The organism is Phaeobacter sp. QD34_24 (assembly GCF_028890115.1).
Taxonomy (GTDB): Bacteria; Pseudomonadota; Alphaproteobacteria; order Rhodobacterales; family Rhodobacteraceae; genus Phycobacter.
Genome location: NZ_JARCJD010000025.1, coordinates 1 through 44,858 on the forward strand (window position 1 = coordinate 1; position 44,858 = coordinate 44,858).

Here is a 44,858-nt window from a genome sequence, read left to right on the forward strand (position 1 = left end):
AGATCAGACATGTTACCGCTCGATTTTCGAACCGTGAATCACGCCGCTGGACGGAAATCAATGGGTCCTGACCCTAGCAAGGCAGAACAAGATGCAGAACATCGTTTCGATCGAATGGTTGGTTTTGGCAGCCCTCTGTGCGGCAACCGCAGCCGTCGCGGTCTGGTGGCTGTCCCCCGGCGCCCACGGCAAATCGCTGGAGCAGGACCTGCTGTCCAGTGACGGGCGGACCGATGCGGTGTTCCTGTTCGACGACACCACTCTGATTGGATGGTCATCGGGCGCGCGCAAGTTCATCGGCGAACATGCCGAAAGCTTCAGCTGGAACATGCTGCGCGATCAGCTTGCCCGCAACTATCCCGGCCTGCCGCAATCCCCCGGTTTCCTGAAGGATGTCGGCCCACTGGTCCTGTCCGGTACCGCCGCCGCCGAAAGCCGCGAAGCGCACTGCGAATGGATCGACGGGATCACCCGCGTGCAATTGCGCCGCTCCACCCTGGAAGAGCAGAACCGGTCCCTGGACCAGGAGCTGACCACCCTGCGCGCCGCCGTGCATCAGGCGCCCTACCCGGTCTGGCTGCAATCGGACGAAGGCGCGATCACCTGGTCGAACCTTGCCTATGACAACCTCATCCACAAGATCCGCGGCCGCGAGTCGGACGTGACGGACCCCTTGTTCACCAATCTTGAAAAGCCGAAATTCAGCGGCAAGCCCGAGCGGATCTCGATCCCGCTGCCCGAGAGCAATAAGCAGCTCTGGTACAATATCTCCACCACGGAAACCGAGGCCGGCTGGCTGTGCCATGCGGTCGATGTGAACGCGGTGGTGGATGCCGAAGTGGCCCAACGGAATTTCGTCCAGACCCTGGCAAAGACATTCGCCCAGCTTTCCATTGGTCTTGCGATCTTCGACCGCAACCGTCAGCTGGTTCTGTTCAACCCGGTTCTGGTCGATCTGACCGCCCTGTCGCCGGATTTCCTCAGCTCGCGCCCCAATCTGATGAGCTTCTTCGACCGCCTGCGCGATCAGCGCATGATGCCGGAACCGAAGGACTACACCAGCTGGCGCCAACAGATCGAAGAGCTGCTCGCCGCCGCCGCCGAGGGCCGCTATCAGGAAACATGGTCGCTGCCGTCGGGTTCGGTCTATTCCGTGTCGGGCCGCCCGCATCCCGATGGTGCCATCGCCTTCCTGTTCGAGGACATCACCGCCGAGGTGACCCTCACCCGTCAGTTCCGCTCCGAGCTGGAGATGGGCCAGTCGATCATGGATCAGATGGACGAAGCCATCGCGGTCTTTGCCAATGATGGCACCATGACCTTCTCCAACACCGCCTATCACGGTCTTTGGAAGATGGATCCCGATGCCAGCTTTGCCAAAGTGTCGATCATGGATGCCAGCCGTGTCTGGCAGGACACCTGTGCTCCCACGCCGGCCTGGGGCGAGATCCGCGATTTCGTGGCCGCCAGCGAGACACGCCAGCCCTGGTGGGCAAAGGTGAAGCTGCGCGACGGCACCCCGCTGATGTGCAAGGTCACCGGCATCCAGAACGGCGCCACCATGGTCAGCTTCCGCGATCCGCAAGCCAGCCTGCCGCGCGCCGATCAGGAACGTTTCGCGATCACTGATCAGAGCTGAGATGCAATCCCGTCCGGCGCCCCATGCGCCGGGCAATCCCGCTTGCAGCGACGGGCCCACGAGGCCATTGTGTCGCCATGACGACAAGCCCTGCATCCTGCACCCTCCACACAGCCGAAGACACCGCCGCACTGGCGAAAAAGATCGCCGGGGCCGTAGGCCCGGGCGATTGCCTGCTTCTGGAGGGCCCCATTGGCGCCGGAAAGACCCATTTCGCCCGCCATCTGATCCAGTCGCTGCAGAATCCTCCCGAGGATGTGCCCTCTCCCACCTTCACGCTGGTGCAGACCTATGACGTGGCTGCCGGGGAACTCTGGCACACGGACCTGTACCGCCTGACCTCGCTGGACGAGATCGAGGAACTGGGTCTGATCACCGCCTTCGACGAGGCGATCACCCTGGTGGAATGGCCGGACCGGCTGGCCGAGCTGACCCCCGCCCATGCCCTGCATCTGACCTTTGCCCTTGATCCCGACGACGAAAACGCGCGTCAGTTGACGCTCGAATGGGGTGATAAGAAATGGCAGCCCCTGATGGAACGGATCTTGCCATGACAGACAGAACAGAGCTGATTACCACCTTCCTGGAGCAGGCCGGATACGGCAGCTGGACGCGCAGCCCGCTGGCCGGGGATGCCTCCATGCGCCGCTATGAACGGCTCAGTTCAGCGCAGGGGGAGACCCTGGTGCTGATGGATGCGCCACCAGAGAAGGGCGAGGACATCCGCCCCTTTGTCGAGGTGGACAGCTATCTGCGCGCACAAGGCGTCAGCGCACCGGAAATCCTGGCGGAAGATGCGGAAAACGGCTTTCTCTTGACCGAGGATCTGGGCGATGCACTGTTCAGCACTGTCATCCGTGACGACCCGAGCCAGGAAATGCTGCTCTACCGCGCGGCAACCGACCTGCTTCTTGCCCTGCATCGCGCGCCGGTGCCGGATCTCGCCCCGCTTGGCCCGCGTGTGATGGCCGAAATGGCCAGCCTCGTGATGACCTCCTACCGTGCAGGCATCCTGGGAGAAGAGGACGAGGTTCTGACCCATCGGTTCGAAGACCAGTTCGAGGACATCCTGCGCCACAGCGTCAAGGGCGACATGGTCTTCGTACATCGGGATTTTCACGTGCAGAACCTGTTGTGGCTGCCACAGCGAGAAGGCATTGCCCGCGTCGGCGTCATCGATTTCCAGGACGCGCGCACCGGCCATCCGGCCTATGATCTGGTCTCGCTTCTGCAGGACGCGCGTCGTGACGTGCCCGCTGGGGTCGAGATGCAGATGATCGACCACTATATCGAAGCATCCGGCGTTGATGCCTCGGGCTTTCGCACCGCCTATGCCGTGATCGGCGTGCAGCGCAACCTCCGCATCCTTGGCATCTTTGCGCGGCTGTCGCAGGAGATGGGAAAACCGCAGTACCTGGAGCTGATCCCACACGTCTGGGCGCATGTCATGCGCGGGTTGGAGCACCCGGCCCTGGCAACCCTGTCAGACTGGCTGCGCAACGAATTGCCTGCGCCCAGCGCCGAAAACCTGGATAGGCTCAGATAGATGGACTGCGATCTTCCCCGTTCCGTGATGGTCTATGCGGCCGGTTTCGGCACCCGCATGAAGGCGCTGACCCGTGAGATGCCAAAACCGATGATCCCGGTCGCCGGGCGGCCGCTGATCGACCACACGCTGGATCTCGCCCGCGCGGTTGATCCCGAGCGTATCGTCGTCAACACCCACTACAAGGCTGCGATGCTGCAGGATCACCTGGCGCCGCAGGAGGTTCTGATCAGTGACGAGCAACCCGCGATCCTGGATACCGGCGGCGGGCTTCGCCATGCGCTGCCGCTCTTGGGCGATGGGCCTGTCTATACCTCAAACTCGGACGCGATCTGGGCCGGGCCCAACCCGTTTCAGATGCTGCGCGCCGCCTGGGATCCGGTCCGGATGGATGGTCTGATGCTCTGTGTGCCACTGGCCCGTGCGGTTGGGAGGCAAGGTGGCGGCGATTTCTCCGCCGATGCCACGGGGCGTATATCCTGGAGCGGCGATCTGGTCTGGGGGGGCGTGCAGATCCTCAAGACGGACGGATTGCGTGCCATCGATGAGGCCGCCTTCTCCACCCGCCTGCTGTGGAACCCTATGATCGAAGCCGGGCGCCTGCTGGCGCTGGAATACCCCGGTCACTGGTGCGATGTGGGCCATCCCGAAGGCATCACCCTGGCCGAACAAATGCTCGCAGGTGCGCATGTTTGAGAGCCAAGACAAGCCCCGCGTCTTTGCTCTGCCCTGCGGCGTCGATTTCCCACGCGCGCTGGTCGATGGGCTGATCGCCCGCAGCGCGGGCCAGCCCCCCGAGGCGCTGGCCCGCGCCGAGGTGATCGTCAACACCGCTCGGATGCAGCGGCGGGTGCGCAGCCTGTTCGATGCCGGTCCCACATTGCTGCTGCCGCGCCTGATGCTGCTGACCGATCTGGCACAGCGCGCCGCGCGCAGTGGTCTGCCCCCGGCTCTGCCCGCCCTGCGCCGCAGGTTGGAACTCTCACAGCTGATCGCCAAGCTGCTCGATGCGCAGCCGGATCTGGCCTCTCGCGCCTCGCTTTACGATCTCTCCGACAGCCTGGCGACGCTGTTTGACGAAATGCAGAGCGAGGGCGTCAGCACGGACTCCATCCGCAATCTGGACGTTTCCGACCTCTCCGATCACTGGTCGCGGGCGCAGCAATTCATCGCCATCGCCGATGAATTCGTGGACCGCACAGATGACGCCATGGATAAGGAAGCCCGGCAGCGGCAGGTGGTGCAGACCCTGATCGAACAATGGCAGATCGCCCCGCCGCAGCACCCGGTGATCCTTGCCGGCTCCACCGGATCGCGCGGCACCACCCTGATGCTGATGGAGGCGATCGCCCGCCTGCCGCAGGGCGCCGTGGTGCTGCCCGGGTTCGATTTCGACCAGCCGGACCGCGTCTGGGCGGGGCTCGACGATCCGCTGATATCGGAAGATCACCCGCAGTACCGGTTCTACAAGCTGATGAAGGATCTGGAGCTGTCGCCCCGCGATGTGCAGCCCTGGACCATGGACAGCCCGCCCTTCCCGGCGCGAAACCGCATGGTCTCGCTCGCGCTGCGCCCGGCCCCCGTCACCGACGCCTGGATGAGCGAGGGACCAAGCCTGACCGATCTCGACCACGCCACGGATACGGTGACGCTGGTCGAGGCCCCGAACCCGCGGGCCGAGGCGCTCACCATCGCGCTGCGCCTGCGCCAGGCTGCCGAAGACGGGCAGAGTGCCGCCCTGATCACACCCGACCGGATGCTGACGCGGCAGGTTTCGGCCGCGCTCGATCGCTGGGACATCCTGCCAGACGATTCCGCCGGCCAGCCTCTGCAACTGTCACCACCCGGCCGCTTCCTGCGCCATGTGGCAGAGCTGTTCTGTCACGAGCTGACTCCGGACAGGCTGCTGACACTCCTGAAACACCCGCTGACCCATGACGGACCAGAGGCCGCACGCGGGGAACATCTGCGCCACTCCCGCGATTACGAGTTGCACCTGCGCCGCAATGGTCCTCCCTTTCCCGATGCAGACAGCTTTGCCGCCTATGCCGCCGCGCATGAGTTGATGCCCGGCTGGGCCGATTGGCTGAGTGAACATTTCGCCGCTCAGACCGTCTTTGGCACCTTGCCCCTGTCGGATTGGATCACCCGCCTGCGTGCCCGCGCCGAGGGCATCGCCACGGGCAGTCAGGCAGATGGCAGTGGCACCCTCTGGGACAAGAAGGCGGGTCAGAAGGCGCTAGAGGTTATTGCCGATCTCGAAGACAACGCCCGCTACGGCGGCGAGATGACCGCGCGCGACTTTGCCGATCTCTTGGGCGCGCTGCTGGCACAAGGAGAAGTGCGCGACCGCGATGCGCCCTATGGCTCGATCATGATCTGGGGCACTCTGGAGGCCCGGGTGCAGGGCGCCGATCTGGTTATCCTTGCGGGCCTCAACGAGGGCAGCTGGCCCGAGGCTGCCAGCCCCGATCCCTGGCTCAATCGCCAGATGCGCCACAAGGCGGGGCTATTGCTGCCCGAGCGGCGCATCGGTCTGTCGGCGCATGATTTCCAGCAAGCTGTCGCCGCGCCCGAGGTCTGGCTGACCCGCGCCGTGCGATCCGAAGAGGCCGATACCGTGCCGTCGCGCTGGCTCAACCGGATGCAAAACCTGCTGCGTGGCCTGCCGGATCAGGGCGGGCGCGCAGCATTGGACGCCATACGCGCCCGTGGTCAGATCTGGCTGGACTGGGCATCGGCGCTAGAGGTGCCACTGCTAAGCGATCCGGCCCAGCGCCCTGCTCCACGCCCGCCAGTTGCGGCGCGCCCGCGACAGCTGTCGATCACGGAAATCCCGAAGCTGATCCGCGACCCCTATGCGATCTACGCCAAACACGTGCTGCGCCTGAAACCGCTGGACCCCTTGATGCGCGAACCCGATGCGCTGCTCCGAGGTATCGTGGTGCACAAGGTCTTCGAGGATTTCATCCGCGACAGCCGTGACAACCCCGATCTGCTGACACCCGAGACGCTGATCGAGCGCACCCGCGCCCAATTGCAGGCCGAGGTTCCCTGGCCCGTCGCCCGCAGCCTGTGGCTGGCCCGGATCGCCCGCATCGCTGAAAGCTTTGTTGCCGGTGAGCAGACCCGACGCGCCGCCGCGCTCCCCTCGGGGTTTGAAAAGAAGGGCACGGTGCGCCTGGATCCGCTGGATTTCCACATCACAGGACAGGCGGACCGGATCGACGTGGACGCGCGCGGTTGCCTGCATCTGTTCGACTACAAGACCGGTGATCCGCCGACCGATAAACAACAGCGCTCCTTTGACAAGCAGCTGTTGATCGAGGCCGCCATGGCCGAACAGGGCGCCTTTGCAGACTATGGCGCGGCGCGGGTGGAGCGGGCTGTGTTCATCGGCCTGAAATCCCCGATAAAGGAGGTGCCCGCCCCGCTGGCCGATGAACCTCCGGCCAAAGTCTGGTCCGAACTCAAGACGCTGATCGAGGCCTATTTCGACCCGGCGCAAGGCTACAGCAGCCGCCGCATGGTGCACCGGGACGATTTTGCCGGGGATTACGATCATCTGGCACGCTACGGCGAATGGGATCGCAGTGACATGCCCAAGCCGGAGGATCTGACATGAGCGCTCCCCGCGATGCGGCCTCTGAAGCGCAGTTTCGCGCCGCCCGGCCCGATGCCTCCACCTGGCTGGCGGCCAATGCCGGATCGGGCAAGACCAAGGTTCTGACCGACCGGGTGGCACGGCTTTTGCTGAAGGGCGTGCAGCCGCAGCACATTCTGTGCCTCACCTACACCAAGGCCGCCGCCAGCGAGATGCAGAACCGCCTGTTCCAGCGTCTAGGCGAATGGGCGATGCTGGAGGATGTTGAGCTTGCCAATGCGCTGAATGATCTCGGCGCCGGCGATGTGGCCCATGGCGCGGGGCTGGCGCAGGCGCGCACGCTCTTTGCCCGCGCGATCGAAACGCCCGGTGGCCTCAAGATCCAGACGATCCATTCCTTCTGTTCCTCCCTGTTGCGCCGCTTCCCGCTCGAGGCCGGCGTCAGCCCACAATTCGCCGAGATGGAAGACCGCGCCGCCACGCTGTTGCGCGGCGAAATCGTGGAGGACATTGCCAAGGGGCCAGAGGCGCATCTGGTCGATGCACTCGCCCGCCACGTGGCGGGCAGCGATTTCGACGAGCTGACCGCCGCCATCTGTCAGCGCCGCGCCGAGTTTGCAGACCCCCTGGACCGCGCGGGCCTGCTGAGGCTGTTCGACCTGCCCGAACAGTTTGACGCCGCCACACTGGAAGCCTTGGTGTTCCTTGGCGGTGAGGCTGACCTGCTGACCCGCACCCGCGAAATGCTGGCGACAGGCGGCACAAACGATCAGAAGGCCGCCGCGAAACTGGCCGGGATCGGCACGCCCTCTATCGAAGATTTGCCCGTGTTAGAGTCTGTTTTCCTGACAGGCGCCAGCGCCAAAGAGCCGTTTACCGCCAAGATTGGCAGCTTCCCGACCAAGAAGCTGCAAAAGGACAATCCCGACCTGATGGATCGGCTTGAACCCTTCATGCTGCGGGTGGAGGATGCCCGCGCCAAACGGCTCGCCTTGATGGCGGCGGATAAATCCGAGGATCTGCACGCCTTTGCTTCCGTGTTCCTGCCCGAGTACGAGCGCCGCAAGCAGCTGCGCGGATGGCTCGACTTTGATGATCTGATCCTGAAGGCGCGGGGCCTTTTGAACGATCCCGCGGTGGCGGCCTGGGTGCTCTACCGCCTGGATGGCGGCATCGACCATATCCTGGTGGACGAGGCGCAGGACACCAGCCCTGTGCAATGGGACGTGATCGAGAAACTGGCGCAGGAGTTCACCTCGGGTGCCGGGGCGCGCTCCGAGGTGGAGCGCACGATCTTTGTCGTCGGCGACAAGAAACAGTCGATCTACTCCTTTCAAGGCGCCGACCCCGATGCCTTTGACCGGATGCAGCAAGAGTTCGGACAGCGTCTGGCCGAAACTGGCGCTGGCCTTCAGAACGCGGCGCTGGAGTTCTCCTTCCGCTCCTCGGCGGCGATCCTGAAACTGGTGGATCTGGTATTTCAGGACTTTCCCCGCGCAGGATTTCACAAGGATTCGCTGCACCGCGCCTTCAAATCCGACCTGCCGGGGCGGGTGGATCTTTGGCCTGCGGTGGACAAGCTGGACGAGGAAGAGGATCGCGACTGGACCGATCCCGTGGACCGGCCTGGCGCACGCCATCACACGGTGATCCTGGCCGAACGGATCGCCCGTGAGATCAAGCGGATGATCGATCAAAAGATCACCATCCCCGAAGACGGCCCCACCCGCGGCACCTTCCAGCGCCGCCCGGTGCATGCAGGCGATTTCCTGATCCTGGTACAGCGCCGGTCCGAGCTGTTTTCCGAGATCATCCGCGCCTGCAAGGCAGCCCGTCTGCCCATCGCCGGGGCCGACCGGCTGAAGGTGGGCGCGGAACTGGCGGTGAAGGATATCGCCGCGCTTCTGTCCTTCCTGGCAACACCCGAGGATAACCTGTCGCTGGCCGCCGCGCTGAAATCGCCGTTGTTTGGCTGGTCCGAGCAGATGCTCTTTGACCTTGCTCATCGCCGCAAACCGGGCAGCTATCTGTGGACGGCCCTACGGGAGCGGGCGGCGGATTTTCCCGAGACGATGGAGATCCTCGACGATCTACGCGGGCAAACGGATTTCCTGCGCCCCTATGACCTGATCGAACGGGTTCTGACCCGGCACAAGGGGCGGCAAAAACTGCTCGGCCGTCTGGGCCCCGAAGCGGAAGACGGGATCAACGCGCTTCTGTCCCAGGCACTGGCCTATGAGCGCACGGATATTCCCAGCCTCACCGGGTTCCTTGTCTGGATGCAAACGGATGATCTGGAGATCAAACGCCAGATGGGCGCGGCTGGCGACATGATCCGGGTGATGTCGGTGCATGGCTCCAAGGGGCTGGAGGCGCCGATCGTGATCCTGCCTGACACTGCCAAACGCAAGCCGCCCATGGATGCCGAAATCATGGTGGCCGAGGGCGCGCCGCTGTGGCGGGTTCCGAAGGATCAAATGCCAGCAGCCATGGGGGCCGCCCGCGAGGCCGCGCAGGAGAAGCAACGCAACGAACGGCTGCGGCTCTTGTATGTGGCTCTGACACGGGCGGAGAAATGGCTGATCGTCGCCGGCGCCGGGGAGCTCTCGAAAGAGGGCGATAGCTGGTACCAGATGGTCGAAGGCGCCCTGCGGTCCGGCGGCGGGGTCGAAGCCGATATGCCTGGCGGGCCGGGCCTCAGGATGCAGCATGGCGATTGGGACGGGCTGGAGCTGGTCCATCGCGATGCGCCCGAAACCAAAGCGGTTTCCCTCCCGGATCTGTTCACGCGCCCTGCGCCCGCCTATGTGGCGCCCGAGGCGACCCTCAGCCCATCGGAGCTAGGCGGCGCCAAGGCCCTGCCCGGCGATCTGGGGCTGGAGGAAGAGGCCGCCAAGGCGCGCGGAACCGCCCTTCACCTGCTATTGGAACATCTGCCGGGCCAGCCCGAGGAAACCTGGCCCGCTCTTGCACAGGCGCTGCTGAACGGGGCTGAGATCGCCGAGACCCTTCTGGATGAGGCCAGCGCCGTGCTGCGCAATCCCGATCTTGCCCATGTGTTTGCACCGGAAACGCTCGCCGAGGTGCCTGTCACCGCCGCTATCGATGGGGTGCGCCTGCATGGGGTGATCGACCGGCTGATCGTCGGGGCCGACAGGGTTCTGGCAGTGGATTTCAAATCCAACGCCACCGTGCCGCAAACCCTGGCCGCCTGCCCTGAAGGATTGCTGCGGCAAATGGGCGCCTATGCCCTGGCGCTGGCGCAGATCTACCCGGAGAAAACCGTGGAAACCGCCCTGCTATGGACGCGCAATGCGACCCTCATGCCCCTGCCGCACGATCTTGTGACTGCGGCCTTTGCGCGGCGCGGGGAACCTTGACGAGTCCTTAAGCCCTACCTAGGTTCTGCAGCAAGTTGCCATTCATCTCAGGAGACATGAGCATGTCCACCGTAGCCGTCACCGACGAAACATTTGACGCCGAAGTCAAGAACTCCTCCGTTCCCGTAGTGGTGGATTTCTGGGCCGAATGGTGTGGTCCCTGCAAGCAGATCGGCCCCGCTCTCGAAGAGCTCGCCGCCGAATACGGCGACAAGGTGAAGATCGCCAAGGTCGATGTGGACAGCAACCCGAACTCTGCCGCCGCCATGGGCGTGCGCGGCATTCCGGCGCTGTTCATCTTCAAGGACGGTCAGGTTGTGTCCAACCGCGCCGGCGCCGCCCCCAAGGCCGCGCTGCAAAGCTGGATCGACGACAGCATCTGATCCCGCCTTTGAAGGTACGGATTTTCAAGGGGCGCCCAAGGGGCGCCCCTTTTCCTTGGCACTTGCCCATCGATCGAAAACATGTGCTTCGCTATTTCGACGTGCGGGAAAACACCATCTTCTGGTTGGCCAGCTTGTCCTGATCCCCGACCCAAGCGTAGCACAGCAGCGACGGGTTATGTTCGGCCACGGTGATGCGATGAAGCTGCCCCGGCGGGTTGAAGATCAAGGACCCCGGCGCATAGACGCCCTGGTCGTTTTCCGAAACGGCACCAGACAGGCAGATATAGCTTTCCGAGATCCCGTCATGGGCATGGGCAGGATAGGTGCATCCCGGCGCAAACAGCACCAATCCCAGGATCACCTCGTCGGTCATCACCGGGCCGGTGGGGCCGGCCAGTTCGGCATAGGCATATCTGCGCTCCAGCCCACGCGGCACCTTTTCATAGCCGTATTGCCAGACCAGATGGTCGCGCACGGCTTCGATCGCGCGGATAAAGGCGCCGTGACGTTCCTGCCGCCCATTGTCGAGCGCCCGCTGCAAATGCGCCGTCACCGGTTTGTCGACACTGGCACCGGCGCGCACTTCGGCATTGGATTTCAGAACCCGGCTGATCCGCTCGCGAACCATGCGCTGGTGGGCGCGGATCTTGACGCTGCCACCGGCCGACAGGCGACGATAGAGCTCGTAGAAGTCCCTGAGGAGATATTCCCATTCAGGGCATTCCCTGAGACGTGTCTGATCTGTCATGCCCCTGTCCCCTTTGTTGGCCTGCGCCAAACATGTCATCCGAGTTCACCGCCTCTATCTTCGGCGCGACGGCCTGGTGTCGCATTCGGAACCCAAAGCACTTCCGACCCTTTCCTCCGTTCTCCATTCCCGGCAAAGTGAGTGCAAAGAACAGGAGGATCCTCATGGCCAAAACCCGGGTATTGGTGGAGTTCGGCATGGGCACATCCCTGCGCCGCGCCGATTACACCGAAGCGGCGAAACGTGCGATCAGGGATGCGCTTTGGCACAACTCGGTCAATATGGCCGAGCTGTTCGATTTCCCGAAGGAAGCGATGATCATCGATGCCGAGATTGGCGTGCAAGAGCCCGATCAGGTCGATGCAGAGGCCCTGAAAGAGATCTTCCCCTATGGTCGCCCCGATATCCGCATCAGCAAGGGCGGCCTTGATATCGACAAACCCGGCGGTGGCAAGACTGTCATCGCCAATGCCGCCGTGATCGTCTCGTTCCAGATGGAGGCCGTGTGATGGCAGACAAACGCATCATCCTGGAAATGGGTACCGGCAACGACCTGTACGGCCAGGACTACACCAAGGCAGCCCGACGGGCGGTGCAGGATGCGCTGCATCATTCCTCGATCACTCTGTTTTCCGAACTGGGGATCGATCACAGTGAAATGCGGGTCGAGGTCACCATCGGTGTGCAAAACCCCGAAGCCGTGGATTGCGATCTGGTCGCCTCCGATCTGCCGCGCGGGCGGGCAAGGGTGCGGGCCGTGTTTGGCGGGCTGGATGTGGCGGGCGCGGATGGCAAGGCGCCGCATGTGATCGCCACGGCAGCTGTGGAAGCCTGGCTGCCGGATCAGGCGGGGCGTTATCGCTGGTCGGAGTAGCCCCCCAGAATAGCGAAAAGCCGCCCTGGGATGGACGGCTTTACTAGCGATAAGATGTCATTGGAAAGTCTGCCTGTCAGATCTTTGCAATGTCGTCGCGGGTCAGACCGATATCGGTCAGCTGGGCGTCGCTCAGACGGGACAGAGCGCGGCGGGTGATGCGGGCTTCGCGCGCGTCACGGAATGCAGATTTTGCGTTGAGGACAGTATCCACCACGCGCAGAACGGCAACAGCGCCGAGCGGTGCATGGATGTTTGCAGTTGTGGCCATGTGAAGGCTCCTGAAATAGCGAAACCGGCCCCATGCCGGTTCTGAGGCCCATGTAGGAAACCAATGTGAGTCTCACAATTGCCGGTTTTACAGCCCCGATCTGCGTGTGATGCATAACAAATGAACAGTTTGTTAACTTTTGCCCCAGCACCCCCCTGCGCGATACGCCCAGATACAAGGTTGAGCATGCCGCCCCCAGCGCCCATATATGCTGCAACGAGATTGGAGGCGCATATGGCAGACGACCAGTTCCCCGGATGGCACGGGACCACCATTATCGGTGTCAAGAAAGACGGGCTTGTGGTGATTGCCGGCGATGGGCAGGTCTCTTTGGGGCAGACCGTGATCAAGGGCAGCGCCCGCAAGGTGCGCCGCCTGTCGCCGGGCGGCTATGATGTGGTGGCGGGCTTTGCCGGGTCAACCGCCGATGCCTTTACCCTGCTGGAGCGTCTTGAAGCCAAGCTGGAAGCCACCCCTGGCCAACTGGCCCGCGCCAGTGTGGAGCTGGCCAAGGACTGGCGCACCGACAAGTACCTGCAAAAACTCGAAGCGATGCTCATCGTCACCGATGGCACCGACCTGTTGGTGATCACCGGGGCCGGCGATGTGCTAGAACCGGAACATGATGTGGCCGCCATCGGATCGGGGGGCAACTTTGCCCTGGCCGCCGCGCGCGCCATGATGGACAGCGACAAATCCGCCGAAACCGTTGCCCGTGAAGCCATGGCGATCGCCGCGGATATCTGCGTCTATACCAACGGTAACCTGACGGTTGAAACCATCGGGGCGGGTCACTGAGGTGTCGGACATCGACCGCAACGACCTGCGCGCCGCAGTTGGCTCGGGCCTGTTGAGCGAGGCCCAGGCGGCCTCGCTGCTGGCCCTGGCCCAAAGCCGCAAGGGCGCGCGGGAGAACCTCGCCGAAGGTGATGAGCCGTTTGAGCTGTTCAAGGGCTTCAACGAGATCTTCATCGTCATCGGCCTGTTGATCCTGGCCTCGGGCTGGGCGGCGGTCACAGCAACCAATCTGGCGGTCAGCGTCGGTGGCTATCAGGGCAAGACCGTCACCGCTGCCATCCTGGGTGCCGCGGTGCTTTGGGCCCTGTCCGAGTATTTCATCCGCCGCCGCCGCATGGTGGCCCCGGCGATTGCCCTGTCGATCCTATGGGCCTTAAATGCCGGGATGGGGCTGACAGCGCAGTTTTCCCAGCCCTTCATGATGGCACAGTCGGATTACTCCAGCATGCAACTGCCCATCGCGCTTTGCACCGGGGCGATTGCGATCTACTGGCTGCGGTTCAAGGTGCCCTTTGCCATGGCGCTGATCGCGCTTGGTGTCTTTGCGCTGGCGCTGTTGATGGGGGCGATCCGCATGGGGACCCCTGCGGATATCGGCGAATTCTTCCTGCTGTCCGCCTCTGGTCCCTTTGCCTGGATCACGCTGCTGGTGGGGCTTGCGGTCTTCATCGTTGCGATGGTCTTTGACATGAGCGATCCGCACCGGGTCACCCGCCGCTCGGCCCAGGGGTTCTGGCTGCATGTGGTGGCGGCCCCTGCCCTGGTGAACACCATCGCTCTGACCCTGCTGGAAAACGGCAGCAACGGCGCGCATCTGCTGCTTCTGGCGGTGCTGGTCGGTTTTGCCTTTGTCGCCATCGTGATCGACCGGCGGTCCTTCCTGATCGCCGCCATCGGCTATAGCGTGACGCTGGCAGGCACCGTCTTCGATGGCGAAGGCGCTGCTTCCACCATCCTGGTGCTCGGCGTCTTCCTGGTGGCGCTGGGGGCCTTCTGGACCCGCATTCGCGCCGCGCTTCTTTCACCCTTGTCCGGGCTGGTGCCGCTGGATCGGCTGCCGCCCTCTCATTGATACGGGACTATACATGACTGACCTCACCCCCCGCGAAATCGTTTCCGAACTGGACCGATTCATCATCGGCCAGAAAGAGGCCAAGCGCGCCGTTGCCGTCGCCCTGCGCAACCGCTGGCGGCGCAAGCAGTTGGGCGATGACCTGCGCGACGAAGTCTATCCCAAGAACATCCTGATGATCGGCCCCACCGGCGTCGGCAAGACCGAGATCAGCCGCCGCCTGGCGAAACTCGCCCGTGCGCCTTTCATCAAGGTCGAGGCCACCAAGTTCACCGAAGTGGGTTACGTGGGCCGCGACGTGGAGCAGATCGTGCGGGACCTGGTGGATACCGCAATCCTGCAGACCCGTGAATTCATGCGCGAAGATGTGAAGGCCAAGGCCCATAAGGCGGCCGAGGATCGCGTCATCACCGCCATTGCCGGCGCCGAAGCCCGCGAGGGCACCCGCGAGGTGTTCCGCAAGAAACTGAAATCCGGTGAACTGGATGACACGGTGATCGAGCTGGAGGTCACCGATACCTCGAACCCGATGGGTGGCATGTTCGACATTCCCGGCCAGCCGGGCAGCCCCATGGGCGGCATGATGAACCTCGGGGATCTCTTCGGTAAGGCCATGGGCGGGCGCACAGTAAAGAAACGCCTCACCGTCGCCGAAAGCTACGAGGTGCTGATCGGCGAAGAGGCGGACAAGCTCTTGGACGATGAAACCGTCACCCGCACCGCGCTGGAATCGGTTGAACAGAACGGCATTGTCTTCCTGGATGAGATCGACAAGGTCTGCGCCCGCTCGGACGCGCGCGGCGGCGATGTCAGCCGCGAAGGCGTGCAGCGGGATCTGCTGCCGCTGATCGAGGGCACCACCGTCAGTACCAAACATGGCCCCGTAAAGACCGACCATATCCTGTTCATCGCCTCTGGCGCCTTCCATATCGCCAAGCCTTCGGACCTGTTGCCGGAACTGCAGGGCCGTCTGCCGATCCGGGTCAATCTGCGCGCGCTCAGCGAAAAGGACTTTATCCGCATCCTGACCGAGACCGACAATGCGCTGACCCGACAGTACACCGCACTGATGGGCACCGAAGAGGTCAAGGTTACCTTCACCGAGGACGGCATCGCGGCCCTGGCCAAGATCGCCGCCGAGGTCAATCAGGCGGTGGAAAACATCGGGGCCCGGCGTCTTTACACGGTGATGGAGCGGGTGTTTGAGGAACTGTCCTTTACCGCACCGGACCGGGCCGGCGAGGCGATCACCGTCGATGCAAGGTTCGTGACCACAAACCTTGGCGAGCTGAGCCGGTCAAACGATCTCAGCCGCTACGTGTTGTAAACGGCAAGCAACCCGTAATTTCTGATGCATGCCGCTTGGAACCGGGCGGCATACATCCTATCCATGGTCCTGTTTGGTTTTGGACGGCGCAGATGCGGTATTTTCGGGTATTTCTCTATCTATTCCTGCTGGGCGCAGCGGCCTGCACGCCGCGCCCCTATTCGCCCACCATGCCCGAGGCGCTGGAGGTCGGCACACCAAAAACGGTCTTTGCCGCAACCATCCGCGACCCCCGCCCCGAGGGAGGGTTCGGGGTCGGGCGAACCGACGGCTATCACCTGCTGGAGCTGACGGTGTCGATCCCGCCGGAGCGCAAGCCGGGACAGCTCATCTTCGGCGGCGAGGCCCCCGATCCCAACCGCGAGTTCACCATGGCCGCGCGCCGGGAATTCGACAGTCCCGCCGCGTTCTCGGCACGGATAGATCATGAGCTGCAGCAGTTTGCGCCGGATGAGCGCGATATCACCCTCTTTGTGCATGGGTTCAATTCCACCCAGTCCGAAACCGCCTTTCGTGCCGCCCAGCTCACTCATGATATCGGCGTGCCGGGTGTCACCGTAGTCTATTCCTGGCCCAGCCTCGCCAGCCCGTTGGGCTATGCCTATGACGCCGACAGCGTGATGTTCGCGCGGGACGGCTTGGAGCGTCTTCTCAAGGACCTGAGTCGCACCAAGGCCCGGCGCGTGGTTCTGGTGGCGCATTCGATGGGGTCGATGCTGGCCATGGAGGTCCTGCGGCAGATCGAGATTGAAACGCCGGGCTGGGCACATAGAAATCTTGAAGGCGTCATCCTGATGTCGCCGGATCTTGATCTGGATGTGTTCAAAAGCCAGATGAGCCGTATCGATCCGGTGCCGCAGCCCTTCCTTGTTTTTGTGTCCCGCAAGGACAAGATCCTGACCCTGTCACAGCGCCTGCGCGGAACGCACAGTCGCTCGCGGCTTGGCAATCTGGCCTCGGTGGAAGAACTGAACACCCTGCCGATCAGCATCATCGATACAACCGCCTATGCGGATACGGCGGATTCCGGCCATCTGGTTGCAGGCACCTCCCCTGCCCTGCTGACCATCCTCAGTGCCGCCCGCGCAACAACGCAGGCCTTTGAGCGCGGCGGGCTTGTCTTCAACACCATCCTGCCGCCCCCCGTGGTCGAGGAAAAGCGCGTCAAGGATCTGTCGCTTGTACGGCTGGTTGACAGCCCGCGTTAAGCCGAGGCTCAGGACCCATTAATCCTACGCCACTGGCGCCAAATCCACGAGATATCAGGGGTTTGGCGCGCGCCGTGCATATGGCTCTATTCGCAAGCGTGACAAGCCACTGAGATGAAGTGGATTTGACGTCCTTCGGATTGGACGGAATTTCCGCCTGCTTGCCTCTCAATGCTTTGAAATAGAACCACTATTGCGGCAGCATTGCTTGTGAGCAGACAGTAATTCTGTCAAACCAGTGGCGTAGGATTAATGGGTCCTTAGCCTAACGACTGCGGCGCAGGTAGATGTAATAGGCGCCCTCTCCTCCGTGGCTGATGTGAGCCGGTGTCACCTGCAACACGGCCTGCGCCAGCGGGGGCAAGGCCAGCCATTGCGGCACCCGGTGGCGCAGCACGCCGCGCGGTGTCGGGATCGGTCCAGGCTCGTCCCGGTCCTTGCCCTTGCCCGTCACCACCAGCACCAACCGCTTGCCCGAGGCCTGCGCCGTGAGGATGAACCGCGTCAACGCCGGATGCGCCGTATCGACACGCATCCCGTGCAGGTCAAGCTTGCCCTCGGGGCGCAGCTTGCCGCGCTTCATCCGGCGATAGGCTTTTTCATCCATCTGCACGGGTGCTCTGGACAGGGACTGCGCAACCGGTGCCTTCAGATCGTGTTTGCCCGGCTTTCCCTGCGCCCGGCTGCCAATGCGAAACCCCTCGATCTGCGGTGCGGCATGGGCATGTGGGGTCTTCTTCGGCTTGGGTTTGGGCAGCGGCAGGTCCGGCGGCGTCGAATGACTGCCCGGATGCAGCTGCTCTGCATGTTTCACGACCTTGTGCCACAGGTCGATTTCTTCCGAAGTCAGCTTGCGGCGGGTCATCAGTAGCCTTCCGGCAGCATGGCATAGGCACGCTGGATCGGCAGCAGAACCACCATCCGCCCCGGATCGCGCAACCGGCCGGCCGCCTGTCCGGCTTCGTCTCCGGTGCCAAAGAAGATATCGGCGCGCTGCGCGCCCTTGATCGCCGACCCGGTATCCTGGGCAATCATCAAACGCCGCAGCGGCGATTCACCATCCTTTTCCACCCAAACCGGCGCCCCAAGAGGCGTGTACTTCGGATCGACCGCGATGCTGCGCATCGCCGTGACAGACCGGTTCATTGCCCCAAGCGGCCCATCGGTGGCGCGCACCCGGCGCACTTCGCGAAAGAACACATAGGACGGGTTGTGCAGCAAGAGTTCATGACCGGCGACCGGGTTGCGCCTGACCCAGGCCTTGATAACCTGGGCACTGACCTGATGCGCCTTGTAGATGCCTCGACGCACCATTTCCGCGCCAACCGAGCGATAGGGATGCCCGTTGGCACCGCCATAACCGACCCGGACGGTAGAGCCATCTTGCATGCGGATCCGACCAGAACCTTGTATTTGCAGAAAGAACAGCTCTACCGGATCATCGACCCAGGCAATCTCAAGTCCACGGCCATCCATCACACCGCTGGTCAGGATGTCACGGCGCGGCAGCCAAAGATCGGTCCGGCGCGCTTCCTGGGGCATGCGGTAGACAGGGTAGCGAAACCGGCCCGTCGGATAGCGGGAGCCATCCAGCTCCGGTTCGAAATATCCGGTGAACAGCGCGGTGTCCGCCCCATCCTGGATCAGCACGGGACGAAAGAACAGTTCGAAAAACCGCCGCGCCGCATCCGGTGTTTCGGATTGGGCTTGTGATTGAGCCAAGGCGCAAAGGCTTTGCCAATCGGGATCGTCCAGATCGGCGCAGGTGCCCAGGAATACCTCCAGGGCCTCGGCGTGATTGTCCTCTTCCCAGCCCTGAAGCTGGGAGAAGTTCAGCAGGGAATAGGCAGTCTCGCCGGTTGCGCCCGAGGCGGTCATGGCAGCGCCAAGAATGGCTGCTGCCCGCAATGCCGCCCGGAGCGCACCAATCATGCGTCCGTAGCCACCAGTTGCCAGTTCGGATCGCTTGCGCCCATGGCGCGGGAGAAGGTCCAGGTGTCCTTCAGGCGCTTGATGGCCTTGGGGTCGCCCTCGACGATCTCACCCTCCGCGTTGCGCACCACCGAAGTCATCTCGGCAACGAACCGCATGGTGATTTCGGCAGTACGGGTCGCCTCGTCAAACCGGGCGTCCTCGACCGCGGTTTCCCGCACGCCGATGAATTCGGCCTCGATGGTCAGCCCCTGATCCTCGCGCTGTGCCACGGCATCGACAAAGCTTTCATAGACATCTTCGGCCAGGAAGGGCTGGATCTCATCGAGATTGCCGTTTTCAAAGCCCATCAGGATCATCTCATAGGCACCGCGCGCGCCTTGGACGAAATCCTGAACCTGGAAGGAGGACTCGGTCCGTTTCATCGCGGCAAGGGCCTCCGCCTGTGGCGAGCCTTCGGCGACGTAATCGATGATATCGCGGTCGGGGCCGCCTTCGATCACCTCGAACCCCGGGCGTCGTTTCTCGGCCGCAGGCATCTGCGGCGGCGTTGGCTTTTCGAACCCGTCACGGGTGCCCAGGACGCTTTTCAGGCGCAGGATCAGGAAGACGGCAATGCCGGCCAAAACCAAAATCTGAATCAAGGGCGACTCCATGTGAACCTCTTGCTAGGCAACCAAGCCTTGTTTGAAACCAAAGCGGACTGCTCTTATGTAGGTGACGGGTGGGGCCAAGTCCACCATCCAGCGCAAGTTCAAAGGACCCCAAGATGTATCTTTTTCTGGCCTTTTTGATGGTGCCACTGATTGAAATCGCCCTGTTCATTCAGATCGGCGGCTTGATCGGCCTGTGGCCGACGCTCGCAATCGTGGTTCTGACGGCCATCCTGGGGACGTCTCTGGTGCGCTCGCAGGGGCGGTTGGCGATGGGTCAGCTGCGATCCTCTTTCCAGACCCTGTCCGATCCGGCAGAGCCACTGGCCCATGGGGCGATGATCCTCTTTGCCGGCGCGCTGCTGCTGACACCTGGTTTTTTCACCGACGGGGTCGGATTTGCTCTGCTGATGCCCCCTGTCCGCATGGCGGTGATCCGTTACCTCGGCAAGAGGATCACGGTTGCGCAGTTCGAAATGGGCAGCATGCATCAGCACAGCGCCGGTCACGACCCCCGCCATCCGCATCATCGCCACCATCCGGGCGGGAGTGGCGACGTGATTGACGGCGATTTCGAAGATGTCACGCCAAACAGGCCCACGGACCGGCCTTCGGGCTGGGTCAAGGGGCCGGAATAATCCCAGATATGACAGGGAGGTCACATACTTCGGCTGACCGTTGAGCTACCTGCAACAAGCTGATAAGCAATCTCCAAAGTCATATTTTCAGGAGTATCTCCATGGCCGAGAATGGCACCACCGAGGGCGCAGCAGCAGAAGCCCCGCAGCAGCCGCAAGTCCAGATGAACGTTCTGGGACAGTTCATCCGTGACATGTCCTTTGAAAACGTCATGGCCCAAAAGGGTGCCGGCGGCGAGGTACAGCCCGATGTGAACGTTCAGGTCAACCTGGACGCCAAGAAACGCGCGGTCGAAAACCAGTACGAGGTGATGACCAAGCTGATCGTCGAATCCAAGAACAAGGAAGGCGGCGACGTTCTTTTTGTTCTGGAAATCGAATATGTCGGCGTCTTCAACATCCAGGGCGTGCCGGATGAGCAGCTGCACCCCTTCCTGCTGATCGAATGCCCGCGCATGACCTTCCCCTTCCTGCGCCGCATCGTGTCCGACGTGACCCGCGACGGTGGTTTCCCGCCGCTGAATCTCGACAACATCGATTTTGTCGCGATCTACCGCAACGAACTGGCCCGCCGTCAGGCAGAAGCCCAGCCGCAGCAGTAAATCCTTTTACTCAATCGAAAATCAGGCGCTGTCGGCCATGCCGGCAGCGTTTTTCTTTGCCCGAACCGGCGGTTTAGGATTGCCCCGTCGCCCAAAGTGCCCCGTCGCCCAGTTTCTCCACAAAGGCGTCATGGGCCTCTTTTTCCTCGGCCGTCAGCCGCGCGGGCAGGGGGGTCGGGCGCGGGGTCGGGCGCCAATCCGATTGGGCAGTAGCGCCATCTGCACCTTGTCCACCGGTCGAAAGCGCAAAATCCGGCTGCCGACCGCCGATGAGCTCAAGATAGACCTCGGCCAGGATTTCCGAGTCCAGAAGCGCGCCGTGCAAGGTCCGGTTCGAGTTGTCGATATTGAACCGGCGGCAGAGCGCATCCAGCGTGGCCGGCGAGCCTGGGAAGCGTTTGCGCGCCATGGCCAGCGTATCAATCGCCTGATCCATCGGCAGCTGCGGCAGGTTCATCCAGCCCAGTTCGGCGTTGAGAAACTTCATGTCAAAGCTGGCGTTGTGAATCACCAGCCGCGCGTCGCCGACGAAATCGAGGAAGCTCTGGCCGATCTTGGCAAAAACTGGCTTGTCGCGCAGAGTCACGGCACCGGGGGCAGGGGGCTGCGGCGGGCTCAGCAGATCGGGACCGATACCATGCACGCCGAAGGCCTCTTCCGGCATGTCGCGTTCGGGGTTGATGTATTCGTGGTAGGTCTTGCCGGTAGGCATGTGGTTATACAGTTCCACCGCACCGATCTCGACGATGCGATCGCCGGAAAAGGGATCAAAGCCCGTGGTTTCGGTATCCAGAACGATCTCACGCATCTGCCATCTTTCCCCTGATATCCTTCAGGATCTCTTCCACCTGCGCACGGGCGTGCTCCATCGTGTCGGTCTCGATCACGTAATCGGCGCGGGCGCGTTTGTCTTCGATTGACATCTGCTTTTGCAGGATCTGGGTGAATTGCTCAACCGTCATGGTGCCGCGATCCAGAACCCTCTGTTTCTGCGTCTCTCCATCCACCCAAACGCAGGCGACCGCATCCATCGCTGCCTCGCCACCCGTTTCGAAAAGCAGCGGAATATCAAAGACAAGGATGTCGCTGTCTGCCTGACGACGGAATTCTGCACGGTCCTCGGCCACCAAGGGGTGCACGATTTTCTCAATGATGGATAGGGCCGAGGGGTCGCGAGAGATGATCTCTTTCAGCGCGCCACGGTCCACCACGCCATCTTTGATTGCCTCGGGAAAGGCTTCAGCCATCGGCGCAACTGCCGCACCGCCGGTACCATAAAGACGGTGTACCGCCGCATCCGCATCCCAGACCGCACAGCCAAGCTCGGCAAAAATCTTTGCCGTGGTGCTTTTGCCCATGCCGATGGAGCCGGTCAGACCCAGAGAAAACCTCATGCCAGCGCCGCCGCGCGGGTTGCCTCATCCACCTTGGGCCGCTGTCCGAACCAGCGTTCAAATCCGGGAACCGCCTGATGCAGCAGCATGCCCAGCCCATCGACAACGGTGCAGCCGGCATCCTCGCCGGCCTGGATTAGATCTGTCTTGAGCGGCGTGTAGACAAGATCCGTCACCACGCAGCTGGTCTGCAGCCCGTCCATCGGCACCCGCAGGGGGCGTTTGCCCTCCATGCCCAGTGATGTGGCGTTGACCACCAAAGAGGCGTCCTCCACCGCATTGCCAGCCTTGACCCAGTCGATAACCTGGATGCGCTTGCCAAACTCCTTGCGGAGCTGATCCGCCCGTTCGCGGGTGCGGTTGGACAGCATGATTTCCGGCACGCCGGCTTCAACCAAAGAAGCAATCACAGCGCGACATGCACCGCCGGCACCCAGCACCAGAGCGGGGCCGCCATTGGGTTTCCAATCGGGCGCACCTTGATGGAGATTGGTAATGAAGCCGTAACCATCGGTATTGTCGGCCAGGACGGATCCGTCTTCGCGGAAGATCAGCGTATTGGCAGCCCCCATCAGGGTTGCGCGATCCGTCACCTTATCCGCGATCTGCATGACCGCTTCCTTATGCGGGATGGTGACATTCGCCCCGACAAACCCCGCCTTGGGGAGGGAACGGATGACCGTCTCCAGATCTTGCGGCTCTACATGCATGGGCACGTAATAGCCTGCGATCTCGTAGGTTTTCAGCCAGTGGTTCTGGATCTGAGGAGAGCGTGAATGGGCCACCGGGCAGCCAATGACCCCGGCCAGCGGTATCTTCCTGTCGCTCATTGATCGATAACTCCCTGCAGTCCCAGGTAGTTTATAAGTTCAGTCAGCGGTAATCCCAAAACGTTAAAATAGCTTCCCTCGATACTGGCAAAGAGGCGCACGCCTTCTTCTTCCAGCTTGTAGGCGCCGACGGCGTGACGGATGCTGTCCCAGTTACGCGTCACATAGTCCTGCAGATAGGCATCTGAGGCCTTGCGCATCAACAGCCGCACCTGTCCAACGTGACGCCACAGGGGCTCTCCATCGCGGTAGATCACCGCCGCGGACAAAAGCATATGACGATGCCCGCGCATGTCGCTAAGCTGAGACAGCGCCTCTTCGGGAGTTTTTGGCTTGGACAGCAGGCGCCCCTGGAAATCCAGCACCTGATCGCAGCCAATCACCATGCGGCCGGGGTGTTTGCCGCTGATTTTGCGCGCCTTTGCTTCGGCCAGGGCATCAGCGATATCGCGCGGCGGTGCCCCTTCGGCCAGAAGCGCGGCCTTGATGCTGTCTTCATCCAGACGCGGCACATCGCAATCAAACGGAATGGCGGCCTGACGGAGAAGGTGCGCCCTGATCTCGGACCCGGACGCCAGCACTATGTGGGCAGTCATGTGGAAAACCCCGTGGGTAATAGGTTCGCAGTATTGGCATGTTTTGTATGGTTTTCCCCCGGTTTGGCAAGCCCACAGACGAAGTGTAGATTTCATCCCGACTGTACCGCGATTCGTCCCGCGTGGATTGGGATAACTCCGCGCATGGGGATATCTGAGACTCCCGCAAATGATCCCGGGGTTATCCCCATGTTTACCTCGGTTAACAACTCGTTAAGAACACATGAAACAAAGGCCCTTAAGGGTTTATTCACCATTTTCACCCTGTGCCGCATGGCAAGTTGTCCACGCTGGGGATAGGCATGGGAAGGACTGAAGTATCCACGGAAATCCCTATGCCCTACAAAAACATCATCCTTTAAATCTTTCTTTATTATTTTAGGGTGCCCCACGAGAGAGCAGGAAAGAGAGAACCCATGACCCTGACAGACTGGATGTATGTCCTCTACCCCTATGCCAAGTCGCTGCACATCATGGCGGTGCTCAGCTGGATGGCGGGTCTGTTCTATCTGCCACGTCTGTTTGTCTATCACGTGGAAGAGGCTGAGAAGGTTCAGGATGCCATTCCGATCTTTCTGACCATGGAACGCAAGCTGATGAAAGTGATCATGAGCCCGGCCATGCACACCGCCTGGGTCGCCGGTCTGTTCATTGTCTTCACACCGGGATTTGTCGACTGGTCCTCTGTCTGGCCCTGGACCAAGGGGATCAGCGTCATCGGCATGACCCTCTATCACATGTGGCTGAAACGGCAGATCCGTATCTTCGAAGAGGATCGCAATCAGCTGACCGGTCGCCAGTTCCGGATGATGAATGAGGTGCCCACCCTGTTCATGATCGTCATCGTGGTCTCTGTGATCTTCAAGTTCTGATCACGACCCCTCTGACAGCGTCGGAGCGGCCCGTAGACGCGATGTTTGACTCATCTGGATGTTCCGCTTATGAGAGGGTCCAAACGGGCCCGTCCGGGCACTCGTGTCTTCCGTATTCAATATGACTGCTTTCCCCGCCCAAAGGGGAAGAGAAGGTTTATTCTGATGACCAATCAAGCCCTCAACCTGTCCGACCTCAAAGCCAAGAGCCCCAAAGCCCTGCTGGCCATGGCGGAAGAGTTGGAGATCGAAAACGCCTCGACCATGCGCAAGGGCGAGATGATGTTCCAGATCCTGCGCGAACGCGCGGATGAAGGCTGGGATATCGGCGGTGACGGTGTTCTTGAGGTGCTGCAGGACGGCTTTGGCTTCCTGCGTTCACCCGAGGCGAACTACCTGCCGGGTCCGGACGATATCTATGTCTCGCCCGACATGATCCGCCAGTATTCCTTGCGCACCGGCGATACGGTCGAAGGTCAGATCAAGGCGCCGCTGGAAAACGAGCGGTATTTTGCCCTGACAAACGTGACGAAGATCAACTTCGAAGAGCCGGAAAAGGCCCGTCACAAGATCGCATTCGACAACCTGACGCCGCTTTACCCGGATGAGCGCCTGAAGATGGAGATCGAGGATCCCACCATCAAGGACAAATCCGCCCGCGTGATCGACCTGGTTGCGCCGATCGGTAAGGGCCAGCGTTCGCTGATCGTGGCGCCGCCGCGGACCGGTAAGACTGTGATCTTGCAGAACATCGCCCACTCGATCGAGAAAAATCACCCGGAATGCTATCTGATCGTCCTTCTGATCGATGAACGCCCGGAAGAAGTCACCGACATGCAGCGGTCGGTGAAGGGGGAGGTCGTCTCCTCCACCTTTGACGAACCGGCAACCCGTCACGTGGCGGTTTCGGAAATGGTGATCGAAAAGGCCAAGCGCCTGGTCGAACATAAACGAGATGTTGTTATTCTTCTCGATTCTATCACTAGACTTGGTAGGGCCTTTAACACCGTGGTGCCGTCTTCCGGTAAGGTTCTGACCGGTGGTGTGGATGCAAACGCGCTGCAACGGCCCAAACGGTTCTTCGGTGCGGCCCGGAATATCGAAGAGGGTGGCTCGCTGACAATCATCGCAACCGCGCTGATCGATACCGGCAGCCGGATGGATGAAGTTATCTTTGAAGAATTCAAAGGGACGGGTAACTCCGAACTGGTTCTGGATCGCAAAATTGCCGATAAACGCGTCTTCCCGGCGATCGATATTCTCAAGTCCGGCACCCGTAAGGAAGACCTGCTGGTTGACAAGGCGGATCTGGCTAAGACCTTTGTTTTGCGTCGTATTTTGAACCCGATGGGGACAACGGACGCAATCGAGTTCCTGCTGTCCAAGCTGAAGCAGACCAAGACGAACTCTGAGTTCTTCGACTCGATGAACACCTAAGATTAGGTTTCAAAGAAAGGAAGGCCAGACATGGATACGATCTTTGCCTTGGCCTCTGCCCAGGGAAAGGCCGGAGTCTCCGTTGTGCGGGTTTCCGGTCCGGATGCTTTGTCCGCGCTCGAACAGCTGTGCAAGGTTCCCGTAGCAGTGCCAGGCCGTGGTCTGCGCGGTCTGCGCGATCTTTCCGGTGAACATCTGGACGAGGCTCTGGTACTGACCTTTCGGGCTCCGCACAGCTTTACCGGCGAAGATGTTGTCGAACTTCAGGTGCATGGCAGCACGGCGGTTGTGAGCGCTCTGCTTGATACGCTTGGGCGAATTGCCGGTCTGCGCGTGGCAGAGCCTGGGGAATTCACCCGCCGAGCCCTGGAAAACGGCCAATTGGACCTGGCTCAGGTGGAAGGCTTGGCGGATCTCATTGACGCCGAAACCGAAGCCCAAAGGAAACAGGCGCAGTTGGTCCTGTCCGGGGAATTGGGCAGGTTGGCTGAACGCTGGCGGAAAGATCTGATCCGCGCGGCCTCATTGATCGAAGTCACCATCGATTTCGCGGATGAGGAGGTGCCGGTTGACGTCACTCCGGAAGTCTCTGCCTTGTTGTCCGCTGTTCAAAAGGACCTGCAGGCAGAGGTCAACGGTGTGAAAATCGCTGAGCGAATCCGGTCTGGTTTTGAGGTGGCGATTGTCGGAGCACCAAACGTTGGGAAGTCGACATTGCTGAACGCGCTTTCCGGTCGGGACGCTGCCATCACATCGGAATATGCCGGCACAACGCGGGATATTATTGAGGTCCGAATGGATCTTGGCGGGCTTCCCGTTACACTGCTTGATACAGCTGGTCTGCGCGACACGGACGATCACGTCGAAAACATTGGTATCGCTTTGGCCCGGAAAAGAGCAGAGCAGGCCGACATCAGGGTTTTTCTGGCAGAGCCGGAAGAGACCTTGGATGTGGCAATGCGCCCAGGGGATCTTCGCCTGGTACCAAAGGCGGATCAACGGGATGGGTCGGTAGAAGGATCGATCTCGGGTAAAACGGGGCAGGGGATTGATGCCTTGGTTGCTCATCTCTTGTCGGAACTGAAAGAGCGATCATCGCAGGTGGGTGTAGCCACTCGAAATCGTCATCGCGATACGTTGTTTTCCGCGCTGGAAAGCCTAGCTCAGGCGCAAGCTGTTCTGGAGCTGGGACCGGACCACTATGAGTTGGCGGCAGAGGATATGCGATCTGCGATCCGCGCGCTGGAGATGTTGGTTGGGCGCGTGGGTGTCGAAAACTTGCTGGACGAGATTTTCTCCAGCTTCTGTTTGGGTAAGTAAGGAGTGTTTCACGTGAAACATTCGAACTACGATGTGATTGTTGTTGGCGGTGGACACGCAGGCACCGAAGCCGCGCACGCTGCTGCTCGCATGGGGGTCAGAACTGCTCTGATCACGTTGCGGAAAGACGGCATTGGTGTGATGTCCTGCAACCCGGCCATCGGCGGCTTGGGAAAAGGCCACCTTGTGCGCGAAATTGATGCCATGGATGGCGTGATGGGTCGCGTGGCCGATCTTGCAGGTATTCAGTTTCGCTTGCTGAATCGGCGTAAAGGTCCGGCCGTGCAGGGGCCACGAGCGCAATCTGACCGGGCGATCTACCGCAAAGAGATGCTGCGCCTCACCGAAGAGCAGAATAACCTGGATATCATCGAAGGGGAAGTCACTGACTTTGTGATGGAGGGAGAAGCCGTCAATGGCGTGGTTCTCGCCGATGGCAGCGAGATTTCCTCATCTGCAGTGATTTTGACTTCTGGAACATTTTTGCGCGGTGTAATCCATATCGGCGATGTATCACGACCAGGTGGTCGCATGGGTGATAAACCATCAATCCAGCTTGCCGAGCGTCTGGACAGTTTTGAACTCCCTCTCGGACGGTTGAAAACCGGCACGCCACCGCGACTGGATGGAAAGACAATCGACTGGAGTAAGTTGGAAAGTCAGCCCGGTGACGATGATCCGACGTTCTTTTCATTTACGACAACGCAGCTGAATGCTGCCCAGGTGTCCTGCGGCATTACACATACCAACGAGAAAACCCACGACATCATCCGACAGAACCTTGATCGCTCGGCGATGTATGGTGGACATATCGAAGGGGTTGGGCCGCGGTACTGTCCATCGATTGAGGACAAGATCGTTCGGTTTGCGGATAAGACATCGCATCAGATCTTCTTGGAGCCGGAAGGCGTGTCAGATGACACGGTGTATCCCAATGGTATATCCACAAGTTTGCCCGTTGACGTGCAAGAGGACTATGTCCAGTCGATCTTTGGTCTGGAAAACGCTCGGATCCTGCAGCCGGGCTATGCTATTGAGTATGATTACATCGACCCGCGTGCTTTAACCCTTGGTCTTGAGGTGAAGTCGGTGCCGGGATTGTTCTTGGCAGGTCAGATCAATGGTACCACAGGCTACGAAGAGGCAGCTGCCCAGGGATTGGTTGCAGGCTTGAATGCGGCGCGGAGATCAAAGGAAGAAGAGCCGGTCCATTTTGGCAGATCCGAAAGCTACATCGGCGTCATGGTCGATGACCTGACCACAAATGGCGTGACCGAGCCCTATCGCATGTTCACATCCCGGGCCGAGTTCCGCCTGTCCCTTCGGGCAGACAACGCTGATCAGCGGTTGACTCCGAAGGCAATCGAACTCGGTTGTGCGTCGGAAGAGCGAAAGCGGTTGTTTGGGTCAAAGGCCGAAAGGTTGGAGGTTGCGATGGAGCAACTGACCGGAAGAACCTTTTCTCCGAAACAGATTGCGGCTGTTGGCATACGGATCAACCAGGATGGGAACAAACGCACGGGATTGGAGGTTCTGGCCTTTCCGGACGTGGTGTTCGAAGACATTATTCCGCTGGTCCCCGAGTTGGACAACAGCGATGACGTGATCCGTCGGCAGGTAGAGCGTGATGCGCTTTATGCAAACTACATCGAACGCCAAAAGCGGGAAATAGCCGCTTTGAAGCGGGACGAGGACTATCTGATTCCGAGCGGGTTCATTTATGCAGGGATCGAAGGTCTATCTGCTGAACTCCAGCAAAAGCTTACAAAGACACAGCCGGAGAACCTGGCACAAGCGGCTCGGGTGGACGGGATGACTCCGGCTGCCTTGGCTTTGCTGCTGGCACGGTTGCGTAAGGAACCCCGTCGTCGGAGCGCGGCAACATGAGTGCAGAGGATCTTCTGGGTAAGCTGAATGTTTCACGTGAAACAATTGACCGGCTGAAAGTTTTCGAAAGCACCATTCGAAAGTGGAACCCCAAGATCAACCTGGTTTCGCGAAGTAGCCTGGAGGATCTTTGGACGCGACACTTTGTGGATTCGATCCAGGTGTTCCGCTGTGCAACGCCGCCCGATCATTGGGTGGATATCGGAAGCGGGGGAGGGTTTCCGGGGGTGGTCGTCGCGATCCTAGCGGCAGACGAATCGCCACAAACACGCGTGACGTTGATCGAATCAGATCAACGAAAATCCGCCTTTCTTCGGACTGTAGCCCGCGAATGTGGTGCAAAAGTTGAGGTCATTTCTAAACGAATCGAGGCCGCTGACCCCCAAAACGCGGATGTCCTGTCCGCACGAGCTTTGGCTGATCTGTCGATCCTGCTTGAATTCACCGAACGTCATCTCAAGCCGGGGGGCGTTTCGCTGTTCCCGAAAGGGGTGACTTGGAAAAAAGAAGTGGATAACGCGCGAGAGCGATGGCGATTCGATTTGGAACCTATTACAAGTTTAACTGAACCCGACGCGGTCGTGCTGAAAATCAAGGGAGTTGCTCGTGTCTGACTTATCCCGCCCGGATGGGCCCCGTATCATAGCGGTCGCTAATCAAAAGGGCGGAGTGGGAAAGACAACGACAGCGATTAACCTTGCAGCAGCGCTGGTTGAAGCAGGGATGCGCGTTCTGGTGGTGGATCTTGATCCGCAGGGCAATGCCTCTACCGGGCTTGGTATTGAACCGGAAAATCGCGACTACACCACCTATGATTTGTTGGTCGATGATGCGCCGTTGTCTGAGGTGATCCGGGCAACTGAGATTGAAGATCTTTGCGTCATTCCGGCCACCGTTGACCTGAGTTCGGCCGATATCGAGCTTTTTGCCAATGAAAAGCGCAGTTTCCTCCTCCATGATGCGCTGCGGCAGACGGCAATGGATGACTATGATTGGGACTATGTCCTGATCGATTGCCCGCCGTCTTTGAACCTGTTGACAGTCAACGCCATGGTCGCGGCGCATTCGGTCTTGATCCCGTTGCAAAGCGAGTTCTTTGCCTTGGAAGGCGTGTCGCAACTGATGCTGACCATTCGCGAGGTTCGCCAGGCTGCCAACCCCGATCTAAGGATCGAGGGTGTCGTGTTAACCATGTATGATCGCCGTAACAACCTGTCTCAACAGGTTGAACAGGACGCGCGCGATAATCTGGGTGAATTGGTGTTCAGAACCGTCATCCCGCGAAATGTGCGTGTCAGCGAAGCGCCATCTTATGCTTTGCCGGTACTGAACTACGATACGAATTCACTAGGGGCGCGGGCCTATCGCGCACTGGCAGAGGAAATTGTTTCGAATCATCAAAAGCTTGCAGCTTAAACCGGGGAGGGCACAATGACAGAAAAGAAGAACAAGCCACGCGGCCTGGGCCGAGGATTGTCCGCACTTATGGCGGATGTAAATCCGGATCCTGTGAGCACCCAGGCAGAGGCGCCCAGAAACGCCGAAATCCTGGTTCCAATCGAAAAGGTCACGGCAAATCCCGATCAGCCACGGCGTCAGTTTCTTCAGGAAGACCTGGATGATCTGACCGCTTCGATCAAGGAAAAGGGCGTCCTGCAGCCGCTGATCGTGCGTCCCCGTGATGGTGGGATGTATGAGATCGTCGCCGGGGAACGCCGCTGGCGGGCAGCACAGGCCGCGCAACTGCACGAGGTTCCGGTCCTGATCCGGGACTATGACGATCTGGAGATGCTTGAAGTTGCGATCATCGAGAACATTCAGCGCTCTGATCTGAATGCGATGGAAGAGGCGCAGAGCTACAAGCAGCTGATGGAAAAGTTCGGCCATACCCAGGAGCGTATGGCAGAGGCCTTGGGGAAGAGCCGCAGCCATATTGCGAACCTGGTGCGCCTGCTGCATCTTCCCAAGGATGTGCAGCAGCTTGTTCAGGATCGCAAGCTGTCCGCCGGGCATGCTCGGGCTTTGATCACATCTGATAACGCATCCGATCTGGCCAGAAAGATCGTGAAGGGCGGCTTGTCGGTTCGCGCAACCGAGACATTGGTGAAAAAGGACGCGGCCGGCGCCACACCATCGACGGCGTCCAAGAAGCCGCGCAAGGATGTTGAGAAGGATGCCGATACCCGCGCGCTAGAGGGGGATCTTTCGGCTATGTTGCGGATGAAAGTTTCCATCGATCACAAGCCGGGCGGGGAAACCGGATCGGTTACGATCAGCTATGAGACGCTCGATCAGCTGGATGAGCTGTGCAATCTTCTTAGCCGTTAGGCCGGGTCCAGATAAAGATCAGGACGCTGGACAGAACCACGGCCTGAATGGCAAGCACATGGGACGGCGCACCCATCACGAGCGACAATAGAAAAACGGCGGCAATCGATCCGGTTGCGGCCTTTTTTGCGGTTGGGCGAATTGCCCCGTTGTCGCGCCAATCCAGGATCATGGGGCCAAAGGTGGGGTGGGAGATGATCCAATTGTGCAGCCGCTCCGACGAGTTGGCAAAAAAGAACGTCGCAAGAAGAAGGAAGGGGACAGTTGGCAGCAGAGGCAGAACAACACCCAAAAGGCCAAGCGCCACGCAGAACAATCCCAGCCCGGCATAAATGTAGCGCATGTGATTAGCCCACCAATAGGTCACGCAGGATGGCGTTCAGGACTGGCCGCCCTTGATCCGTTGCACAAAGTCTCCGATCAGAGATAGTCACCATACCGAGGTTGGCAAGGTTGATGAGTTGTTCCTGCTCCAACGGAGCCTGCGCCACAGAAGCATAGCGATCCAGGTCGACACCTTCCACCAGCCGAAGACCCATCATCAGAAGTTCGGCAGCGGCTTCGGAATGGTCCAGACTTTCTCGCAAGGATTCCCCGGTTCCCTTTGAAACGGCCTCGAGCCAGGCACCGGGGGTGCGGTAGGTTTCGGTGGCATAGCGTATACCGCCCATGGTGATCCGCCCATGCGCGCCGGGACCGATGCCAAGGTAATCTCCGTAGCGCCAGTAGATCTGGTTGTGGCGGCTTTCAGCGCCGGGGCGGGCGTGGTTGGAGATCTCATAGGCGGGCATGCCATGAGCGGCACAGATGTCCTGCGTTAGCTGATACATATCGGCCGCGCTGTCATCGCTGGGCAGATCGCGCAGCTTACCACGGGCATAACGGTCGCCAAAGGCGGTGCCATCCTCGATGGTCAGCTGGTACAGCGACAGGTGGTCGATGGCCATCGACAGGGCGGTTTGCAGCTCTGTCTCCCAGTCCTGGGGTGTCTGGCCCTGGCGCGCATAGATCAGATCGAAACTGACACGGTCGAAACAACTCCGGGCGATATCAAAGGCAGCTCTGGCTTCCGCGACAGAGTGGATCCTGCCCAGGCGGCGGAGGTCTTCATCATTGAGCGCCTGGATCCCCATGGAGATCCGGTTGACCCCGGCATCGCGATAGCCTGCAAACCTGCCCGCCTCAACAGAACCCGGGTTGGCTTCCAGCGAGATTTCGATGTCATTGGCAAAGGGCCAGATTTCGCGTGCGGCCTCGATCACCGCCGCAACCGTATCCGGGTGCATCAAGGATGGCGTGCCGCCGCCAAAGAAGATCGTGTTCAGGACCCGGCCGCGCAGCGCCTCGGGCGTGCGTGCAAGTTCCTGGTTATAGGATTTAACCCATTGTTTTTGATCAATATTAGCCGTGACATGGCTGTTGAAGTCGCAATAGGGGCATTTGGCCTGGCAAAAGGGCCAATGCACGTAAAGACCAAAGCCCCCGTTGCGCCAATCATCCAGCAGATCGGTCATTCACCGAAACAGCCCTTGATGAACTTTGCGACCGCATCGCCGCGATGGCTGATCTTGTTCTTCTCCCAGCGATCCATCTCGGCAAAGGTCACGTCATGGCCTTCGGGCACGAACATCGGATCATAGCCAAAGCCCTCGGCGCCACGGATCGGCCAGATCAGGTGACCGGGGGCCACGCCCTCGAACACCTCGTCATGGCCATCGGGCCAGGCCAGAACCAGCGTGCAGCGGAACTGCGCAAGCCGGGGATGCGGCGCGTTCTTGGCTTCCAGCTCTTCATGGGCGCGGGTCATCGCCTTCATGAAATCGCGGCCATTGCCCGTTTCTGCCCAATCGGCGGTATAGACGCCCGGCGCGCCATCCAGCGCATCGATGGTGATGCCGGAGTCATCCGACAGGGCAGGGAGGCCGGTTGCCTTGGCCGCCGCATGGGCCTTGATCCGGGCATTGCCGACGAAGGTGTCCTCGGTTTCCTCCGGTTCCGGCAGGTCCATGTCGGCCGCACCAACTACCGAAACGCCATAGGGCTGGAGGAGATGCGCCATCTCCTCCAGCTTGCCCTTGTTGTGGGTGGCGATCAGCAGCCGCTCACCTTCGAACTTGCGGGTCATGCGCAGGCGGCCTTCTGCATCTCGGCCAGCTCGGCAGTGCCCTGGGCGGCCAGATCCATCAGGTTGTTCATCTGCTCGCGCGAAAACATCGAACCTTCGGCGGACATCTGCACTTCGATCAGCTTGCCCGACCCGGTCATGATGAAGTTGCCATCGACGCCGGCCTCGGAATCTTCGGGGTAGTCAAGATCCAGCACCGGCTGGCCGGCATAGATGCCGCAGGACACGGCCGCGACAGGATCGATTAGCGGATCAATCGAGACATCGCCCGCCTTCATCAGCTTGTTCACCGCCAGGCGCAGCGCGACCCAGCCGCCGGTGATCGAGGCGCAGCGGGTGCCGCCATCGGCCTGCAGAACATCGCAGTCGATGCTGATCTGGCGCTCACCCAGGGCCACGCGATCCACACCGGCGCGCAGGGCACGGCCAATCAGGCGCTGGATCTCGACGGTACGCCCGCCCTGTTTGCCGGCGGCAGCCTCCCGGCGCATCCGGGTGTTGGTGGCGCGGGGCAGCATGCCGTATTCGGCGGTGACCCAACCCAGACCCGATCCCTTGATGAAGGGCGGCACGCGGTCCTCGATGGTGGCGGTGCACAGAACATGAGTGTCGCCCACCTTGATCAGGCAGGAGCCTTCGGCATGCTTGGTGAAGCCGGTTTCGATCGAAATCGGGCGCATCTCGTTCAACTGTCGTCCAGAGGGTCGCATGGAGTATCCTTTTGTTGCTGGCCTTCGGATAGCCCTGTGGGTGCGCGGGATGCAAGCACGATTGACCTTTGTGCGCAGGCCTCTTTAATGGCAATCCGGAAACCGGTTCCTATCTATATAGCGTTCAGCCGCTGAAATGCTCATGACAGATGCAAATGACATCCTGAAAGACATGAACGACCGCTCGCGGGACGTGTTCCGGGCGGTGGTGCAATCCTATCTCGAAAGCGGTGATCCCGTCGGCAGCCGCACCCTGACCCGATCCTTGAGCGAGAAGGTCAGCGCCGCGACCGTGCGCAACGTGATGCAGGATCTCGAATTCCTCGGCCTGCTCGATAGTCCGCATATCAGCGCCGGCCGGGTGCCGACGCAGATGGGGCTGCGGATGTTTGTCGACAGCCTGCTGGAGGTCGAGGATCTGAAGGCCCAGGACCGGGAAAAGATCGACGCGACGCTGGGGCGAAACTCAGGCGATGTCAGCGGTATGCTGGACCGCGTTGGTGCCGCGCTTTCTGGTGTGACGCAGGGCGCCTCATTGGTGCTGACGCCGAAACACGAGGCTGAGATCCGCCATATCGAATTCGTCTCGCTCGGGCACGACCGGGCCATGGTGGTTCTGGTGTTTTCCGATGGGCATGTCGAAAACCGCCTGTTCACACCGCCGCCGGGCCAGACGCCCAGCTCGATGCGCGAGGCAGCAAACTTCCTCAACGCCCTGGTGGAGGGGCGCACCCTTAGCGATGTGCGCCGCGACATGCAGGAAGAGATCACAGCCCGCCGCCAGGAGATCGACAACCTGGCGCATGATCTGATCGAAAGCGGGCTGGCCGCCTGGGAAGACAACGACAGCGATCAGGCCCGCCTGATCGTGCGGGGGCGCGCGAATCTTCTGGCCGATGGTGGCGCCACCAAGGAGCTGGATCTGATCCGCAGCCTGTTTGACGATCTGGAGCGCAAGCAGGATATTGCCGAATTCCTCGAACTCACCGAGGAAGGCGAAGGCGTGCGCATTTTTATTGGCTCGGAAAACAAACTTTTCTCACTTTCGGGTTCCTCTTTGGTGGTGTCTCCCTATATGAACGCGGATCGAAAGGTGATTGGTGCGGTTGGGGTGATTGGCCCGACCCGCCTGAACTACGGACGGATTGTGCCCATCGTGGACTATACGGCGCAACTGGTCGGCAAATTGCTGTCAGACCGGAGTTAGAGGTGAAAAATGGCAGAGCCCAAGAACGACGATTTTCTCGATGATATCGCGAATGCCGAGGCCGAAGAGCTGGCGGCCCAGACCGAAGAATTTGACGACGCGGAACTGGAACTGGACGCCCTGCGCGCCGAGCGGGACGAGTTCAAGGACCGTTTCATGCGCGCCTTGGCCGATGCGGAAAACGCCCGCAAGCGTGGCGACAAGGCACGCCGCGAGGCCGAACAATACGGTGGGTCGAAACTGGCGCGCGACATGCTGCCGGTCTTTGACAACATGAAACGCGCCGTGGAATCCGCCACCGAAGAGCAAAAGCAGGTCTCTGCCGCCCTGATCGAAGGTGTCGAGCTGACCATGCGTGCGCTGCTGGGTGTCTTCGAAAAGCATGGCATCCGCATCGTCTCGCCGCAGGTGGGTGACAAGTTCGACCCGCAGGTGCACGAAGCCATGTTCGAAGCCCCGGTGCCCGGCACCAAGGCCGGCGATATCATCCAGGTTTCCGCCGAAGGGTTCATGCTGCACGACCGCCTTCTGCGTCCGGCGCAGGTCGGGGTATCCTCCACCCCTGCGTAACGCGCATCTCACGGATAGAATTGAAAAAGGCGGCCCCGCAGGGTCGCCTTTTCTTTTACTTGGCCGCGTCCTTCAGGCGATAGAGCGCCTCCAGCGCTTCACGTGGGGTCAGATCGTCCGGGTGAATGTCGCTCAGGAGGTCATCCACCGGTGACGGGCCCGCAGCAGGTTTTGGCTGCGGCGGCGGGGCGGCGGCAAACAGCGGCAGATCGTCGATCTGGATCTTGGCGCCCGCGCCTTCACGGCTGCCTTGTTCCAGCATGTCGAGCACGTCCCGCGCTCGCGCCACCACCGAGGACGGCAAGCCGGCCAGCTGCGCCACCTGAACACCATAAGACCGGTCGGCCGCACCTTTCTTGACCTCGTGCAGGAAGATCACTTCGCCTTCCCATTCCTTCACGGTGACGGTGGCGTTGTCGACGCCTTCCAGCTTGTTCGCGAGCTGTGTCAGCTCGTGATAGTGGGTTGCGAATAGCGCGCGGGAGCGATTCACCTCATGCAGGTGTTCCAGCGTCGCCCAGGCGATAGAGAGGCCGTCATAGGTCGCCGTGCCGCGGCCGATCTCATCAAGGATCACCAGCGCGCGGTCATCGGCTTGGTTCAGGATCGCGGCGGTTTCCACCATCTCCACCATGAAGGTCGAGCGGCCCCGCGCCAGATCGTCGGAGGCGCCGACGCGGCTGAACAGCTGGCTGACAAGGCCGATATGGGCGGCCTCGGCGGGCACATAGCTGCCCATTTGCGCCAGCAGCGCGATCAGCGCGTTCTGCCGTAGGAAGGTCGACTTACCGGCCATGTTGGGACCGGTCAGCAACCAGATTGCAGCGCCATCGCTTGCAGACAGATCACAATCATTGGCCACGAAACTGTCACCACCCTGCTGGCGCAGCGCCTGTTCCACGACCGGGTGCCGCCCTCCCTCCACGTGAAACGCACGGGAGTTGTCCACCTTCGGCCGGGTCCAGTTTTCACCGCGTGCGAGATCGGCCAGGGCGGTGACAAGATCCAGCTCCGCTAGCCCCTTGGCAGCGGTATTGAGCCGCGCGGCTGTTTCCAGAATGGCGCCAGAAAGCCTTTCATAGAGCCGCTTTTCGATCTCCAGCGCCCGGTTGCCGGCATTGAGGATCCGGGTCTCGATCTCGCTCAGCTCCACCGTGGTGAAGCGCACCTGATTTGCGGTGGTTTGACGATGGATATAGGTTTCCGACAAGGGCGCCGACAGCATCTTGTCCGCATGGGTCGCAGTGGTCTCGATGAAATAGCCCAGCACATTGTTGTGCTTGATCTTAAGCGAGGCGATGCCGGTGTGTTCGGCATATTTCTGCTGCATACCGGCGATGACCGACCGGCCTTCGTCGCGCAGGGTGCGCGCCTCGTCCAACTCGGGATCATAGCCAGCCGCAATAAACCCGCCGTCGCGCGCCATCAGCGGCGGTTCAGCCACCAGTGACGCATCCAGCAGCGACAGAAGGTCGTCAAATCCCAGAAGGTCGCGTACCGCGCCTGCGATCAGATCGGGAAGGTCTTGCCCCTCGCACATCTGGGCAATGGTTTCTGCCTGCATCAGCCCGTTGCGAATGGCGGCCAGATCCCGCGGCCCGCCGCGTTCCAGCGCAAGGCGGGACAGGGCGCGATCCAGATCCGGAGTCTTGCGCAGGGCGGCGCGAATATCTTGCGACAGCTGCGTCGCCTCCACCGCAAAATCCAGTGCCGCAAGACGTGCGTCGATCACATCCAGATTGCGCGAGGGGCTGGCCATGCGCTGTTCCAGCAGCCGCGCACCGCCGGGGGTGACGGTCCGGTCCACGACGGACAACAGCGATCCGGCACGCCCCCCCGACAGGGAGCGAGTCAGCTCCAGGCTGGCGCGGGTGGAGGCATCGATCTGCACCACCCGGTCCTGCGCTTCCTGCACCGGGGGCTGCAACAGCGGCAGTTTGCCCTTTTGGGTGATTTCCAGATAGTCGATCAGCGCGCCCATCGCCGAAACCTCGGCGCGGGAGAAGGTGCCAAAGCCATCCAGCGCGCCGACGTTGAACAGGGCGCAGATGCGTTTCTCGGCGGCAGTGCTGTCAAAGCTGGCCTTGCCGAGCGGGGTCAGCGGGATCTTGTATTCATCGGCCAAGGGTCGGGTGGCGTCATAGGGTGGACCATCGGCGACGATCAGTTCGGAGGGCGCCAGCCGTGCCAGTTCCGGCGACAGGCGCACGCGGGCAATCGGCATCACGTGAAACGCACCGGTTGAGATATCCGCCCAGGCCAACGCCGCCTCGTCCCTGAGTTCAGAGTAGGAGACCAGGAAGTTGTGGCGCCGCGCCTCCAGCAGCGAATCCTCGGTCAGCGTACCCGGTGTGACCAGCCGCACCACATCGCGTTTCACCACAGATTTGGAGCCGCGTTTCTTGGCCTCGGCGGGGCTTTCCAGCTGTTCGCCCACGGCAACGCGGAAGCCCTTGCGGATCAGGGTCAGCAGGTAGCCTTCGGCGGCATGCACGGGAACGCCGCACATGGGGATGTCTTCGCCTTCGTGCTTGCCGCGTTTGGTCAGGGCGATGTCCAGCGCTTCGGCGGCATTGACCGCGTCCTCAAAGAACATCTCGTAGAAGTCGCCCATCCGATAAAAAAGCAACGCATCGGGATGCGCTGCCTTAATCTCAAGATACTGCGCCATCATGGGCGTCACGGTCATGCAAGATCCCCCGGAAGTAGTCGCCCGACATTTACTATGCAGACGGTCCAAGGAAAACCCGGTAGCGGTGGATCAGCTATGGGGCCGCGGCCAGGGCGGTCAGAACAGCACCCCAAGCGACTGAGGACTGTAGTTCGCGATCGACAGAGAGACGGTGCCCAGTTGCTTTTGCACGTTCAATGCCACCAGGCGCGCGGCGGTCTCTTCCATATTGGCATCGACCATCGCGCCAATACCCATGCGTGTTGCATCCTCCAGCTTACTGACAGTCTCGTTCTGGCTGGCAATCCGGCTGGCCGAAGAGCCAAGCGCCGCAGCGCCGTTGACGGCAAATTGCAGGAAGCCTTCGAGCTCTCCCAAAGCGGCCATTGCACTGGCTTGATCGGTAATCGCGCTGCGACCGTTGATGTCAAAGGCAGGATCGCCTTCAAAATCGGCTGTATCCACGTCGATCATCGACAGCGATACCCCGCCCGAGCCATCGCGATCCAGCGACGCGGCGACTGACAGGCTGGAGGCGCCACTGCCGTTGACATCGCTCTTCAGCAAGTTGACCCCATTGAACTGGGTCGATGAGATGATCGAATTGATCTGATCGGTTTTGTGCTGCATCTGCGCTTCGATCTTTGCATAGTCGACCGAGCCGCTGCTGGCCATGATCGCCAGCTCTTTCATCTCTGTCACCGTTTCGGCGATCCGCTCAGCGCCGACCGCGGCGACAGCCACCGTTGCTTCACCCAGAGAGAGAACCTTGGAGGTGGTGTTGAAGGCAGCGGCGTCGCTTTCCATGATCTGGGAAATCGCCCAGATTGCGGCATTGTCCTTCGCGCTGTTCACTTCCCGCCCGGTGGCGACGTTGTCTTGCACTTGTTGATACTGATCGACGGTGCCGCCCAACATCTGCAGCGCCGTCATGGCACCGCTGTTTGTATTGATACTCGTCATACTGCGCATCCCATGTTTACCCTGACTGCCGAGTTTCGGCAGCGGATGTGGTTGGTCAGAAATGATGGTATGCCCTTCTGACATATGCTGCCCGGGCCCGTGGTTTTTGGCCCAGGCGCCACCCGTTTGATGGGTGCTGTTCATAAGTATTAACGAAATGCAGCCCCCAGACGGCTAAACCATGTCAGCAATGTGGCGGACTCCATCGGCTTTTATTTGAAATAATATTGCTTTTTAGGGGGCGATTTCTTTCTGGTTCGGATTGAGGGGCGCGCATGGCTGGGATATGACTGTGCCCGATTAGGAGAGGACACCGACAGCCCATGCCCAAAGCGAAGATCACCAACGAAGAGGCGCTTGCCTTTCACCTGGAGCCCACCCCCGGCAAATGGGAGATCAACGCGACCGTCCCGATGACCACGCAACGGGATCTGTCGCTGGCCTATTCGCCCGGAGTTGCGGTGCCCTGCGAGGCCATCGCCGAGAACCCGGAAACCGCCTATGACTACACCAACAAGGGCAACCTGGTGGCGGTAATCTCCAACGGGACGGCGGTTCTGGGCCTTGGGAACCTTGGCGCGCTGGGCTCGAAACCGGTGATGGAAGGGAAATCGGTCCTGTTCAAACGCTTTGCCGATGTGAACTCGATCGATATCGAATTGGACACCGAGGACCCGGATGAATTCATCAAGGCGGTGCGCCTGATGGGTCCGACCTTTGGCGGCATAAACCTGGAAGACATCAAGGCGCCCGAGTGTTTCATCATCGAGCAGCGCCTGAAGGAAGAGATGGACATCCCCGTCTTCCACGACGACCAACACGGCACCGCGGTGATCTGTGCAGCGGGTCTGATCAACGCGCTGCATATCTCTGGCAAGAAGATCGAGGATGTGAAGATCGTCCTCAACGGGGCAGGGGCCGCCGGCATTGCCTGTATCGAACTGTTGAAATCCATGGGCGCGCGCCATGACAACTGCATCGTCTGCGACACCAAGGGCGTGATCTACCAGGGCCGCACCGAAGGCATGAACCAGTGGAAATCGGCCCATGCGGTGAAGACCGAGCTGCGCACTCTTGAGGAAGCCATGCAGGGCGCGGATGTGTTCCTGGGCGTATCGGTCAAGGGCGCGGTGACGCAGGAGATGGTCAAGTCGATGGCTGACAATCCGGTGATCTTCGCCATGGCCAACCCGGACCCCGAGATTACCCCGGAAGAGGCCCATGAGGTGCGCGTCGATGCCATTGTCGCCACGGGTCGCTCGGACTACCCCAACCAGGTGAACAACGTTCTGGGCTTTCCCTACCTGTTCCGCGGCGCGCTCGACATCAACGCCCGCGCCATCAATGACGAGATGAAGATCGCCTGCGCCCACGCCCTGGCCGCGCTGGCGCGCGAAGACGTGCCGGACGAGGTGGCGCTGGCCTATGGCAAGTCGCTCAGCTTTGGTCGCGACTATATCATTCCGACGCCCTTTGATCCGCGTCTGATCCACCGGATCCCGCCTGCGGTTGCCAAGGCGGGCATGGACACCGGCGCCGCACGCCGCCCGATCATCGACATGGAGGCCTATGAGATCAGCCTCAAGAGCCGCATGGATCCGACCGCCTCGATCCTGCGCGGCCTGAATGCCCGCGCGCGTTCGGCCCAGTCGCGGATGATCTTTGCCGAAGGCGACGATCCCCGCGTGCTGCGCGCTGCCGTCACCTATCAGCGCTCCGGCTTTGGCAAGGCGCTGGTGGTGGGCCGCCCCGACGATGTGAAGGCCAAGCTGGAAACCGCGGGCCTTGGCGATGCGGTGCGCGAGCTGGAGGTGGTCAATGCCGCCAATACCCAGCATTTCGACACCTACAAGGATTTCCTGTTCAACCGCTTGCAGCGCAAGGGCTTTGACCGCAAGGATATCCACCGCCTGGTGGGCCGTGACCGGCATGTGTTCTCGGCCCTGATGCTGGCGCATGGTCACGGCGACGGTCTGGTTACCGGGGCAACCCGGAAATCCGCACACGTCATGGACCAGATCAACCACGTCTTTGACGCCGATGCCAAACATGGTGCCGCGGGCGTGACGGCTCTACTCCACAAAGGTCGCATCGTGCTGATCGGCGATACGCTGGTGCATGAATGGCCGGATGAAAACGATCTGGCCACCATTGCCGAGCGCGCCGCCGGGGTCGCCCGCCACATGGGGCTGGAGCCGCGCGTGGCCTTTGTCAGCTTCTCCACCTTCGGCTACCCGGTATCGGAACGCGCCGAGAAGATGCATATCGCCCCCGGCGTTCTGGATAAGCGCGGCGTCGATTTCGAATACGAAGGCGAGATGACCGTGGACGTGGCCCTGAACGCCAAGGCACAGGAGAACTACCCTTTCCAGCGCCTGTCCGGCCCGGCCAATATCCTGGTGGTGCCCGCGCGGCACTCGGCCTCGATCTCGGTCAAGCTGATGCAGGAGATGGGCGGCGCCACTGTGATTGGCCCGATCCTGTCTGGCGTCGACAAGCCGATCCAGATCTGCTCCACCACCTCCACCGCCAATGACGTGTTGAACATGGCGGTCTTGGCCGCCTGCAACATCGGCTAGGGGCGCATAATGGCGATCTGGAACCTGGGCTCGATCAATGCCGATATGGTCTACACCCTGCCGCATCTGCCGCAGGCCGGAGAGACCCTGGCGGCTACGGATTTTGCCCAGTTCCTGGGCGGCAAGGGGGCGAATATGTCCGTCGCCGCCGCCCGCGCCGGCTCGCATGTCTGCCATATCGGTGCGGTGGGGCCGGAAGGGATTTGGGCGCGGGACAGGTTGATGGAATATGGCGTCGATACCCGCCATATCGCGCAGATCGATACCCCCACCGGCCATGCCATCGTCGCGGTGGATCAGGCGGGGGAAAACCAGATCATCCTGTTTCCCGGCGCCAACCGGGCGATCCATTCCGATCAGCTGGGACAGGCGCTGTCCTCTGCCTCTGCCGGGGATATTCTGGTGATGCAGAATGAAACCAACCTGCAGGTCGAGGCCGCCAAGATGGGGCGTGATCTGGGCCTGCGGGTCGCCTATGCTGCAGCCCCCTTTGAGGCCGACGCCGTGCAGGCGGTTTTGCCCCATCTCGACATCCTGTTCATGAACGAGGTGGAAGCCCGCCAGCTTCAGGAAGCCACGGGCCTCGCGCCCGAGGCGCTGGGCGTTTCGGATGTGATCGTCACCCTGGGCGCAAAGGGCGCTCGCCATGTCCATGGTCCAAGCGGAACAACGCAAGACATCCCCGCGCTGCCCGTGACCCCGGTTGATACCACCGGGGCAGGGGATACTTTTACCGGTTATGTGCTGGCCGGTCTGGATCGCGGCATGCCGATGGCCCAGGCGATGGCCCAGGCCGCCCGCGCAGCGGCCCTGATGGTGACACGTCATGGCACCGCCGATGTCATTCCCGACCTGAAAGAGGTCCAGGACGCGCGCTTCTGACTTTGCCCTCTTTGGCTGGCAATCGCGCAACAAGGCTGCGCGCGCGGCATGCCCTATTGTATTTTACGGTGATATAGTGACGCAGGTCTTCACCGACAGAACAATATCGTACTGGTCAATTATCAAGCCATACCATTGTAAAACATACAGTTTTTGGAAGGCCAAAATTTAAGCATACCAAAAGTACTTCTGCGCTGCGATTTTCAAAACCCGATATTTCTTCAACCTTGTGCGGCATTGTTTAAGGGGTTTATGGCTACTGCTTTCCCAGGTGGAAAGGAGCCCGATATGTCCCTTCGAATGCGAATTGTTGTTTCCCTTCTGGTCAGTTCGCTGATCGCCATTGCCATTGTCACCGTGCCTCTGTTTCTTGGCCTCAATCGTCTTTCAGAGGAGGGGACATACCGCGAGCTGCATCAGTTCGAAGCGCGTATCTCCTCCGAAATCGAGGGGCGCCAGCAGCTTGCCCTGACCACTGCACAGGCGGTTGCCTCGATCCCCGAGGTTCAGCGCGCCGGGGGGGGGCGTGGCAGCATTTGAGCGGCGATTCGTCCCATGGTGAGGGCAGGCATGGATGTGCCGCACGATTTGTGCGCATGTTCAACGTATTGAGTTCTGTATTGATACTTTGGTGTGCAGCAAACCGGTTTTTCCGTATCAATCGCAACACATGTCCGATGCCCTAAGGGATTCTTAGGAAACGGGTACCAATGCTGCGCACGCATCATGCTGATGCTTATGCATTGTTTTCACGTGTGATCGCACCTAGTGAAAGGATCCGTTTGCCATGCCCAATTTTCTTTATCGGTTGCCGACCCGTATCTATGCCATGGCCGGGTTGGCCGTTGTTCTTGCCGCTGCTCTGACCTTTGCGCTGCTATCCCGCGCCGTGGACAATGCCTACGAGATGCGCGAAAATGAACTCGATAGCCTCACTGACGTCATGGTCGGCATTCTGGCGGATCTCGACGCACAGGTTCAAAGAGGGGCATTGACGCTGGACGATGCTCAGGCGCGCGGAATTACTGCGGTTGAGCTGCCGCGTTTCGGCACTGCTGGCTCATCCGACTGCGCCGCAGATGAAAGGTAAGGATCAAACGGGTTTCAAGGATGTAAACGGCGTTCTAATCTTTCAGGAAATGAAAAAGGTCGCAGAGCAATACGGGGCTGGGTCGGTCATTTATCACTTCAGTAAACCCGGCTCGGATATCCCAGAGGCCAAGATGGGTTTCGTGAAACTGTTCGAACCCTGGGGATGGATCATCGGCACCGGTGCCTATGTCGCTGATATCGAGGCTGATATTGCCGTCATGCGCAATTTCGCCATGGTTGCCCTGGTTGTCGGCTTGGCGGCCATGTGTGTGGTATCGTATTTCCTTGCGTGCAGCGTCATCAAACCGGTCAACCGGCTCAAGAGACGGATGCAGTCCATGGCGGACGGTGATCTAGACACCGAGATCAAGGGAATTGGGCGGCGTGATGAGGTCGGCAATATGGGGCGTACACTGGATGTTCTGCGTCAATCTCTGATCCGGCATCGGGACCGCGAAGCGAAGCAAAAAGAACTCGACGCGGCATCGCAGGCGCGTGTGGTGCAGACCCTGACAAGCCGTTTATCGATGCTGGCTAACGGCGACCTGACCGCCCGTATCGACAGCGCCTTTTCCGAAGAATATGAACAGCTCCGGTCAGATTTCAATCGCACGGTTGATAATCTTAGTGCTACAGTTGTGCAGGTGGTCGAGTCCGCCGCCAGCATCCGCAATGGCGCGGCCGAGATCAGCCAGTCCTCGGACGACCTGTCGCATC

At 60.8% G+C, this 44,858-nt stretch carries 44 protein-coding genes; 29 read left to right on the forward strand and 15 right to left on the reverse strand.

Annotation, left to right across the window (positions count from 1 at the left end; genetic code table 11):
- The first annotated feature begins 91 nt into the window (after positions 1 to 91).
- The 7 genes from PXK07_RS16605 (at position 92) to trxA (ending at position 10,552) form a co-directional block, all read left to right on the forward strand.
- The gene (locus tag PXK07_RS16605) at positions 92 to 1,639 is read left to right on the forward strand and encodes a PAS-domain containing protein (RefSeq protein WP_274849468.1); all 1,548 of its coding nucleotides are present in this window, start codon (positions 92 to 94) and stop codon (positions 1,637 to 1,639) included.
- Between the two features lie 77 nt (positions 1,640 to 1,716).
- Positions 1,717 to 2,193, forward strand: coding sequence for a tRNA (adenosine(37)-N6)-threonylcarbamoyltransferase complex ATPase subunit type 1 TsaE (tsaE, locus tag PXK07_RS16610; protein ID WP_274849469.1), 477 nt, complete (start codon positions 1,717 to 1,719; stop codon positions 2,191 to 2,193).
- On the forward strand, positions 2,190 to 3,185 hold the full coding sequence (locus PXK07_RS16615) for an aminoglycoside phosphotransferase family protein (protein WP_274849470.1): 996 nt from the start codon (positions 2,190 to 2,192) through the stop codon (positions 3,183 to 3,185). The genes tsaE and PXK07_RS16615 overlap by 4 nt, the downstream gene beginning before the upstream one ends.
- Positions 3,186 to 3,881, forward strand: a complete 696-nt coding sequence (locus tag PXK07_RS16620; protein WP_274849471.1) for a nucleotidyltransferase family protein — start codon at positions 3,186 to 3,188, stop codon at positions 3,879 to 3,881. It begins immediately after the preceding gene.
- A complete protein-coding gene (addB, locus tag PXK07_RS16625) occupies positions 3,874 to 6,810 on the forward strand; it encodes a double-strand break repair protein AddB (protein ID WP_274849472.1) in 2,937 nt (978 codons plus the stop codon). The genes PXK07_RS16620 and addB overlap by 8 nt, the downstream gene beginning before the upstream one ends.
- The gene (addA, locus tag PXK07_RS16630; protein ID WP_274849473.1) at positions 6,807 to 10,169 is read left to right on the forward strand and encodes a double-strand break repair helicase AddA; all 3,363 of its coding nucleotides are present in this window, start codon (positions 6,807 to 6,809) and stop codon (positions 10,167 to 10,169) included. Before addB ends, addA begins: the two co-directional genes overlap by 4 nt.
- A 62-nt stretch (positions 10,170 to 10,231) precedes the next feature.
- The gene (gene trxA, locus PXK07_RS16635) at positions 10,232 to 10,552 is read left to right on the forward strand and encodes a thioredoxin (protein ID WP_274849474.1); all 321 of its coding nucleotides are present in this window, start codon (positions 10,232 to 10,234) and stop codon (positions 10,550 to 10,552) included.
- Positions 10,553 to 10,643: 91 nt separating this feature from the next.
- Here trxA and PXK07_RS16640 read toward each other — a convergent pair whose 3' ends face one another.
- On the reverse strand, positions 10,644 to 11,303 hold the full coding sequence (locus PXK07_RS16640; protein ID WP_274849475.1) for a dimethylsulfonioproprionate lyase family protein: 660 nt from the start codon (positions 11,301 to 11,303) through the stop codon (positions 10,644 to 10,646).
- A 164-nt stretch (positions 11,304 to 11,467) separates the two neighbouring features.
- Between PXK07_RS16640 and PXK07_RS16645 the strand changes: the two genes are divergently transcribed.
- Positions 11,468 to 11,812: a Lin0512 family protein gene (locus PXK07_RS16645; protein ID WP_274849476.1), complete on the forward strand. Its 345-nt coding sequence runs from the start codon at positions 11,468 to 11,470 to the stop codon at positions 11,810 to 11,812.
- Complete coding sequence (locus PXK07_RS16650; RefSeq protein WP_274849477.1) at positions 11,812 to 12,177, forward strand: Lin0512 family protein; 366 nt, start codon at positions 11,812 to 11,814, stop codon at positions 12,175 to 12,177. The genes PXK07_RS16645 and PXK07_RS16650 overlap by 1 nt, the downstream gene beginning before the upstream one ends.
- Before the next feature lie 76 nt (positions 12,178 to 12,253).
- Here PXK07_RS16650 and PXK07_RS16655 read toward each other — a convergent pair whose 3' ends face one another.
- Positions 12,254 to 12,448 carry a DUF1127 domain-containing protein gene (locus PXK07_RS16655; RefSeq protein WP_274849478.1) on the reverse strand — a complete coding sequence of 65 codons (195 nt, stop codon included), beginning with the start codon at positions 12,446 to 12,448 and terminating at the stop codon, positions 12,254 to 12,256.
- Between the two features lie 234 nt (positions 12,449 to 12,682).
- Here PXK07_RS16655 and hslV point away from each other — a divergent pair, with 234 nt between their 5' ends.
- The 4 genes from hslV to PXK07_RS16675 all read left to right on the forward strand — a co-directional run bounded on the left by hslV (position 12,683) and on the right by PXK07_RS16675 (position 16,853).
- On the forward strand, positions 12,683 to 13,246 hold the full coding sequence (gene hslV, locus PXK07_RS16660; RefSeq protein WP_274849479.1) for an ATP-dependent protease subunit HslV: 564 nt from the start codon (positions 12,683 to 12,685) through the stop codon (positions 13,244 to 13,246).
- A 1-nt stretch (position 13,247) separates the two neighbouring features.
- Positions 13,248 to 14,318, forward strand: a complete 1,071-nt coding sequence (locus PXK07_RS16665) for a hypothetical protein (protein WP_274849480.1) — start codon at positions 13,248 to 13,250, stop codon at positions 14,316 to 14,318.
- A gap of 13 nt (positions 14,319 to 14,331) precedes the next feature.
- A complete protein-coding gene (gene hslU, locus PXK07_RS16670) occupies positions 14,332 to 15,645 on the forward strand; it encodes an ATP-dependent protease ATPase subunit HslU (RefSeq protein WP_274849481.1) in 1,314 nt (437 codons plus the stop codon).
- 92 nt (positions 15,646 to 15,737) lie between these two features.
- Complete coding sequence (locus PXK07_RS16675) at positions 15,738 to 16,853, forward strand: alpha/beta hydrolase (protein WP_274849482.1); 1,116 nt, start codon at positions 15,738 to 15,740, stop codon at positions 16,851 to 16,853.
- Between the two features lie 265 nt (positions 16,854 to 17,118).
- Here the strand turns inward: PXK07_RS16675 and PXK07_RS16680 are convergent, their stop codons facing one another.
- Genes PXK07_RS16680 through PXK07_RS16690 form a run of 3 tightly spaced genes read right to left on the reverse strand, consistent with a single transcriptional unit; the run spans position 17,119 to position 19,441 of the window.
- Positions 17,119 to 17,718 carry a Smr/MutS family protein gene (locus PXK07_RS16680; protein WP_274849483.1) on the reverse strand — a complete coding sequence of 200 codons (600 nt, stop codon included), beginning with the start codon at positions 17,716 to 17,718 and terminating at the stop codon, positions 17,119 to 17,121.
- Positions 17,718 to 18,785, reverse strand: coding sequence for a murein transglycosylase A (gene mltA / locus PXK07_RS16685; protein ID WP_274849484.1), 1,068 nt, complete (start codon positions 18,783 to 18,785; stop codon positions 17,718 to 17,720). The genes PXK07_RS16680 and mltA overlap by 1 nt, the downstream gene beginning before the upstream one ends.
- Positions 18,782 to 19,441 (reverse strand): Tim44/TimA family putative adaptor protein, encoded by a 660-nt coding sequence (locus tag PXK07_RS16690; protein WP_274849485.1) that lies wholly within the window; start codon positions 19,439 to 19,441, stop codon positions 18,782 to 18,784. Before PXK07_RS16690 ends, mltA begins: the two co-directional genes overlap by 4 nt.
- A gap of 113 nt (positions 19,442 to 19,554) precedes the next feature.
- On the opposite strand from PXK07_RS16690, the gene PXK07_RS16695 reads away from it, so the two are divergent.
- Complete coding sequence (locus PXK07_RS16695; RefSeq protein ID WP_274849486.1) at positions 19,555 to 20,076, forward strand: FxsA family protein; 522 nt, start codon at positions 19,555 to 19,557, stop codon at positions 20,074 to 20,076.
- Between the two features lie 101 nt (positions 20,077 to 20,177).
- Positions 20,178 to 20,678, forward strand: coding sequence for a protein-export chaperone SecB (gene secB, locus PXK07_RS16700; protein ID WP_274849487.1), 501 nt, complete (start codon positions 20,178 to 20,180; stop codon positions 20,676 to 20,678).
- Between the two features lie 73 nt (positions 20,679 to 20,751).
- Here secB and dnaQ read toward each other — a convergent pair whose 3' ends face one another.
- Genes dnaQ through PXK07_RS16720 form a run of 4 tightly spaced genes read right to left on the reverse strand, consistent with a single transcriptional unit; the run spans position 20,752 to position 23,498 of the window.
- Entirely contained in the window at positions 20,752 to 21,486 is a 735-nt protein-coding gene (dnaQ, locus tag PXK07_RS16705; RefSeq protein WP_274849488.1) for a DNA polymerase III subunit epsilon, read from the reverse strand.
- Positions 21,479 to 22,072, reverse strand: a complete 594-nt coding sequence (gene coaE / locus PXK07_RS16710; RefSeq protein ID WP_274849489.1) for a dephospho-CoA kinase — start codon at positions 22,070 to 22,072, stop codon at positions 21,479 to 21,481. Before coaE ends, dnaQ begins: the two co-directional genes overlap by 8 nt.
- The gene (locus PXK07_RS16715; protein ID WP_274849490.1) at positions 22,069 to 22,902 is read right to left on the reverse strand and encodes a shikimate dehydrogenase; all 834 of its coding nucleotides are present in this window, start codon (positions 22,900 to 22,902) and stop codon (positions 22,069 to 22,071) included. The genes coaE and PXK07_RS16715 overlap by 4 nt, the downstream gene beginning before the upstream one ends.
- A complete protein-coding gene (locus PXK07_RS16720) occupies positions 22,899 to 23,498 on the reverse strand; it encodes a Maf family protein (protein WP_274849509.1) in 600 nt (199 codons plus the stop codon). The genes PXK07_RS16715 and PXK07_RS16720 overlap by 4 nt, the downstream gene beginning before the upstream one ends.
- A gap of 416 nt (positions 23,499 to 23,914) precedes the next feature.
- Here PXK07_RS16720 and PXK07_RS16725 point away from each other — a divergent pair, with 416 nt between their 5' ends.
- From PXK07_RS16725 to PXK07_RS16755, 7 genes are all read left to right on the forward strand, one after another.
- Positions 23,915 to 24,370 carry a CopD family protein gene (locus PXK07_RS16725; protein ID WP_274849491.1) on the forward strand — a complete coding sequence of 152 codons (456 nt, stop codon included), beginning with the start codon at positions 23,915 to 23,917 and terminating at the stop codon, positions 24,368 to 24,370.
- Positions 24,371 to 24,535: 165 nt separating this feature from the next.
- Positions 24,536 to 25,807, forward strand: a complete 1,272-nt coding sequence (gene rho / locus PXK07_RS16730; RefSeq protein WP_274849492.1) for a transcription termination factor Rho — start codon at positions 24,536 to 24,538, stop codon at positions 25,805 to 25,807.
- A 30-nt stretch (positions 25,808 to 25,837) separates the two neighbouring features.
- On the forward strand, positions 25,838 to 27,127 hold the full coding sequence (mnmE, locus tag PXK07_RS16735; protein WP_274849493.1) for a tRNA uridine-5-carboxymethylaminomethyl(34) synthesis GTPase MnmE: 1,290 nt from the start codon (positions 25,838 to 25,840) through the stop codon (positions 27,125 to 27,127).
- Between the two features lie 12 nt (positions 27,128 to 27,139).
- Positions 27,140 to 29,014 carry a tRNA uridine-5-carboxymethylaminomethyl(34) synthesis enzyme MnmG gene (mnmG, locus tag PXK07_RS16740; protein ID WP_274849494.1) on the forward strand — a complete coding sequence of 625 codons (1,875 nt, stop codon included), beginning with the start codon at positions 27,140 to 27,142 and terminating at the stop codon, positions 29,012 to 29,014.
- A complete protein-coding gene (rsmG, locus tag PXK07_RS16745; RefSeq protein ID WP_274849495.1) occupies positions 29,011 to 29,628 on the forward strand; it encodes a 16S rRNA (guanine(527)-N(7))-methyltransferase RsmG in 618 nt (205 codons plus the stop codon). Before mnmG ends, rsmG begins: the two co-directional genes overlap by 4 nt.
- Positions 29,621 to 30,430 carry a ParA family protein gene (locus tag PXK07_RS16750; protein WP_274849496.1) on the forward strand — a complete coding sequence of 270 codons (810 nt, stop codon included), beginning with the start codon at positions 29,621 to 29,623 and terminating at the stop codon, positions 30,428 to 30,430. Before rsmG ends, PXK07_RS16750 begins: the two co-directional genes overlap by 8 nt.
- A 15-nt stretch (positions 30,431 to 30,445) precedes the next feature.
- Positions 30,446 to 31,342, forward strand: coding sequence for a ParB/RepB/Spo0J family partition protein (locus tag PXK07_RS16755; protein WP_274849497.1), 897 nt, complete (start codon positions 30,446 to 30,448; stop codon positions 31,340 to 31,342).
- Here the strand turns inward: PXK07_RS16755 and PXK07_RS16760 are convergent.
- From PXK07_RS16760 to rph, 4 genes are read right to left on the reverse strand one after another with little or no spacing between them, the layout of a single operon-like run.
- Positions 31,332 to 31,685 (reverse strand): YbaN family protein, encoded by a 354-nt coding sequence (locus tag PXK07_RS16760; RefSeq protein ID WP_274849498.1) that lies wholly within the window; start codon positions 31,683 to 31,685, stop codon positions 31,332 to 31,334. The genes PXK07_RS16755 and PXK07_RS16760 overlap by 11 nt on opposite strands.
- A 4-nt stretch (positions 31,686 to 31,689) precedes the next feature.
- Complete coding sequence (hemW, locus tag PXK07_RS16765) at positions 31,690 to 32,844, reverse strand: radical SAM family heme chaperone HemW (RefSeq protein WP_274849510.1); 1,155 nt, start codon at positions 32,842 to 32,844, stop codon at positions 31,690 to 31,692.
- 8 nt (positions 32,845 to 32,852) lie between these two features.
- Positions 32,853 to 33,467, reverse strand: a complete 615-nt coding sequence (gene rdgB / locus PXK07_RS16770; RefSeq protein ID WP_274849499.1) for an RdgB/HAM1 family non-canonical purine NTP pyrophosphatase — start codon at positions 33,465 to 33,467, stop codon at positions 32,853 to 32,855.
- Entirely contained in the window at positions 33,464 to 34,177 is a 714-nt protein-coding gene (gene rph / locus PXK07_RS16775) for a ribonuclease PH (RefSeq protein ID WP_274849500.1), read from the reverse strand. The genes rdgB and rph overlap by 4 nt, the downstream gene beginning before the upstream one ends.
- Positions 34,178 to 34,319: 142 nt before the next feature.
- Between rph and hrcA the strand changes: the two genes are divergently transcribed.
- Complete coding sequence (gene hrcA, locus PXK07_RS16780; protein WP_274849501.1) at positions 34,320 to 35,384, forward strand: heat-inducible transcriptional repressor HrcA; 1,065 nt, start codon at positions 34,320 to 34,322, stop codon at positions 35,382 to 35,384.
- A 9-nt stretch (positions 35,385 to 35,393) separates the two neighbouring features.
- Entirely contained in the window at positions 35,394 to 35,954 is a 561-nt protein-coding gene (locus tag PXK07_RS16785; RefSeq protein WP_274849502.1) for a nucleotide exchange factor GrpE, read from the forward strand.
- A gap of 55 nt (positions 35,955 to 36,009) precedes the next feature.
- Here the strand turns inward: PXK07_RS16785 and mutS are convergent, their stop codons facing one another.
- Together mutS and PXK07_RS16795 are read right to left on the reverse strand one after the other, a co-directional pair.
- The gene (gene mutS, locus PXK07_RS16790; protein WP_274849503.1) at positions 36,010 to 38,643 is read right to left on the reverse strand and encodes a DNA mismatch repair protein MutS; all 2,634 of its coding nucleotides are present in this window, start codon (positions 38,641 to 38,643) and stop codon (positions 36,010 to 36,012) included.
- Positions 38,644 to 38,742: 99 nt separating this feature from the next.
- Positions 38,743 to 39,588 carry a flagellin N-terminal helical domain-containing protein gene (locus PXK07_RS16795; RefSeq protein ID WP_274849511.1) on the reverse strand — a complete coding sequence of 282 codons (846 nt, stop codon included), beginning with the start codon at positions 39,586 to 39,588 and terminating at the stop codon, positions 38,743 to 38,745.
- Between the two features lie 323 nt (positions 39,589 to 39,911).
- Here PXK07_RS16795 and PXK07_RS16800 point away from each other — a divergent pair, with 323 nt between their 5' ends.
- The 5 genes from PXK07_RS16800 to PXK07_RS16820 all read left to right on the forward strand — a co-directional run.
- Positions 39,912 to 42,167 carry an NADP-dependent malic enzyme gene (locus tag PXK07_RS16800; protein WP_274849504.1) on the forward strand — a complete coding sequence of 752 codons (2,256 nt, stop codon included), beginning with the start codon at positions 39,912 to 39,914 and terminating at the stop codon, positions 42,165 to 42,167.
- A gap of 9 nt (positions 42,168 to 42,176) precedes the next feature.
- Positions 42,177 to 43,049: a ribokinase gene (locus tag PXK07_RS16805; protein WP_274849505.1), complete on the forward strand. Its 873-nt coding sequence runs from the start codon at positions 42,177 to 42,179 to the stop codon at positions 43,047 to 43,049.
- A 288-nt stretch (positions 43,050 to 43,337) separates the two neighbouring features.
- The gene (locus tag PXK07_RS16810; RefSeq protein WP_274849506.1) at positions 43,338 to 43,589 is read left to right on the forward strand and encodes a hypothetical protein; all 252 of its coding nucleotides are present in this window, start codon (positions 43,338 to 43,340) and stop codon (positions 43,587 to 43,589) included.
- Positions 43,590 to 43,836: 247 nt separating this feature from the next.
- Positions 43,837 to 44,139, forward strand: coding sequence for a hypothetical protein (locus PXK07_RS16815; RefSeq protein WP_274849507.1), 303 nt, complete (start codon positions 43,837 to 43,839; stop codon positions 44,137 to 44,139).
- Positions 44,129 to 44,858: cache domain-containing protein (locus tag PXK07_RS16820; protein ID WP_274849508.1), on the forward strand; the 730-nt coding region annotated here is incomplete at its 3' end. The genes PXK07_RS16815 and PXK07_RS16820, both read left to right, overlap by 11 nt.

Excerpts from the sequence above, each read along its gene's own strand:
- PXK07_RS16605 (WP_274849468.1), top strand. The coding sequence starts at position 92 with ATGCAGAACATCGTTTCGATCGAATGGTTGGTTTTGGCAGCCCTCTGT.
- tsaE (WP_274849469.1), top strand. The coding sequence starts at position 1,717 with ATGACGACAAGCCCTGCATCCTGCACCCTCCACACAGCCGAAGACACC.
- PXK07_RS16615 (WP_274849470.1), top strand. The coding sequence starts at position 2,190 with ATGACAGACAGAACAGAGCTGATTACCACCTTCCTGGAGCAGGCCGGA.
- PXK07_RS16620 (WP_274849471.1), top strand. The coding sequence starts at position 3,186 with ATGGACTGCGATCTTCCCCGTTCCGTGATGGTCTATGCGGCCGGTTTC.
- addB (WP_274849472.1), top strand. The coding sequence starts at position 3,874 with ATGTTTGAGAGCCAAGACAAGCCCCGCGTCTTTGCTCTGCCCTGCGGC.
- addA (WP_274849473.1), top strand. The coding sequence starts at position 6,807 with ATGAGCGCTCCCCGCGATGCGGCCTCTGAAGCGCAGTTTCGCGCCGCC.
- trxA (WP_274849474.1), top strand. The coding sequence starts at position 10,232 with ATGTCCACCGTAGCCGTCACCGACGAAACATTTGACGCCGAAGTCAAG.
- PXK07_RS16640 (WP_274849475.1), bottom strand. The coding sequence starts at position 11,303 with ATGACAGATCAGACACGTCTCAGGGAATGCCCTGAATGGGAATATCTC.
- PXK07_RS16645 (WP_274849476.1), top strand. The coding sequence starts at position 11,468 with ATGGCCAAAACCCGGGTATTGGTGGAGTTCGGCATGGGCACATCCCTG.
- PXK07_RS16650 (WP_274849477.1), top strand. The coding sequence starts at position 11,812 with ATGGCAGACAAACGCATCATCCTGGAAATGGGTACCGGCAACGACCTG.
- PXK07_RS16655 (WP_274849478.1), bottom strand. The coding sequence starts at position 12,448 with ATGGCCACAACTGCAAACATCCATGCACCGCTCGGCGCTGTTGCCGTT.
- hslV (WP_274849479.1), top strand. The coding sequence starts at position 12,683 with ATGGCAGACGACCAGTTCCCCGGATGGCACGGGACCACCATTATCGGT.
- hslU (WP_274849481.1), top strand. The coding sequence starts at position 14,332 with ATGACTGACCTCACCCCCCGCGAAATCGTTTCCGAACTGGACCGATTC.
- PXK07_RS16675 (WP_274849482.1), top strand. The coding sequence starts at position 15,738 with ATGCGGTATTTTCGGGTATTTCTCTATCTATTCCTGCTGGGCGCAGCG.
- PXK07_RS16680 (WP_274849483.1), bottom strand. The coding sequence starts at position 17,718 with ATGACCCGCCGCAAGCTGACTTCGGAAGAAATCGACCTGTGGCACAAG.
- mltA (WP_274849484.1), bottom strand. The coding sequence starts at position 18,785 with ATGATTGGTGCGCTCCGGGCGGCATTGCGGGCAGCAGCCATTCTTGGC.
- PXK07_RS16690 (WP_274849485.1), bottom strand. The coding sequence starts at position 19,441 with ATGGAGTCGCCCTTGATTCAGATTTTGGTTTTGGCCGGCATTGCCGTC.
- PXK07_RS16695 (WP_274849486.1), top strand. The coding sequence starts at position 19,555 with ATGTATCTTTTTCTGGCCTTTTTGATGGTGCCACTGATTGAAATCGCC.
- secB (WP_274849487.1), top strand. The coding sequence starts at position 20,178 with ATGGCCGAGAATGGCACCACCGAGGGCGCAGCAGCAGAAGCCCCGCAG.
- dnaQ (WP_274849488.1), bottom strand. The coding sequence starts at position 21,486 with ATGCGTGAGATCGTTCTGGATACCGAAACCACGGGCTTTGATCCCTTT.
- coaE (WP_274849489.1), bottom strand. The coding sequence starts at position 22,072 with ATGAGGTTTTCTCTGGGTCTGACCGGCTCCATCGGCATGGGCAAAAGC.
- PXK07_RS16715 (WP_274849490.1), bottom strand. The coding sequence starts at position 22,902 with ATGAGCGACAGGAAGATACCGCTGGCCGGGGTCATTGGCTGCCCGGTG.
- PXK07_RS16720 (WP_274849509.1), bottom strand. The coding sequence starts at position 23,498 with ATGACTGCCCACATAGTGCTGGCGTCCGGGTCCGAGATCAGGGCGCAC.
- PXK07_RS16725 (WP_274849491.1), top strand. The coding sequence starts at position 23,915 with ATGACCCTGACAGACTGGATGTATGTCCTCTACCCCTATGCCAAGTCG.
- rho (WP_274849492.1), top strand. The coding sequence starts at position 24,536 with ATGACCAATCAAGCCCTCAACCTGTCCGACCTCAAAGCCAAGAGCCCC.
- mnmE (WP_274849493.1), top strand. The coding sequence starts at position 25,838 with ATGGATACGATCTTTGCCTTGGCCTCTGCCCAGGGAAAGGCCGGAGTC.
- rsmG (WP_274849495.1), top strand. The coding sequence starts at position 29,011 with ATGAGTGCAGAGGATCTTCTGGGTAAGCTGAATGTTTCACGTGAAACA.
- PXK07_RS16755 (WP_274849497.1), top strand. The coding sequence starts at position 30,446 with ATGACAGAAAAGAAGAACAAGCCACGCGGCCTGGGCCGAGGATTGTCC.
- PXK07_RS16760 (WP_274849498.1), bottom strand. The coding sequence starts at position 31,685 with ATGCGCTACATTTATGCCGGGCTGGGATTGTTCTGCGTGGCGCTTGGC.
- rdgB (WP_274849499.1), bottom strand. The coding sequence starts at position 33,467 with ATGACCCGCAAGTTCGAAGGTGAGCGGCTGCTGATCGCCACCCACAAC.
- rph (WP_274849500.1), bottom strand. The coding sequence starts at position 34,177 with ATGCGACCCTCTGGACGACAGTTGAACGAGATGCGCCCGATTTCGATC.
- hrcA (WP_274849501.1), top strand. The coding sequence starts at position 34,320 with ATGACAGATGCAAATGACATCCTGAAAGACATGAACGACCGCTCGCGG.
- PXK07_RS16785 (WP_274849502.1), top strand. The coding sequence starts at position 35,394 with ATGGCAGAGCCCAAGAACGACGATTTTCTCGATGATATCGCGAATGCC.
- mutS (WP_274849503.1), bottom strand. The coding sequence starts at position 38,643 with ATGACCGTGACGCCCATGATGGCGCAGTATCTTGAGATTAAGGCAGCG.
- PXK07_RS16795 (WP_274849511.1), bottom strand. The coding sequence starts at position 39,588 with ATGACGAGTATCAATACAAACAGCGGTGCCATGACGGCGCTGCAGATG.
- PXK07_RS16800 (WP_274849504.1), top strand. The coding sequence starts at position 39,912 with ATGCCCAAAGCGAAGATCACCAACGAAGAGGCGCTTGCCTTTCACCTG.
- PXK07_RS16805 (WP_274849505.1), top strand. The coding sequence starts at position 42,177 with ATGGCGATCTGGAACCTGGGCTCGATCAATGCCGATATGGTCTACACC.
- PXK07_RS16810 (WP_274849506.1), top strand. The coding sequence starts at position 43,338 with ATGTCCCTTCGAATGCGAATTGTTGTTTCCCTTCTGGTCAGTTCGCTG.
- PXK07_RS16815 (WP_274849507.1), top strand. The coding sequence starts at position 43,837 with ATGCCCAATTTTCTTTATCGGTTGCCGACCCGTATCTATGCCATGGCC.